The following is a 56,212-nucleotide window of genomic DNA, read 5'->3' as shown; positions in this document are numbered from 1 at the left end:
ATCTCTTCCTCGCGATCGGCGCGGTCGTCGGTCTGATCCTCTACGGCGTCGGCCAGCACGCGGCCGGGCTCGCGCTCATCATCTTCACGACGGCGTGCATGGTCGCGGCGGCCGTGGTGCTCGTCACGACGGGCCGCGGCTACATGCGCCCCGCGCTCATCCAGGGATCGCTGCCGCTGATCGGCCTGGCCCTCCTGCTGATCGGGCTCGCGACCGGCCAGAGTTGACCGCTCAGCGCTGACCGTCAGCGCAGCTCCGGCGAGACCGACTCCGGCCGGAGCCCCCGCCCGATCAGGCGGGAGCTGACCGCCTGCATTCCGGGGGTCGCCACGGCGAGCGCCGCTCGCAGCACCGCGGGCATCGACTCCGGGAGCAGCCGCACGCCCTCGGGCCGCGAGATCGTCCGATGAGCGGCGAGCTGGATGCGCTGCATCGCCGCGACCGCGGGCATCCGCCGCCGCTGGATGCCGTCGAGCAGCCGCAGATCGACCTCGGCGGAGTCGACCTCGGCCGCGAGACCGCTCGCTACCGCGGAAGCGCTCACCGCCACCGGCCCCAGCTCGCGCAGCGTCGCCGTCAGCGCGTTGGCCGTTGCGACCGCATCCTGAACCGCATAGTTGACGCCGACGCCGAACGCCGGCGACATCGCGTGGGCGGCATCCCCGATCGCCAGGAACCCACGCCGGTACCAGCGCGGAAGCCGGTCGATCTGCACGCTCAGCAGCTTCACCTGATCCCAGTCGGTGATCGTCTCGAGCGCCTCCCGCAGGTGCGGCGCCGCGCCGATCACCGCTCGACGGAAAGCGTCGAGGCCGCCCGCGTGCAACTCTCCGTATCCGCCCTTCGGAATGATCAGCCCGACCTGGACGTAGTCGTGACGCTCGATCGTGACGACCATGCCGCCTCCGCCGACGTACGCCAGCGTGTGCACGGGGAGGTCCTCCGGCTTCGGGATGCGGAACCACAGCACGTCGATCGGCACCCCGAAGCGCCGGGGGCGGAGACCCGCCTGCGACCGCAGCTCGGAGGCGCGGCCGTCCGCCGAGACGGTCAACCGGGCGCGGATCTCGAGGTCGCCGTCCGGGCCGTGGGCGACGACGCCGCGGACCGCATCCTCCTCCCAGATCAGCTCCGTCGCCTCCGTCTGCATCAGGAGCCGGAAGTTCGGGTGGCGGCGGCCGTCCTCGGCGAGGAAGTTCAGGAAGTCCCACTGCGGCGCGAGCACGAGGAAGTCGTCCGGCGGAGCGAGCCGACTGAAGTCGATCGGGTGGAGGCGGTTGCCGTTCACCACCACGTCCAGGGCTCGGACGCTGGTGTGCGGGAGGCCGAGGAAGCGCTCGCCCAGCCCCAGTTCGCCGAGCACGCCGATGGTCGACGGGTGGATGGTGTCCCCGCGGAAGTCGCGGAAGAAGTCGGCGTGCTTCTCGAGCACCACCACGTCGACTCCGTTGCGCGCCAGGATCAAGCCCAGCATCATCCCGGCCGGCCCGCCCCCGGCGATGACGCACGTCGTGTTCAACGTCTCCATGGTCGGCAGCGTATCCTCCCGGCATGGCGATCATCGGGAGCGTCCTCATCGCCGCGGCGGCGCTCGTGCACCTCGTGTTCTTCGCGATGCAGAGCGTGCTCTGGTCGGCGCCCGGCGTGTGGAGCCGGTTCGGTGTCGGCTCCCAGCACGACGCGGACGTCGTGCGACCGGTCGCCTACAGCCAGGGCTTCTACAACCTGTTCCTCGCCGGAGGAACGCTCGTCGGGCTCGTGCTCTACTGGACGACGCTCCACGACGTCGGCTTCGGCCTTATCTTCTTCTGCGGCGTCTGCATGGTGCTCGCGTCGCTGGTGCTGCTCACCATCGGCCGACGCTTCTGGGTGGCCGCGCTGCTGCAGGGCGGGATCCCGCTGGTCGGACTGGTCCTGTTCGTGGTCGCCGAGAACGCCTGAACGCCTGAACGCCTGAACGCCTGAACGCCTGAACGCCTGAGGGTCAGTCGATGATGCCGCCGTCGGCGGCCAGCTCGCTGCCATCGACGCGCAGCGCCTCCACCAGTCGGGCCGCGTGCGGGGTCGACACGATGATGCGCGAGTACTCCTCGCCGTCGAGGTCGATCACGACGGCTGCACGCTGCTTGCCCTTGATGAGGAGGAAGTCTTTGCCGCCGTGGAACTTCCACGTCCCGATCGACAGCGTCAGCGGGACGGCGGCGCCCGGCGCGCGGATGCCGCGGATCCAGATCCACGGGTCCTCCGTGATGGCGACCGAGCGGATGCTGTCCCGCGGCACCACCAGATCCTCCCGCTTCATGGCCAGCACCTTCTCGGCCCGCGTGAGGTGGATCTCCAAGCGGTCGGGGTGAACGTGCAGGTCGGCCATAGCTCTATCCTGCCAAGCCGGGCCGCCCAGATGGTCATAGGAATCTCACAAAGCCATTACTTTCACTTTTGATCGACCCCCTTCCCCGGCCATGTATCCTTCTCGTCGTGGCAACGCAGCGACGAACTCCGGGTTCGCAGACTTCACTTCGTGAAGCCAACCGAGCCCGCATCGTCGACGCCATCAAGAAGCACGGAGGCCTCACGCAGGTCGAGCTGGCGGGGGCGACAGGGCTCTCCCCGGCGACCGTCTCGAACATCGTCAAGGAGCTCTCGACCTCCGGCGTCCTGCATACGACGCAGAGCATCCGTTCGGGCCGCCGCGCCCAGCACGTCACGCTGGCGCACGCGCTCGGCCTCGTCGTCGGCGTGCACTTCTCGACCAGGCACCTGCGCGTCGCGCTGGCGGACGTCGCCCACACCGTCGTCGCCGAGAACCACATGCCCCTCGCCCGTGACCACCGCGCCGACAACGAGCTCGACAAGGTCTCGCTGCTCCTGAACGACATGCTCGAATCGGTGGATGCGTCCCGTGACGACCTGCTCGCCGTCGGGATCGCCGTCCCCGCACCGATCGACCGGGCGACCGGGACGATCGCCCGCAGCGGCATCATGCGCGGCTGGGACGGCGTCGTGATCGCCGAGTCGATGGAACGCCGGATCAAGCGCCCGGTCTTCGTGGACAACGCCGCCAACCTCGCGGCTCTCGGTGAATCGCGTTTCGGCGCAGGACGCGGCAAGCGCAACACCATCACGATCGACGTCGGCGACGGGATCGGCGCCGGCCTGCTGCTCAACGGCCAGCTGTTCCGCGGGAACCACGGTGTCGCCGGCGAATTCGGCCACACGACGATCCGCGAGAACGGACCGCTCTGCCGCTGCGGGAACCGCGGCTGCCTGGAGGCTCTGGCGGGCGGCCCCGCCATCCTCGACGAGCTGCGCGACCACCTCGGCAGCCTCAAGCTCGGCGACGTCGTCCTGCAGGCGATGGCCGGGGATGCGCGCTGCATCCGCGCGATCGGCGACGCGGGCCGTCACATCGGCGTGGCGACGGCGAACCTCTGCAACCTGATCGATCCGGAGCGCGTGATCGTGGGCGGCGAGCTGTCCCGCGCGGGCGAGCTGCTGCTCGGCCCGATGCGGCATGCCGTCGAGCGCTCGATCATCGTCAACCCGGACCTCATGCCGGACATCGTCCAGGCCCAGCTCGGGATGCGCGCCGCAGCGCTCGGGGCCGTCGCCTACGCCGTCGACTGCGTCTCGATCTCGCCGGACGGCGTCTCGTTCTGATCCTCCGGACCGGATGTCCCCCGAAGACGGTGGGAACCGTTATCGAAACCATTGTCTTCAACTCTTGACGCCAAACTCCCCGACTGGCACACTCAACGCAGCCGCCAACGAAGGCGGTGCCGAATCGGAGGTTTTTCAATGAAGATCGCCACCAAGAGAGCGGTCATCGCGTCGGCCGCGATCCTGCTCACAGCCGTCACCCTCACAGCGTGTTCGAACGGATCCGGAAACGGGTCCGGCGGAGGCAGCACCGGCGACGCCGCCAACGCCCAGATCGGCCTCCTCCTCCCGGACTCGGTCACCGCCCGTTACGAGGCGGCCGACAAGCCCTTCTTCGAGGCGAAGGTCAAGGAGCTCTGCTCCGGCTGCAAGGTCCTCTACGCGAACGCCGACGGAGACGCCAGCAAGCAGCAGCAGCAGGCGGAGTCGATGCTCACCCAGGGCGTCAAGGTGCTCGTGCTCGACCCGTTCGACGGCGAGGCCGCCGCATCCATCGTGGGTGAGGCCAAAGCCAAGAACGTTCCGGTCATCTCCTACGACCGCCTGATCAACAGCCCCGACAGCGACTACTACATCTCGTTCGACAACGAGAAGGTCGGCCAGCTGCAGGGCCAGGCCCTCGTCGACAAGCTCAAGAAGGACGGCGTGCCCTCGGGCAGCGGCATCCTCATGGTCAACGGATCCCCGACCGACAACAACGCGACCCTCTTCAAGAAGGGCGCGCACAGCGTCATCGACTCCAGCGGCTACAAGGTGCTCGCCGAGTACGACACACCAGGATGGGACCCCGCGAAGGCCCAGGACTGGGTGTCTGGCCAGGTCTCGCAGTTCAAGGACCAGATCAAGGGCGTCTACGCGGCGAATGACGGCACCGGCGGTGGCGCCATCGCGGCCATGAAGGCGGCCAACCTGAGCCCGTTCCCGCCCGTCACCGGACAGGACGCGGAGCTCGCGGGCATCCAGCGCATCCTCGCCGGCGACCAGTACATGACTGTGTACAAGGCCATCAAGCCGGAGGCGGAGAAGGCCGCGGAGCTCGCGGTCGGTCTCACCAAGGGTGACAAGCCCAAGGGCGACACCACGGTCGACACCGCGGGCGGCGCAGCGATCCAGTCCTTCCTGCTGACCCCGGTGTCGGTGACGACGGACAACATCGAGAGCACGGTCGTCAAGGACGAGTTCTACGGCTCCGACTCGGCAGCCAAGATCTGCACCGCCGACTACAAGGCCGCGTGCGACAAGTACGGCATCAAGTAACCGATCAACGGATGCCCGGCCCGGACAGCGCCTCCCCCGCAACAACGGGGAGGCGCCCCGGGCCGGGTTCCGCTCTACCCTGAGAACAGGAAGCATGCAGCGCACAGCTCGAAGGAGAACGCCGTGACCATGGAATCCGCGATCGTGGACGAGGAGCGGTCCTCCCGCCGTCCCGTCCTCTCCCTGCGGGGGGTCTCGAAAGGGTTCGGCGCCGTCCAAGCGCTCACCGACATCCACCTCGACGTCTACCCTGGGGAGGTCGTCGCCCTGGTCGGCGACAACGGCGCCGGCAAGTCGACGCTCGTCAAGATCCTCGCCGGCGTCCACCCGCAGGATGCGGGGACGATCGAGTTCGACGGCCAGGAGGTGAACATCCCCTCGCCCGCCGCCTCCCGGCAGCTCGGCATCGCCACCGTCTTCCAGGACCTCGCCCTGTGCGACAACCTCGACGTGGTCTCCAATCTCTTCCTCGGTCGCGAGATCAGCAAGGGAACGCTCGACGAGGAGGAGATGGAGAAGCGGTCGTGGAGCCTGCTCCGGCAGCTGTCGGCCCGCATCCCCTCGGTCCGCATCGCCGTCGCGTCGCTCTCCGGCGGACAGCGGCAGACCGTCGCGATCGCCCGGTCGCTGATCGGCGACCCCCGCGTCGTCATCCTCGACGAGCCGACCGCCGCCCTGGGCGTCGCGCAGACCGCCGAGGTGCTCAACCTCATCGAGCGGCTGCGCGAGCGCGGACTCGGCGTCATCCTGATCAGCCACAACATGGCCGACGTGCAGGCCGTCGCCGACCGCGTCGCGGTGCTGCGCCTCGGCCGCAACAACGGCGACTTCCGTGTGCCGGAGGTCAGCTACGAGGAGATCATCTCCGCCATCACCGGCGCGACCGACAACGTCGTGGTGCGTCGCGCCGAGCGGCTCATGGAGGCCGAAGAATCCACCGAACGGAGCCCGGAAGCATGACAAAGGCACCAGAGACGCCGGCCGAGCTGGCGGCGGACCTCCAGGACGAGCGGATCATCCGCGACGAAGGGCTCGGCGGAGCGGTCCGCGCCTTCGGACGCCGGGTGCGCGGCGGCGACCTCGGATCGCTGCCGGTCGTCATCGGACTCGTCGTGATCTGGGTCGTGTTCCAGATCCTCAACCCCAACTTCCTCAGCGCGAACAACCTGGTCAACCTGACGCTGCAGTGCGCCGCGATCGGCACGATCTCGATCGGCATCGTGCTGGTGCTGCTGCTCGGCCAGATCGACCTGTCGGTCGGGTCGGTGAGCGGTGTCGCCGCAGCCATCCTCGGCGTCGGCTTCACCCAGCTGCACTGGCCGCTGTGGCTCACGGTGATCGTCGCCATCCTCGCCGGTTCGGCGATCGGCCTGCTCTACGGCTTCCTCTTCACCCGGTTCGGCGTCCCGAGCTTCGTGATCACGCTGGCCGGTCTGCTCGGCTTCCTCGGCCTCCAGCTGTGGATCCTCGGCGCGAACAGCTCGATCAACATCCCCTACGACTCGTGGATCGTGAAGTTCGCGCAACAGTGGTTCCTCCCGCCGTGGGCGGCGTACGCGCTGGCGGTGATCGCGGCGGGCGGGATGTTCTTCTCCGACTTCCGGCGCAACGTCCGCCGCCGCAACGCCGGGCTCTCGGAGGGATCGATGGCGGTCGTCGCCATCAAGGCCGCGCTGCTGCTCGTCGGACTGTGCATCAGCGTCTGGTACCTGTCCACCGACCGCGGCACGGGAGCGATGTTCCTGTTCTTCGTCGTGCTCGTGATCGTGATGAACTTCCTCCTCACCCGCACCCGCTGGGGCCGCTCGGTCTTCGCGGTCGGCGGCTCGGTGGAGGCGGCACGTCGAGCCGGTATCCGCGTCAACCGCGTCTTCATCAGCGTGTTCATCCTGTGTTCGACGTTCGCGGCCGTCGGCGGCCTGCTCGCCGCCGCCCGCCTGGCGTCGGTGGGAGCGGGCTCTGGTGGAACCGACACCAACCTCAACGCGATCGCGGCGGCGGTGATCGGCGGAACGAGCCTGTTCGGTGGACGCGGTTCGGCGTGGTCGGCGCTGCTCGGCATCCTGGTCATCCAGTCGATCTCGAACGGTCTGACGCTCCTCAACCTGGACTCGTCGTACCGCTTCATGATCACGGGCGCCGTGCTGCTGCTCGCCGTGATCATCGACTCGCTGTCGCGGCGCTCGAGGGCGTCGCACGGGCAAGCCTAGGGACTCCGGTCCCGTCCTCCGGGCGGGCGTGGGAGAGTGGTGGGATGACCCGGACCACCACCTTCCGCGCCCGCCTTCTGCGTTCGGGCGCGGAACCGCAGACGGTGACCGTCCGCTCCGCGTCGGACGCCCCTCCGCGCACGCTACGACGCGCGGCCGGCGGAGGCGGGACGCTCAACTTCGACGTCTACGCGCTGCTGGATGCGGACGGTTGGCCCGCATCCGCCACCTACACCTACGTGGAATCCCTCTCGCGCGAACCCGCCGCCCCCGACGCCTGACCCCTCTTCCCGGGATTCCCCTTTCGTCGAGGTGCACGTTGTTGCGGTCGACACGCCGTGGGAGTGCGCAACAAGGTGCACCTCGGCGAAGGGGATCGCGGGTCAGGTGGTGGGGGTGGCGGCGGCCGCTGCGCGGGCGGCGGCGGAGAGGGCGTTCAGGATGCGGTCGACAGCCGCCGCGTCGTGCGCAGCGGTGACGAACCATGCCTCGAAGACGCTCGGCGGCAGCGAGACGCCCTGGTCGAGCATCGCGTGGAAGAACGCACGGTAGCGGTACGCCTCCTGCCGCTGCACCTCGGCGTACGTCCGCGGAGCCCGGTCGAAGTCGCCGAAGACGACGCTGAACAGGTTGCCCGCGTGCTGCACCCGGTGGGCGACTCCGGCGGCCGAGAGGGCATCCGAGACCCCCGACGACACTGTCTCCGCGACGGTGTCGAGGCGGTCGTAGACGGCCTCGTCGGCGTTCGCCAGCGTGGCGAGACCGGCGGCGACCGCGACCGGGTTCCCGGAGAGCGTTCCCGCCTGGTACACCGGACCGGCCGGCGCGAGGAAGTCCATGAGCTCGGCGCGTCCGCCGAGGGCCGCCAGCGGCATCCCGCCGCCGATGACCTTCCCGAAGGTCACCAGGTCGGGCGTGTAGCCGCGGTCGAGTCCCCAGAAGCCGGCGTCGCTGACGCGGAAACCGGTCAGCACCTCGTCGAGGATGAGCAAGGCGCCGAACTCGTGCGCGAGGTCGGTCAGTGCGGCGTTGAAGCCGGCGTCTGGCGGGACGACGCCCATGTTGGCGGCGGCGGCCTCGGTGATGACGGCGGCGATGTCGGGGCCCTGCGCCTCGAAGACCGCGCGCACCGCATCCAGATCGTTGTACGGAAGCACGATCGTCTGGGCTGCCGTCGCCTCGGTCACGCCGGCAGAGCCGGGGAGCGCGAGGGTCGCGAGACCCGAACCGGCCTCGGCCAGAAGGCTATCCGAGTGGCCGTGATAGTGCCCGGCGAACTTGATCAGCAGCGGCCGGCCGGTGAATCCGCGCGCGAGGCGGATGGCGCTCATCGTCGCCTCGGTACCGGTGGACACGAGCCGCAGCTTCTCGATGAACGGGACACGGCCGATCACGGCCTCGGCGAGCTCGGTCTCGGCGGGAGTCGACGCCCCGAAGGACAGGCCGCGCGCGGCCGCCTGCTGCACCGCATCCACGACGGCGGGATGCGCGTGGCCGAGGATCGCCGGACCCCACGACGCGACCAGGTCGACGTACTCGCGGCCGTCTGCGTCGGTGACGTACGGGCCGGAAGCCGACACCAGGAAGCGCGGTGTTCCACCGACCGAGCGGAACGCGCGCACCGGCGAGTTCACACCGCCCGGGATGACGCGCTGCGCCCGCTCGAACTGCTGCTCGTTCTCGTCGTTCATCGCAGCCACCCGGCCACCTCCGTCGCCCAGTAGGTCATGATCGCGTCGGCGCCGGCGCGGCGTGCGCCGATCAGCGTCTCCTCGATGATCCGGTCGCGGTCGATCCAGCCGTTGGCCGCCGCGGCCTCCACCATCGCGTACTCCCCCGACACCTGGTACGCCCAGACCGGGACATCGCTGATCGCGACGACATCGCTGAGAACGTCGAGATAGCTGAGCGCCGGCTTCACCATGAGGATGTCGGCGCCCTCCTCCAGGTCGAGACGCGCCTCGCGCAGGCCCTCGCGCCGGTTCGCCGGGTCCTGCTGGTAGGCGCGGCGGTCGCCGGAGAGCTGCGAGTCGACGGCCTCGCGGAAGGGCCCGTAGAAGCCGGAGGCGTACTTGGCCGCGTAGGCCAGGATGACGACGTCCGTGTGCCCGGTCTCATCGAGGGCCTCGCGGACGGCGGCGACCTGGCCGTCCATCATCCCGCTGAGGCCGAGGAGTTGGGAGCCGGCCTCTGCCTGCGCGACCGCCATGTCGCGGTAGCGGAGGAGGGTGGCGTCGTTGTCGACGTGACCGCGCGCATCCAGAACCCCGCAGTGGCCGTGGTCGGTGAACTCGTCGAGGCACAGGTCGGTCTGGACCACGAGCGCGTCGCCCACCTCGTCGGCGAGCACCCGCGTCGCGACGTTGAGGATGCCGTCGGGATCGGTCGCTCCGGAGCCGCTGGCGTCGCGCTCCTCCGGGACGCCGAAGAGCATCAGACCGCCGACGCCGGCCTCAGCAGCCTCGTTCGCGACGCGCTTCAGCGAGTCGAGGCTGTGCTGGGAGACACCGGGCATCGAGGCGATCGGAACGGCCTCGGTGGCGCCCTCTCGGACGAAGAGCGGGAGGATCAGCTCGGCGGGGTGGAGGCGGGTCTCGGCGGTCAGCCGGCGCATCGCCGGGGACTGCCGCAGCCGTCGGGGCCGGATGACGGGATGCAGTTCACTCACTCACATCAGCCTACGCCCGGCGAACTGAGCGTCCTCCCAGCAAACGGCTCCGGACTTTTTCGCGCGAATGCGCTGCGGGGAGCCGAAAAACTCAGGAGTCGTCGGCGTCCCGGGCGCGCGCCTGCGCGACCTGAACGACCGCGTCGATGAGGGATGCGGCGGTGCGCTCGGCCGCGATGACATCGACCCGGAGGCCGAAGGAACGGGCGTCGCGCGCGGTCTGCGGACCGATGGCCGCGATCAGCGTCGACTCCGGGACGGGGCCGAGCTGCTTCTGCACCTGCTCGGCGACCGAGCCGCTGGTGACCAGGATCGCCTGCACGAGCCCGTCGCGCACGTCGGTGATGACCTTCTCGGGCACCGGCACGCCGACGGTCCGGTAGGCGACGACCGACTCGACATCGTGCCCGATGCGACGCAGCCCCTCGGTCAGGAGGGGCTTCGCGATCTCCGAGCGGAGGGTGAGGACGCGCAAGGGGAAGGCGCCCTGGGTGGCCGCCTCCCATTCCGCGAGCAGGCCGCGGGCCGAGTTGTCCTCCGACGGCACCAGGTCGACGTGATAGCCGGCGGCGGCGAGTGCGGCGGCGGTCGTCTCGCCCACCGCGGCGACCCGTGTCGTGGGCGGGACGACGGCGCGCTGGGCGCTGAGCACGTCCACTGTCGTGGCGCTCGTGACGGTCATCCAGTCGAACTCGCCGTTCGCGAGCCGGGCGAGGGCCGCCTCGAGCGCCGACGCGTCTGCGGTCGGAGCGAAGTTGATCATCGCGGCGACGACCGGCGATGCGCCCTTCGCTCGCAGATCCGCGGCGACGGAGTCTCCCCACGGACCGCCGCGCGGCACGAGCACGCGCCAGCCGGCGAGCGGCTTCGGAGTCGGAGCGGTAGTGGTCATCGATCGCTCCCGAGTGGAGCAAGCGACGCGGCCCCGGCCTCCAGCAGCTCGGCGACCACGCGGGCGCCGACATCCTGTGCGGCCTCGTCGAGGTGAGCGGCGCTGAGGGAGTCGGGAGTGGCGGCGTGGGATGCGGTGAGCTTCTCCGTGCCGTCGGGGCGGTACACGGTCGCCGTGAGGAAGAGCAGACCGTCGTCGACGAGGGCGGTGGCGCCGATGGGAGCGGCGCATCCCGCCTCGAGGCCGGCGAGCACGTGGCGCTCGGCGGTCACCGACGCGTGGGTGGTGACATGGTCGACCGCTGAGAGCGCCCGGGCGATCGGTCCGCGGCCCTTCTCGTCTCCGGCGCGGACCTCGAGCGCGAGCGCGCCCTGGCCCGGAGCGGTCGGGACGAGCGACAGCGGGAAGTAGTCGGTCACGGCGTCGAGGCGGCCGAGACGGCTGAGGCCTGCCGCGGCGAGCACCACCGCATCCAGCTCGCCGTCGGTCACCATGCGGAGACGCGTGTCGACGTTGCCGCGCAGGTCGACGACGTCGAGGTCGGGACGCTGCGACTTCAGCTGGGCGACGCGGCGCGGCGATCCGGTTCCGACGCGGGCACCCTCGGGGAGGGTCTCGAGCGTCAGACCGTCACGCGCGGCGAGGGTGTCGCGGGCATCGGCGCGCTTGGGGACGGCGCCGATGACGAGCCCGGGAGCGGGCGCAGTCGGGAGGTCCTTGAGCGAGTGCACGACGAGGTCGACCTCGCCGGCGCGCAGGGCGTCGCGCAGGGCGGTCGCGAACACGCCCGTGCCGCCGAGCTGAGCCAGAGACTCTCGCGATGTGTCGCCGTGGGTGGTCACCGTGACGAGTTCGACATCCAGCCCGGTCGCGCGCGCGATGGACTCGGCGACGGCCGTCGTCTGTGCGACCGCCAGCGCGCTGCCGCGGGTGCCGATGCGCAGCACGCCCTCGCGGCGCTCGGCGGCGCCGTCGACCCTCGTCACGGTCCCGCTCACGGCGCGAGCCCCGCAGCGGCGGGCTTGAACCCGAGCCGGACGTTCTCGCAGCAGCCGGGGCGGCACACGTCGTACCAGGGGCCGAGCGATGTCATCGCCGGGCGCTGGTCGACGGGGACGGCGTCGCGGCGCTCCAAGACCAGGTCGACCAGGCCCTTCACGTACGCCGCATGGGTGCCGGGGGTCGGGACGCGGACGGCGACCAGGCCGTTCTCGTCGCTGGTCTCCATCGCCTCGTTGTCGAGGTCCCAGAGGACCTCCATGTGGTCGCTGACGAAACCGAGCGGAACGATGACGACACCCTTGATCCCCAGGGCAGGGAGCTCGGCGATGCGGTCGTTGATGTCCGGCTCCAGCCACGGCATCGACGGCGGGCCCGAGCGGGACTGGTAGACCAGATCCCAGCCGACGGTGCCGCCGGTCGCAGCGTGCGAGACGACCTCGGCGACCGCGAGGTGCTGGGCCGCGTAGGCGCCGCCCTCGCCGAAGCCGCGCTCGGCCGGCCCGGACTTCGCCGCGTCGGTCGACGGGATGGAGTGCGTCGAGAAGAGGATGCGCACCTCGGTGGCCGGGTCGATGCCCGGAAGCTTCTGCTGCAGCTCGTCGATGGCGTTCTTCACGCCCTCGATGAACGGCTCGACGAAGCCCGGGTGGTCGAAGAACTGGCGCACCTTGTCGATCTGGATGCGCCCCTCGAGTCCCGTGGCCTCCAGCGCGCCCGCGAAGTCCTCGCGGTACTGGCGGCAGCTCGAGTACGAGGAGTACGCGCTCGTCGCGATCGCGATCAGCTTGGTGAAGCCGCGCTCGTCGGCCTCGCGGAGCGCGTCGGCGACGTACGGATCCCAGTTGCGGTTGCCCCACAACACCGGCAGGTCGATGCCGCGCTCGGCGAGCTCCGCCTCCAGGGCCGCCTTGAGCTCGCGGTTCTGGTCGTTGATGGGGCTGACGCCGCCGAAGTGTCGGTAGTGGTGGGCGACCTCTTCGAGCCGCTCCTCCGGGATGCCGCGACCGCGGGTGACGTTGCGGAGAAAGGGGATGACGTCGTCCTGCCCCTCCGGACCGCCGAAACCGGCGAGCAGGATGGCGTCGTACGCGGTCGGCTCGGTGACGTGCTCCGGACCCGCGGCGGCAGCCGGGGTCGCACCCAGCACGCGCTGGGCGGTCTGCGCATCCGTCACTGCAGGACCTCCACGACCTCGGCCGGCTGGATGCGGCGACCGGTGAAGAACGGGACCTCTTCGCGCACGTGGCGACGCGCCTCCGTGTAGCGGAGCTCGCGCATCATGTCGACGAGGTCGGTGAGCTCGTCGGCCTCGAGCGGCAGGATCCACTCGTAGTCGCCGAGGGCGAACGAGGCGACCGTGTTCGCGAGGACTGACCGGAACGCGGCGCCCTTCCGGCCGTGCTCGGCGAGCATCTTCGAGCGCTCCTCGTCCGGCAGCAGGTACCACTCGTAGCTGCGCACGAACGGGTAGACGCAGAGCCACTCCTTCGGGCCCTTGCCCCGGAGGAATCCGGGGACGTGGGCCTTGTTGAACTCGGCGTCACGGTGGACGCCCATGGCGTTCCAGGTCGGGAGGAGCGCCTTCAGCAGTCGCGTGCGTCGCAGCTGGCGGAGTCCCCACTGCAGCGCCTCCGCCTCGGGGCCGTGCAGCCAGATCATGACGTCGGCGTCGGCGCGGAGGCCGGAGACGTCGTAGAGTCCGCGCGTCGTGACGTTCTGGAGCTCCATGTCGGCGATCACGCCTTCGAGCTCGGAGACGGCGGTCGGCACGTCCGTGCCGTCGAGGTCGTCCGGTCGGGCGGGATCGCGGCGCAGCACAGCCCAGAGCGTGAATCCGGTCGGGGTGTCGGTGGGGGTGTCGGGGGTGGTCGACTCTGCCGGAACGGCAGCCGGGGTACTCATACCCACAGTCTCCCTCTCAAACCTGAGAAGGCCAAAAACGGGGAGGCGCTCACCGTCGGATGAGACGGACGACGCCCCAGACGGCGAGGGCGGTCGCGGCGACCGCCCCGGCCGCGATACCGGCAAGGCCGAGCGGGTTGTCCCGACGGAGCCGCTCGATCGTCTCGGCCGCGCGCTTGGGCACGTTCAGCTTGTACTCGATCGCCTCTACCGTGGCGGCGAGCTCGGCCCGCGCCCGGTCGACGTCGCTGCGGTCAGTTGTCATACTTCCCCAGTCCCTTCAGCGCGTCCGCGTCTTCCTTGATGCTGTCGATGGTCTGCGAGGGGGCGACACCGTCCATCTTCTTGAACGAGCGGATGCCGACCAGCGCCAGGATCACGGCGATCACGACCAGTGCGCCGAAGACGATGAGCGCGGCCGCCCAGGCGGGCAGCGCGACCGCGATGCCGAGGATGGCGGCGGCGACCAGCGTGCCGAACGCGAAGAACAGGAAGAAGGCGGCCCCGGCGAGGAGCCCTATGCCGACGCCGGCATACTTCGCCTTCTCGGCGAACTCGGCCTTGAGATGGTTCAGTTCGGCCTTCAGCAGCTCGACGATCAGCCGGGGAAGGTCGGAGATCAGCTGGACGAGAGGTCGGGCCTTCGCCCGTTCCGCGCGTGCGCGCTCCCCCGGTGTCCGCACCTGCTGCGGTCCGGACGCGCCGGCAGCGCCTGCGGCTCCCCGCTCACGGTCGGTCATCGGCGTCTCCCCTCGTCGCTTCCGTACAGTACCCCCGTCAGGACGACGTGTCGCTGCTGCCGTCTCCCGCGCGGATGGCGGCTTCGGCGGCGGGCGACGGATACGGCGCCCGGGACTCGCGGCGGCGGCGGTTCGCCTGCACGACGAGCTTCTTCACGGTGATATACGCGGTCTCGGGGAACTCGCCGACCTTCGCGGACACGAAGTCCTCCACCGCGTGCACCTGCTTCTGCACGCCCGGCGATTGCCACACCTGCGTGGCCGCGGCCTTGATCTGGTCGTACCGTTCGCGTCCGGCGCGGGCGCCGAGCACGTAGCCCACCGCCGCTCCGGCGACGAAGAGGAGTTTGCCGCGCATTCCGTCTCCTAAGTGTCGAGTCCCTGTTCGGTGGTTCCTGAGGCGTCCGCCTGGAGAGCGGCCGTCAGGGCCCTCCAGCGTAGACCTCGCGCGCGCTCGGCAGTCCGGCGCGCATCCGGGATGACGGAGGCGAGGCCCGTACCGGTCAGCCAGGACCCGGTGACCTCGAGACCCTCGACGCCGTCGACCTCGGTGCGGACCCGCTGGATGCGTTCCCGCTGCCCCACTGTCGCATACGGGAGGGCGTTCGTCCAGGGGGTTCGGGCGAATGCGGTCACGGAGGATTCCGCGATCGGAATATTGAGGAGCCGGGACGCGTCGGCGACCGCCAGAGCGCGCAGTCCGGCGTCGTCCAGGTCCCGCGTCTCCGCCGCGCGTCCGGCGCGTCCGTAGGAGAGCCGCACCACATGGCGGCCGGGTCCGGCGGCCTCCGCGACCCAGGCCCACTTCGCGCTGGAGTGGGTCATCGCCTTGGCACGAACATCCGTGCCGGGAACATCGGCGACGAGCACGCCCGTCCCGACCGGGGTGGTCGAGAGGCGGTCGTCGTCGATCACGAGGGTCACCAGCTCGACGCTGGAGGCGGCGGGCCAGTCCAGGCCCGCGAGGTCGGCGAGAGCGCCCGTGTCGCCCGGCGCCGTCTCGAGTGCGGGGAGGAGCCGCAGCGAGGCGTCGGCCGGAGCGGCGAGCACCACGACATCGGCCGGGAGTTCGTGGCCGTCAGTCGCGCGCACGACCCAGCGGGCCGGGCGGGACGCCTCCGCGTCCGGGACGGTCGCCGTCGCCTCGTCGCCCGCGAGCGACTCGGCCAGCACCGACTCGATGACAGCGCGCGCCGTCTCCTCGGCATCCGGCGCGCTCCACCGGTCGATGGCCGCGACCGCGGCGCCCGTGCGAACCGTCCCGCCGCGCGCCTCGACGTCTGCGGCGAGCGCCTCCGGCAGCCGCCACATCCCGCCGCGGATCCCCCCGACCGCGCTCCCCGCCTTCGACGCCGATCGCAGTTCGCCGACCGCGCCGGACAGCGAGCCCAGCCGGGTGAGCGCGGAGTTGAGCCCCGGGGCGACCACTTCGACATCCAGCTCGTCGGGTGCGGCCGAGTACACGCCGGTCGCGACCGGGGCCACGAGGAGGTCGAGCACTCTGCTTCCCATGCGCTTGCGGACGAGCGTGCCGAGGCGACGCTCCTTGCCGATCTTGAGCACCGGCATCAGGCGGTCGAGGTACGCGCGCAGAGCGCCCGGCCAGCCGATCGCCGCTACGACGTCCTTCGCCAGCGGCGAGCTCGGGATGCCGAGCAGCCCGGCCCTCGGGAGAGGAACCGAGCGGCTCCCGTGGCGCACCCAGGCACCGGAGGGGTTGGGCTGCACCACGTCGTCGTCGAGACCCAGGTCGCTGAGGAGCTCGGCGACGTGGCCGCCTCGGGTCGCGAAGCTCTCGGCACCCGCATCCAGCGTCATCCCGCCGAGGGGAAGCGGCGCGACACTACCGCCGACGCGGTCGGAGGCCTCGAGGAGGGTGACCTCGAACCCCGGACGGGCGCACTCGCGCGCGACGACCAGTCCGGCCATCCCACCGCCGACGACGACGATGCGCGTGGGCGGCGCTTCGACCGCGTGGCGGATCTCCTCGCCGATGTCGTCGCCCTCGCCGCTCACTCCGGTCGCCACCCGTGCACCAGCTCGACGACGCGCGTCAGAACAGTGGGGTCGGTCTCCGGCGGGACGCCGTGACCGAGGTTCAGGATGTGCGCGGGCGCCTCGCGGCCACGGTCGAGCACGTCGCGGACGTGTGCTTCGAGCACCGGCCACGGCGCGTCCAGCATCGCCGGGTCGACGTTGCCCTGCACTGGGACGACGTGCCCGAGACGGCGGCTGGCCTCGTCGAGCGGGATGCGGTAGTCGACGCCCACGGCATCCGCCCCGACCTCGTGCATCGCCTTGAGCAGCTCGCCGGTGCCGACGCCGAAGTGCACGAGCGGGACGTTCCGCACGACGTCGTCGAGCGCGGGCTCGGCGTCGCCGGCTGCCGCGGTGCGGGGAAGCTCGTACGCCAGGTCGCGGACGTGCGACAGCGCCCGGGCCGAGGCGGGGGCGACGTGGGTCACGTAGTCGTGGAGCGAGAGCGACCCCGCCCACGAGTCGAAGAGCTGGGCGGCGCTCGCGCCGGCGAGCACCTGGGCGCGGAGGAACGCGCCGGAGACGTCGGCCGTCCACTCCATCAGGCGGGCCCACGCCTCCGGGTCCGCGTGCATGAGCGTCCGCGCGCGGATGTGGTCCTTCGACGGACCGCCCTCGACGAGGTAGGCGGCCAGCGTGAACGGAGCGCCGGCGAAGCCGATCAGCGGGGTGCTGCCCAGCTCGGCAACCGTGAGGCGCACGGCCTCCTGGATCGGCGCGAATACGCTCTCGTCGAGCGACGCCGGATCGATCGCCGTCAGGCGCTCGACATCCGCCGTCGTGCGGACGGCCTGCGCGAACACCGGCCCCTTGCCCGGCACGATCTCCACATCCACTCCCGCGAGCTTCAGCGGGACGACGATGTCGCTGAAGAAGATGCCCGCGTCGACACCATGGCGCCGCACCGGCTGCAGGGTGATCTCGCTCGCCATCGCCGGGTCGAGGCAGGCGTCGAGCATCCGCGTCCCGACCCGCAGTTCGCGGTACTCGGGCAGAGAGCGCCCCGCCTGACGCATGAACCAGACCGGGGTCACCTCCTGGCGTTCGCCCTGGTACGCCCGGACGAGGGGGCTGGAGGCGGTGAGGCCGGAGGAGAGGGGATGGTCGGAGGCGAGGGTGGTCACTACACGATTGTGCCAGGGCTCTCCCGCGAGAACGCCCGGCTGAAGGGAACCTGGAGCCCGATTCGAGGTTGCTCCGACGCGAGCGTAGGCTTTCCTCCGTGCTTCTGTGCTTCTCGTCGAGTCACCGGACGGCGGACTTCGACCTCCTGGAACGGCTCGAGCGTCACGCTCCCGCCATCACCGCCGCACTCTCGGAGCACAGCGACATCGTCTCGGGCTCGGTCGTTCTCGCGACCTGCAACCGCTTCGAGGCCTACCTCGACATCGACGAGCCGCTCCCGGCAGCCCGCGCCGTCTCCACCGAGGCCGTGCTGGATGCGGTGAGCAGCGCCGCCGGAATCGACCCCGACCTGCTCCGCGGCGCGAGCGCGGTCTACAGCGACCACGCGGTCGCCGAGCATCTGTTCGCCGTCACCAGCGGCCTCGAGTCGGTCGTCGTCGGCGAGGGCGAGATCGCCGGTCAGGTGCGACGTGCACTGGAGTCGGCCCGCCGCGACGGATCGGTGACGAGCGAGCTGGAGCGCCTGTTCCAGGTCGCATCGCGCACCTCCCGCGGGGTGAAGAACCGCACCGGCATCATGACCGCCGGTCGCTCCCTCGTCCGCCTCGCCCTCGACCTCGCCGAGAGCCGGATCAGCGACTGGGCGCAGACGCGCGTGCTGCTCGTCGGCACCGGCAAGTATGCGGGCGCGAGCCTCGCCGCCCTCCGCGATCGCGGAGTGACCGACGTGCGGGTGTACTCGCCGTCGGGTCGCGCGGCCAAGTTCGCCCTCTCGCACGACATCGCACCCGTCGCCGCAGACGGCCTCGTCGACGCGCTGGCGGAGAGCGACCTCGTCGTCACCTGCTCGGCGGTCACCGACTACGTCCTCACCCGGCCCATCCTCGCCGAGGCCGTCGCCCTGCCGGGTGCGGTCGAGCGCCGCCTGGTGATCGACCTCGGCCTCCCCCGCAACGTCGACCCGACGGTCGCCGAGCTGCTCGGCGTCGAGCTGCTCGACCTCGAGACCATCAGCATCCACGCGCCGCTGACCGAGCTTCAGGCCGCGGACGACGCGCGCAGCATCGTGGACGCGGCCGCCGCCGAGTACCGCGCACGGACCGCCGAGCAGGAGGTCACCCCGGCGCTCGTCGCGCTGCGCAAGCACGTGTTCGACGTCCTCGACGCCGAGATCGAGCGCGCCAGGAACCGCGGCGACGGCAGCGAGCAGACCGAGGCGGCCCTGCGTCACCTGGCCGGCGTCCTGCTCCACACCCCGTCGGTCCGCGCGCGCGAGCTCGCCCGGCAGGGCGATGCGCAGTCCTTCATCGACGGCGCCGCCGCCGTCTTCGGCGTGGATGTGGACGCCGAGCGCGCCCACCCCCGCCTCACCGCTGTGGACGACGAGTCCGCGGCATCCTGAACCACAGCACCATCCCGCACCACAGAGCACGAGGAGCGACCGTGAGCGACGAAGAAGCCACCACGACCGCCGTCATCCCGCCGCACGGCGCGAGCGGCCTGCCCTACGCCGCCGAGCAGTTGCGCACCGAGCGCCTGCTGCTGCGCCCGCTGAACACGGGCGACCTGGAGGACGTGCACGCCTACCAGAAACTGAAGGACGTCGTCCGCTACCTCTACTGGGAGGTGCACGACCACGACGAGTCGGCGGAGCACCTGCGCAAGCGGATCGCCATGAACCGGCTGGCCGAGAACGGCGACGGCATCGTGTTCGCCGTGGAGCTGGCCGACGCCGAGGGCGGCCGCGGCCGCGTGATCGGCGACATCAGCCTCTTCCTGAAGAACGCGACCTGGGGCAAGTTCGAGATGGGCTGGGTCTTCCATCCGGCCGTCCACGGAGCCGGCTACGCGACCGAGGCGGCCCAGCGGGTGCTCGAACTCTGCTTCGACACCCTCGGCGCCCACCGGGTCTTCGCCCAGCTCGACGCCCGCAACGACACATCGGCCCGCCTGTGCGAGCGTCTCGGGATGCGCCAGGAGGCGCTCCTGCGCGAGACCGAGATCTTCAAGGGCGAGTGGTCGGACACCGCCGTCTACGCCATCCTCGAGCAGGAGTTCCGCTCGGCGCGCCAGTCGCTCGTGGAGTAGCCGCGGCTCCTCCACGGCATGCGGCTCGCTGTGGTAGTTTGGAACCAACATTCGGACCCACCCAGCCTTCGGGCTGGGTGGGTTCTTCGTTTGTATGGCGAGAGGTTGCATGTGAAGGACTGGATCGACCTGCGAGCACAGGTCCAGCGGCACGTCGATCGTGGGTTGATCCTGGGCGATGTGAGCGCGGAGGCCTTCGCCATGTTCCTGTACTCCAGCAATTACTACCGGGTGAGCGGCTACGCGCGTTCCTTCTACGAAGGAGACAGCGACCGCTACAGGGCGAACGTGCGGGCAGCGCAGGTGATGGAGGTCTATGACCTCGACCGAGCTGTCCGCAACAGCGTCCTGGATGGAATCTCAGTCGTCGAGCCCACCTTGCGAAGCAGGGTCGCCTATCATCTCACCCAGGCCATCGGCGGCGGTGACGCATACCTCGACCCGGCCCTCTACCTACCCGCAGTGCCGGAGGTCGACGTGTCGGATCCTGGTCACCGGCGGTGGCACAGCGAGGCCGGCAACCGAAATGCCGTCCTTCGGGACTTCAACGCTGTTCAGAATCGCGACGAGATCTTCATCCGGCACCACCTTGACCGGGGCGATCCCGTACCTCTGTGGGCGGCGATCGAGGTCGTCTCGATCGGCACCTTCTCGCGGTTGTTGCGCGCGCTCAGGGACAAATCCATCCTCGAGCCCGTTGCCAGATCGATCCACATCGAGGACGTCCCGAAGCTCCTCCAAGCGGTGCAGAACATCGCTTTCCTGAGGAACATCGCGGCCCATCACGGACGACTGTGGAACAGGCGGATCAATGGCCATGTGACGTTGCCTGCCATCGCATTGAAGGTGAAACGGGAGTATCTGGCTCCAAAGACCCCGGCCGCTGCCCTGACCCTGCTTGCGGGGATGGTCGACCAGATCGAGAGCGGAAACAGCTACTCCACTCAGCTCCTCGACCTCGTCCACTCGGTACCGGGCCTGGAGCAGGGCTACTACAGACCCACGCTGTGAGCGACGCCCGGGTGCGCTTCCTCAGTAGGATGGACGGGTCCCCCACACACCCGCACCGCACAGGGAGCACCATGGCCGCACCGTCGAGACTGGATTCCGTCATCACGCTGGCTCAGCACCGTGGATTCATCTTCCCCTCCGGAGAGATCTACGGCGGAACCCGGTCGGCGTGGGACTACGGTCCCCTCGGCGTGGAGCTGAAGGAGAACATCAAGCGCGAGTGGTGGAACTCCTTCGTGCGCGGCCGCGGCGACATGGTGGGCCTCGACTCGGCCATCATCCTGCCGACCGCCGTGTGGGAAGCCTCCGGTCACGTCCAGGTGTTCAGCGACCCGCTGACCGAATCGCTGATCACCCATAAGCGCTACCGCGCCGACCACCTGTTCGAGGCGTACGAGGCCGAGCACGGCCACCAGCCGGCGAACGGCCTCGACGACATCCCGGACCCGGATCACCCGGACAAGGTCGGCCAGTGGACGCCGATCCGGCAGTTCTCGGGCCTCATGAAGACCTACCTCGGCGTCGTCGACGACGAGTCCGGCCTGCACTACATGCGCCCGGAGACGGCGCAGGGCATCTTCACCGACTTCGCCTCGGTGCTGCAGACCTCGCGCAAGAAGCCGCCGTTCGGCATCGGCCAGATCGGCAAGGCGTTCCGCAACGAGATCACGCCGGGCAACTTCATCTTCCGCACCCGCGAGTTCGAGCAGATGGAGATCGAGTACTTCGTCGAGCCGGGCACGGACGAGGAGTGGTTCGAGACCTGGATCGACCTCGCCTGGGAGTGGTTCACCGATCTGGGCATCAAGCCGGACAACATCCGCCGGTTCGAGCACCCTAAGGAGTCGCTGGCGCACTACTCGAAGCGGACCATCGACATCGAGTACCGGTTCGAGTTCGTCGGCAGCGAGTGGGGCGAGCTCATGGGTGTCGCCAACCGCACCGACTTCGACCTGAAGACGCACATCGAGCACTCCGGCAAAGACCTGAGCTACTTCGACCAGAACAAGAACGAGCGCTACGTGCCGTTCGTGATCGAGCCGTCGTTCGGCCTGACGCGCGCGCTCATGGCGTTCCTGGTCGACGCGTACGACGAGGAGCAGGTGCCAAACGCCAAGGGCGGCACCGACAAGCGCACGGTGCTGCGCCTCGACCCGCGCCTTGCGCCGGTCAAGGTCGCCGTGCTGCCGCTCTCGCGCAACGAGGCACTGTCCCCGCTCGCCCGCGGTCTCGCCGACCGGCTGCGCAAGCGCCGCAACGTCGACTTCGACGACTCGGGCGCGATCGGACGCCGGTACCGCCGGCAGGACGAGATCGGAACGCCGCTCGCCGTCACGGTCGACTTCGACTCGCTCGAGGACGACGCCGTGACGGTCCGCGACCGCGACACGATGCAGCAGGAGCGCATCCCGCTCGAGGGACTCGACCGCTACCTGGCCGAACGACTCCGCGAGATCTGACCCGCGCGGGCTCCGACATCCTCTAGCCTGTCCTCGGACCGAGCCCAGTGTGACGGAGGCCCGAATGAGCGACGCAGACACCGACCGGACGACGTCGACGCCCCCGAGCTCCCCCGCGCCCGAGGGCTCGGCCGAGGCGGCTTCCGAGCAGCGCGGCGACGGCTTCGGGCGGATGCTGACCCGCTACGGGCGCATCGCTCCGGCCAGCATCGCGCTGGCGGTGGTGGTGCTCGCGACGTCCATCGTCACGGGGACGCTGTGGAGCGCCGCGAACGTCGGCGGCGACGCGCTCGTCTGGGCGGCCGGCGTCACCACGACCATCCGGGCCGGCTTCTGGTGGACCCCGTTCACGGCGCTCTTCGTGCCGGAGGACCTCGCGCAGACGATCATCGCGGTCGTGCTCGCCCTCACGGTGATGGCCGCGGCCGAGCGGCTGATCGGCACCGCCCGCACCGTCCTTGCGTTCCTGATCACCGGGGTGCTCGGCATCACCCTCGGTGTGCTGCTGCAGTGGGGCGCCGCGAACGTCGGCGAGCTGTGGGCGACCGCCACCGAGTTCGATTTCACACTCGACCCGACGGTCGGCATCGTCGGCACGCTGATCACGGCGAGCGCGTTCGCCAGCGCGCTGTGGCGCAGGCGCATCCGGCTGCTCACCTTCGCGGTCGTGCTCGTCTTCGTGCTCTACAACGGCGACCAGAACAACGTCTACCGGCTCATCGCGGCCCTGCTCGGTCTCGGCTTGGGAGTCCTGCTCCGTCGCGGCGGCCTCCGGCGGCTGCACCGCAGCTCGCACGCCGAGACGCGCACGCTGGTCGCCGCCATCATCGCCATCACGGCGTTCGGTCCGCTGCTCGCCCTGCTCCCTCCCGGTGGGTTCGGCCCGCTCTCGTTCGTCGCCGCGCTGTTCGAGCGCCCCGAGGTGGATGTCGCCGCGGTCATGGCGCGCTGCGACGTCTCGTACACGAGCAACTGCCGCAGTCAGCTGCTCATGGTGTCGGTGCAGGGCCCGGGTCCGCTGCTGCTCTCGATCCTGCCGTTGGCCCTGCTGCTCCTCACGGCCATCGGCCTGCGCCGCGGCCGCCGGTTCGCCCTGATCCTCGGCATCGCGGTCAACGCGGCGATGCTGCTGCTGCCGTTCACCGCGCTCGGCGGCGACGTCGACTTGGATGTGCAGAGCATCGACGCTCTCGCTCCCGCCCTCGAGGTGCTGCTGTGGCTGCTGGCCGCCCTGCTGGTTCCGATCGCGTCGATCGCGCTGCTGATCGCCACCCGACGGCAGTTCCAGATCCGGTCGCCGCGCGAGGCCGCCGTCCGCTTCGCGATCATCGTGTTCTGCACCTTCGCGCTCCTTGCGCTGGCCTACCTGATCGCCGGGCTCGCCTCCCTCACCGAGTTCGTGCCGGACGCCACGGTCGCCGACGTGTTCTCCTCGGCGCTGCGCCGCTTCGTCCCGGCCGGCTTCCTGTCGCTGCTCGGAACCCCGATCGTGCCGACATCCCCGATCGTGGTCGTGCTGTACCACTGGGTCGGGCCGGTGTTCTGGATCGTGTTCATCTTCGCCACGCTGCAGCTGTACCGCGCGACGTTCACCGGCCGCACCGTGGCCGACGAGGAGCACTTCCGGTCGCTGCTGCGCCAGGGCGGTGGCGGAACGCTCGGCTTCATGGGCACCTGGCCGGGCAACGTCTACTGGTTCAGCTCCGACGGCGAGTCCGCGATCGCCTACCGGGTCATCAACGGGATCGCGATCACCCTCTCCGACCCGGTGTGCCGACCGGAGCGTGCGGAGCGGACCATCGCCGAGTTCGTCCAGTTCTGCGACGCCAACAGCTGGACGCCGGTCTTCTACAGCATCCACGGCGAGTACCTCCCGGTCTTCGACGCTCTCGGCTGGCCGACGATGTCCGTCGGCGAGGAGACGCTGATGCACCCGCAGACCTTCGACCTCGTGGGCAAGCCATGGCAGAAGGTGCGGCAGGCGCACAACCGCGGCGTCAAGGCGCGCATATCGACGCTCTGGACGACCTGGGACGACCTCTCCCCGCTCATCCAGACGCAGATCACGGCCGTCAGCGAGCAGTGGGTCTCCGAGAAGGAGCTGCCCGAGATGGGATTCACCCTCGGCGGCATCGACGAGCTCAAGGATCCGGACGTCCGGCTGTACCTGGCCTTCGACCCCGACGGCGGGCTCCAGGCCGTCACCAGCTGGCTGCCGAGCTGGCGCGACGGCCGGGTGGTCGGCTACACGATCGACTTCATGCGGCGTGCGGACGGCTCGATGTCGGGGATCATGGAGTTCGTCATCGCCTCGGCCGCCCAGCACATGCGCGACGAGGGCATCGAGGTGCTGAGCCTGTCGGGCGCACCGCTCGCCACGAAACCGCTCGACGACGGGGATGCGGACGAGCCGACGGCGATGGACCGGCTGCTCGCGTTCCTCGCCCGGACGCTCGAGCCCGCCTACGGGTTCGCCTCCCTGTTCTCGTTCAAGAGCAAGTTCAACCCCACCTACGAGACCATCTACATGGCATACCCGGACGCGGTCGCGCTCCCGGCGATCGGCAACGCGATCGGCAAGGCGTACCTGCCGGACGCCAACGCGCGTGAGTACGTCGCCCTCGCGCGTACCCTCATCCGGTAACGTCTCCGGCCCACCTCGGAGCGCCTCCCCGGGGTACGGTGACCGCATGACCGCCACGACGCGCACCGCCATGATCATCGGCGGCACCGGACAGATCGGCTCCGCGGCCGCCCGGCGCCTCGCGCTCGACGGCTGGTCGGTGCTGCTCGCACACCGCGGACCGCACCGCGGCGACACCGACCTCGCCGACCTGGATGTCACGAGCATCCGGCTGGACCGCGACGACACCGACGCGCTGCTCGACCGCGCGCGCGGCCACGACCTCGTGCTCGACACCGTCGCGTACGAGCCGCGGCACGCCGACCAGCTCGCGCAGCTGGCCGGAGACGTCGGGTCGCTCGTCGTGATCTCGACGGGCTCGGTGTACGTCGGCGCCGACGGCGGGTACCTGGATGTGGTGACCGGGCCGGACGACTTCCCGCGCTATCCCGTCCCGCTGCGGGAGAGCGACCCGACCGTCGACAACGACAAGCGGACGTACTCGCCGCTCAAGGCCGCGATGGAGCGTCGGCTGCTCGCCGTCGACGACCTGCCGGTCAGCATCCTGCGCCCTGGCGCCATCCAGGGGCCGTTCAGCCCCGCGCTCCGCGAGTGGTACTTCATCAAGCGCGCCCTCGACGGCCGGAAGCGGATCGTGCTCTCCGACGACGGGACCAACCGGTTCAGCACCTCATCGACGGTGAACATCGCAGAACTCGTCGCCCTGTGCGCCGCGCAGCCCGGCAGGCGCGTGCTCAACGCGGTGGACCGGGACGACCTCAGCGTCGCGGAGATCGCGCGGATCATCTTCCGGGCACTCGATCACGACGTGGAGATCGTCGCGTTCCCCGGGCCCCCGATCGATGGCGTCGGCAGCACGCCGTGGACGGTCGCGCATCCTCTGCTGCTGAGCATGACGGCGGCGACCGTCGAGCTCGGCTACCGGCAGTCGGTGACCTACGCCGAAGCGGTGGAGTCCACGATCGACTGGACCGTGCGCGAAGTGCTCGCCGCGGAGCGTCGGCAGGAGACGTGGGAGGCGGTGTTCCCGAACCTCGTCGAGCGGGCGCGGACCGACCGGTGGTTCGACTACGCCGCCGAGGACGCGTTCGTCGCCGCGCGCTGATCCTCCGCCTGCTGGTCCGACGCCTCCTGCTGCGCTGCCTCCTGCTCCGACCTGCGCCGGATCCTCCGCGCGATCAGCAGCCAGGTGACCCCGCTGGCCACGACGAACACGAGGTCGAACAGCAGGATGGCGCCCCCGCGCGCCGCCGCCGGCCACGGCACGTTCTGTGACAGCCATGCGGCTCCGTTGAACATCCCATGGGCCGCCGCGACACCGAGGTACGCCAGCACGACACCGAACGTCACCCGGAAGCGGCCGTTGCGCGTCGCACCGAACACGGCCGCGGCGAGGAGGGCGGTGAACACCGGGTGAAGGAACGGGCCGGTGAGCTCCCTCCCGATCGCCGTCCCGACGAACACGCCGAAGCCGAGCGGCGAGTGCTGCCCGCGGGCGAACGCCTCCTGCAGGTAGCTGAGGTTCTCGATGACGCTGAACCCCAGCCCGACGGCACCGCCGACGAACAGCCCGATCCGGGCGTTCTTGACCGGCAGCCGGAGGGCCAGAAGGATCGCCGCGGTCACCTTGACCAGCTCCTCCACCACGCCGGCGAGCACCAGAGGCAGCCCGCTCGGGTGCGACGACGTCCCGCCGCTCAACACATTGATCAGGGTGTTGATCGGGGCCGCGACGAGCGTCGCGGCCAGGCCACCGACGCCCGCGATGATGGCGAGGCGCGACGCGGACAGCCCGTCAGCGGGCTTCAGGCGGTAGGCCATCGTGTAGAGGATGGCCGCTGCCACCGTCGCCGCGCCCGTCACCAGGAGGAATGGAGAGAGCACCGCCGGTCCGTCATCGTCCGCGTGCGGTGCGATGGCGTTGAACAAGAAGCTGAAGCCGAACAGCCAGAGCCAGATGAAGACGCTGGAGCCGGCGAAGATCCACCCGCCGAACCGGCCGATCCACTTGTGCGGCGGCTTGGGCTTCTTCGCGGGTTGGACGGGCTGCGCCTGAACGGGATACGTGTAGGCGGTCCACTCCGCCCCGCTCCACCAGCGCAGCGAGCGCGCGTCGTACGGGTCGCCGTACCAGCCGGGAGGCGGGGTCCACGCGGGCGCGGTCTGGCCGGCGGAACTCTGGCCGGCGGAGCTGTCGGACGGTGCGATGGTCACCGGGCAAGCATACGAATTCCGCGCCCGCGGCACGCCTCCCCGTCCGGGCGACACGGCGAGCCTGCGACGACGCGCCGGGCCGCCCTGACATCCTGGATGCTGAACACCAGGAGGAAACACCATGCGCTTCACCACCCCGCGCGAGAAGACGATCGTAATCGTCGTCCTCCTCGCGGTGACCCTGGTGTTCGTGCTGCTGTTCGACGCCCTCCACTCGGAGCCCGCATCCATCGTCCTGACCGTGTTGCAGACGCTCGGGTGGTACCTCGTCACGCGGGTGTTCCGCGGCCCGGGTGAGCCGGTGGCCGCCGCGCGACCCTGGTGGCGCATGACCAACCGGCCGCTGCTGAGCGGTGTGCTCGCTGCCGGCTACGGGCTGCTCGCCATCGTCAACATCGTGCTGTCGTTCGCCGGATTCGGCAGCCTGTCCGGAACCGTGTCGATCCTCGCCGAGCTCGCGCTGGCCTCGCTCTTCGCGCTCTCGTACCTCCGGCTCAGCTCGGTGGCCCGCGCCACCGCCTGACCCGTAGGCTGGGCGCATGACGCTCGACTCCGGCATCCGCACCGACGAACTCGACCCGGCCGTCCGTCCGCAGGACGACCTCTTCCGGCACGTGAACGGGAAGTGGCTCGAGGCCACCGAGATCCCGGCCGACAAGGCGCGCTGGGGCTCGTTCATGATCCTCGCCGAGGAGTCGGAGACCGCCGTCCACGAGATCGTCGAGAAGGCGCAGAACGCGCCGGAGGGCACCGAGGAGCGAAAGTTCGGCGACCTCTACACGAGCTTCATGGACGAGGAGCGCATCGACGCTCTCGGCGTGGAGGCGATCCGCGACGAGCTGACCTTCGCGGAGGGCGTCGACAGCATCCCGAGCCTGCTTCAGACCATCGCGAAGCTGGAGCGTCGCGGCCTCGGCGGGTTCTACCAGCTGTTCGTCGACAACGACCCGGGCGACCCGGGGCGCTACCTCGTCTTCCTCGAGCAGGCGGGCATCTCGCTGCCGGACGAGTCGTACTTCCGCGAAGAGCGCTTCGCGCCCGTCCGCGAGGCCTTCGTCGCGCACATCCAGAAGATGTTCGAGCTCGCCGGCTACGACGACGCCCCCGAGCGGGCCCAGCGCGTGTTCGACCTCGAGACCGCGATCGCCGGCAAGCACTGGGACAACGTCGCCTCCCGCGACTCGGAGAAGACCTACAACCTCTACGACTGGGCCGACGCCAAGGCCGTGTTCACCGGCGGAGCCGCCTCCGGACAGGCCGCCGACCTCGACGTCTGGGCGGAGGCGCTGGACGCCCCGCAGGGAGCGCTGGCCGAGGTGGTCCTCCGCCAGCCGTCGTTCACCGCCGGGCTGGCGGAGCTCCTCACCGACGACCGCCTCGAGTCGTGGCGCGACTGGCTGACCTGGCAGGTCATCCACGGCGCCGCCCCCTACCTGTCGGGCGACTTCGTCGAGGCGAACTTCGACTTCTACGGCCGCACGCTGACCGGAACCCCGCAGATGCGCGTGCGCTGGAAGCGCGGCGTCTCGCTGGTCGAGGGCGCGATGGGCGAAGCGGTCGGCCGCATCTACGTCGAGCACCACTTCCCGCCCGCAGCCAAGCAGCAGATGGACGAGCTGGTGGCCAACCTGATCGAGGCGTACCGCCAGAGCATCCGCACCCTCGACTGGATGGGCGAGGAGACCAAGGAGCGCGCCCTCGACAAGCTCGAGAAGTTCACGCCCAAGATCGGCTACCCGGTGAAGTGGCGGGACTACTCGCGACTCGAGATCGACCCGACGAACCTCGTCGGCAACGTGCGCGCCGCCGCGCTGTTCGAGTTCGAGCGCGAGCTGGGCAAGATCGGCTCGCCGATCGACCGCGACGAGTGGTTCATGACCCCGCAGACGATCAACGCGTACTACAACCCCGGCTTCAACGAGATCGTGTTCCCCGCGGCCATCCTGCAGTTCCCGTTCTTCGACGCCGACAGGGATGCTGCCGCCAACTACGGCGCCATCGGAGCGGTCATCGGGCACGAGATCGGTCACGGTTTCGACGACCAGGGCTCCAAGTTCGACGGCGACGGACGCCTCGAGGACTGGTGGACCGAGGCGGACCGCGCGGCCTTCGAGGAGCGCACGGCCAGCCTGATCGAGCAGTACAACGCGCTCGCCCCGGCCCAGGTGCCCGAGCACCACGTGAACGGCGCCCTCACCATCGGAGAGAACATCGGCGACCTCGGCGGCCTCGGCATCGCCTGGAAGGCCTACCTGCTCTCGCTGAACGGCGAAGAGCCTCCCGTCATCGACGGGCTCACGGGCGCCGAGCGGTTCTTCCTGTCGTGGGCGCAGGCCTGGCAGCAGAAGGGCCGCGATGAGGAGGTCATCCGCCTGTTGGCGATCGACCCGCACGCGCCGAACGAGTTCCGCTGCAACCAGATCGTCCGCAACATCGACGCCTTCTACGACACCTTCCAGGTCGGCGACGGCGACCGGCTCTGGCTTCCGCCGGCCGAGCGCGTCACCATCTGGTGAGCCGACGACCGTCGAGACGTGCCGCTCCATGACCCCCGATCACGGGGTAACATCGTCCCTGTCGTCGCCGCGGGCACCCCTGCGGCCCCGACCGCGGGGCCGGTGCACGGTCGCCGCAGTTCCGGTACACCGCACTCGGAAGAAAGACCCAGCGACACAGTGACGATCCAGGCGCAAGAGTCCTCACGGAGGGCCCGGCAGGCAGCCACCCGCCGCGGCCGTCACCGCGCGCCGGGATCGACCGAGACCTTCAGCCGGGGATTCGACGCCCTCGGTCGGCTCGCCGTCTCGGGGGTGCAGGTCTCGGCGAGGGCGACGGATCTGTCCACCGGCGCCGTGCTGTTCTCGGTCGACGATCACGTCGTCATGCCGACCGCGAGCATCGGCAAGGTGCTGCTGCTGGTCGAGGTGGCGGCACGCCTGCAGTCCGGTCAGCTCAGTCCGCTGGCGCACCTCGACCGCGACACCCGCGACATCGCCGGCGAGTCCGGCATCTGGCAGCACCTTCACGTCCCGTCCCTCCCGGTCGCCGACCTGGCCGCCCTCGTCGGTGCGACCAGCGACAACCTCGCCACGAACGTGCTCCTCCGTCGGGTTGGTCTCGAGGCGGTCAGCGCCCGCACCGAGTCGCTCGGGCTGACGCGCACGGCCCTCCTCGACCTGGTGCGCGACCACCGCGGCCCGGACGACGCCCCGCAGCTCTCCGTCGGCAGCGCGAACGAGCTGACCTGGCTGTTCTCGGCGCTGGCCCGCGGCGAGATCGTCAACCCGGCCACCAGCCAGCGGGTCATCTCGTGGCTGTCTCTCAACAGCGACTTCTCGCTCGTCTCCAGTGCGTTCGGCCTCGACCCGCACTCGCACCGCCACCCGGAGCACGGCATCCTGCTGGTCAACAAGACGGGGACGGATGAGGGCGTGCGCAGCGAGGTCGGCGTGCTCCGCGGCCCGCGCGCCGGGGTCACCTACGCCGTCTCGACCTACTTCGACGACACGAGCCTGCCCGAGCGCCTTGCGGTCATCGAGGGGATGCGCGCGGTCGGCCTCGACCTGCTGGAGTACGTGTTCTGAGTCGCCGCCCGGCTCACGCCGACGTCGAGGGCTCGATGACGAGCGACCCGGTGCCGAACTCGAGCACCAGTTCGCCCTCGGCCGAGAAGCGCGCGACGAAGACCGTCTCCCCGCGCAGGTCCGCCAGAGCCTGGCGGTGGCCCGGCTGGCCCGCTCGAAGGATGGACGGGCCACGGACGACCGTCGGGAGCCGATCCACCGTCATCACCTGCGTCAGGTCGCCCTCGAAGACCAGCTGCGGGACCTCGCCGCGGTAGCGGACCGTGTCGAACGTCGTGCCGGTCAGGGCGTCGATGCGGGCGGTCGCCCTGGCCACGGTGTCGGCCGCCTCGGCAGCCGAGCGGCGACGACGAACGACCACGACGACGAAGGCCGCGACGGCTGCGGCGCACAGGCCCACCGTCGCCATCCCGAGGTCGGCTACCGGTGGCACGCGAACAGCATAACGGCGCGGCTCCGACCGAGTGCGGTCACTGCTGGCGGGCGCTCCGCACCTGCTCCCACTCGGCGATCATCCCGGGAAGCCGACCCTGGATGAAGCGGTAGAACCCGGCCATGTCGCGCAGTCGCTCGGTCGCCGGCGAATCCGGGTCTCCGACCGCCGCGAGGCCCGCTTCCGCCTGGTCGGCGAGCACACCGTAGATGGGGCTGTTGCGCACCATGAGGGCGTACCAGTCGCTCGGGATCTCGTACCGGTCGCGCCGGCTCCCCGTCTGCGAGAGACGCCGGATGATGCCCAGCGTCTGCAGATAGCGGACGGCTCCCGAGATGGCCGCCGGGCTCACCTCGAGACGCTCGGCGAGCTCGGCGGCCGTCAGCCCGGGCGTCTCCGTCACGGTCAGGGCCATCAGCACGCGCGCCGGCATCTTCGGGAACCCGGCGGCCGTCAGTACGGCAGCGGAGTGCTCCATCACCTCGGCGAGCGCCGCCTCGTCCTGGGCCATGGGCACCGTCCCGTCTATCCGATCGCGAAATCCCGGCGGCGGATCAGGGCCGCGGCGCCGGCGAGCGCGACGACCGTGATGCCGAGCATCCAGTATCCACCGGTCCAGTCGACGTCGCCGACAACGACCGGCGCATCCGCGAACGGCGAAAGGTGCCGCACGCCCTCCGGCAGCTTGACCAACCCGCCGAAGATGCCGACGAACGCCCCGAGTCCGAGCGCCGCCCAGCCGACCGGGGCCGTCCAGCTCGGGACGAGCACGAACACCAGCGTGAGCACCCCGAGGTAGACGAGGGCGACGGGCACCTGCGCCGCGGCGGCCGCGAACGAGTCGCCGAACGTGGATGCGCCCTCTCCCGCGGCGACCGCCGACAGTCCGGAGGCGATGGCCCCCGCGAGCAGCACCGCCAGCACGGCGATGACGCCGACCGCGACGTACGAGAACAGCCACCGCGTCCGGGTCACCGGGGCCGACATGACCAGTTCGGCGGTGCCGGAGGCCTCCTCCTGCCGGAGCCGGATGACCGTCTGCACCGCACACGCCGCCGCGAGCACACCGATGATGGAGAAGATCGCGGAGATGAACAGCTGGGTCAGCGGACCCGAACCGCCACCGCCGATGCGGCCGATCGCATCGCGGATGCCCGAGAGCGCCGGATTGTCGGCGATCGAGCTGTTGATGACGGTGCCCAGCGCCCCCGCGAGAAGCCCGCCGAGGGCTCCGCCGATCGTCCAGCCGAGCACGGTCGGCCACTGCAGTCGCCAGGCCAGGCCGAAGACGCCGCCGAGCGCCGGGCGCGCGGTCGCTCGACCGGCCCGCTCCGGGATGAGTCCTGCACCCGAGTCACGGACGGCCTGCAGCCCGAACACGGCGGCGATCAGCAGGACGGCGAGACCGAGCTGCAGCAGCAGCGGCCGCCAGTCGTCACCGGTGTATGGCGCGAACTGCTCGCCCCATCCGATCGGGCTGAGCCACGTGGGCCACGCGGAGCGCTGGTGCGTCCCGTCGCCGAAAGGCGTGCCCATCGCATCCCCGATCCCGCGCACGAGGTAGGCGAGGACGACGACCGCGGCCGCGAAGCCGTTGGCGCCGCGGGAGGTGTTCATCAGCTGGGCGAGCAGCAGGCCGACCGCGAAGAAGGCGAACCCGGCCCCGGCGGTTGCAGCGCCGGCGACGAACGACCCGTACGCCGGGAGTCCGGCGGCGATGAACCCGAGCGCGGTCACGACGGCGAGGGCCGCATTCACCGCGACAGCATGCAGAACCGTCGCCGTGGTCGGCAACAGGCGCCCCGCGGGCGTCGAACCGACCAGCTCGGCACGGCCGGACTCCTCCTCCGCTCGTGAATGGCGGACGGCCAGGAAGGTGTTCATCAGTCCGGCGAGCAGGGCCAGGAACGTGTAGATCTCGAAGAAGGCGACCGCCGCCAGCGACGTGCCCTGCGGCAGCCCCCGGAGCACGATGATGGTCGGGTCGGCGATCGCGAGGCGGATCAACTGCGCGCGCGCGTTCGCGTCCCCGTAGGTCTGATCGATGGCGGATGCCGAGAACATCGCGAGAAGGGCGATGCACAGGAGCCAGATCAGGATCTGCCAGCGGTCGCGGCGCAGGCGCTGGCGCATCAGGGCACCGAGGACGGCGCCCGCGGTCGCGCGGGGGACGGCCTCGCCGGTGCGCGCCGGACGGTCCGGCGCGATGGTCGTACTCATCGTGACGCCCCGACGCGTTCGTCGGCGGTGACGTCATCGCCGTAGTGACGGAGGAACAGCTCCTCCAGCGACGGCGGCGCGACGGTGAGGCCGCGCACCTCCAACCGCGAGAGCGCACCGAGCAGCGACGGCACGGCGTCGCTGTCCGCCGTGAACCGCACCCGGCCGTTGACCACCCTCAGGTCGTGCGTGGCGGGGAGGGCCGCTAGCGCATCCTGTGCGACGCCCTCCGCGCTGAACGAGAACTCGGTGCGGGTGAGGTGGCGCAGCTCGTCGAGGGTCCCGGTCTCGACCGTCCGGCCGGCACGGATGATGCTGACCCGGTCGCAGAGCTGCTCCACCTCCGACAGGATGTGGCTCGACAGCAGTACCGTCGCGCCCTCCGCCGCGACGCGCTGGATCTCGGCGTCGAACACCGCCTCCATCAACGGGTCGAGTCCGCTGGTCGGCTCGTCGAGGATGTACAGGTCGGCCGGCGTCGCGAACGCGGCGACCAGGGCCACCTTCTGCCGGTTGCCCTTCGAGTAGGCGCGGCCCTTCTTGGTCGGATCGAGCTGGAACACGTCGATGAGGCGCTTCTTGCGCGCGGCGTACTGCGCGTGGTCGGCGGTGCCGCCGCGTAGACGCGCGAGGAGGTCGATCGCCTCTCCGCCGGAGAGGTTGGGCCAGAGGCTGACGTCGCCCGGCACGTACGCAAGGCGGCGGTGCAGGGCGACCGCGTCCTTCCACGGGTCGCCCCCGAAGACGGTGGCACGGCCGCCGTCGGCCCGGGCGAGACCCAGCAGGACTCGGATCGTGGTCGACTTCCCCGCTCCGTTCGGGCCGAGGAAGCCGTGAACCTCGCCCGGCGTCACCGTCAGGTCGAGGCCATCGAGAGCACGTACGCGGCCGAATCTCTTCTCGAGACCGGCGACGTCGATCACTGCATCCATGGGCGGGATGCTACGCCTTTTTCAGTAATTTGTGAAAGTTGTGTTTTCTGGCGTGTCAGCGCCGCCGTGTCACGCCTGGCCGCACTGGACCGACTCGATGCCCGCGTAGTCGTACTCGGAGGCGCTGTCGGGGATGGTCAGGTCGTACGGGACCCCGGCCTGGAGGTCGACCGTGGTGGTCCACGAGTCGAGCGTCTCGCCCTCCGGGGTGTCGGCGAACGTGGCGGTGACGGTCGCGCCGGCGCAGGTCTGGCCGGGCGTGAGCTCGAAGGTCCAGCCGTCGACGTAGTGGACGTGAACGCCGTCGACGTCGTAGTCGTCGACCTCGGAATCGCCGGAACCGGGGTCGCCGGAGCCCGGGTCCGAGGGCTCCTCGGACGGGTCGTCGGACGAGCCGTCGCCCGGGTCGCTCTCGTACGGCGAGGCGCTGGAGCTGCTCTCGGCCTGCGCGATCCGGCTGGTGCTGGCGCCGATCGAGACGATGACGAGCACCGCGACCAGCAGGATGGCGAGCCCGCCGACGATCCCGCCGACCGTGATACCCACGATGGCGCCGGTCGACATGCGTTTGCGGGGTGGCGGGGGCGGGTAGCCCTGGTACGTGCCGAAGGCACCGGGGCCGTAGCCCGGCGCGGGTTGCCCGGGCTGGGGCTGGCCGGGCTGGGGTTGCCCGGGCTGGGCGTAGCCCTGTTGCGGATAGCCGGGCGGCGGGTAGCCGCCCTGCGCTGCGCCGGCGTATGACCCTCCGCTCGTCGGCTGGGCCGCCGCGCCGTACGGCTGCTGCGGGGCGAAGGGAGGCTGCGGCTGGGTCGGCGCATTCTGCGGCGGATACGGCTGCGTCGGTTGAGCGGGCGCGTTCTGCGGCGGATACGGCTGCGTCGTCGCGTTCTGCGGGTAGGGCGGCTGCCAGGCGGATGCCGCGACAAGCGCATCCCGTGCCGTTGTCAGGGCATCACGGCGCTGCGGGTCGGCACCAGCCTCCGCGAGCCGCGCCTGGTAGGTGCGCTCCACCTCGTCGCGTGTCGCTCCCGGCGACACCCCCAGCAGTTCTGCCGCCTCGTTCGGACTCACCGCGCCCCCCGTTCAGCTCACGCGTATGGCTCGATCGTAGTGGCGGATCGCGGAGCCGCACCCCGCCATTGAGGACACGGCCGGCGCGACCCCATGCGGGAACAGATCAGACGAGCGCCGCGCCGAGCCCGCGCGTCAGCCCGGGAGCATCCCGTCGGCCCGGACGCTCCGCCGTGGCGATCTCGCCGAGCTCACGGATCACCCGGTTGTAGTACGCCGCGGCGACGCCCGTGCGGTATGCGGCGGGCTGCAGGTCTGCCTCGTTGCGCAGACGGATCTCGGCCCGCGCCGCCTCGATCGGTGTGATGATCTTCACGCCCGCGCGGTACCGGATCAGCCGGTGCACCCACTGGTCGAGTGCCTCCGGCAGCCCCTTCGCCACCCGGTCGTGCTCGGCGGCGAGGGACGTGAGGGAGCGAGGTGCCGACGCGCTCGTCGACCCACCGGCCGACGCCGTCCCGCTCGCGGCGGCCTCTCGCTCGGCCGCTCGCCGGTCCGCCGCCATGACCGACAGGAGGTCGTCGTGCCGGTTGGCCTGCCGCGACAGCACCTCGAGCTCGTCGAGAGCCGTCGCGTACTCCTCCTCGTAGTCGGCGTAGTCGGCCGGATGCGCGGCGCGGTCGTTCACGAGGTCGGTGCGCGCGGTCGCCGCCTGGGCCCGGGTGAGCACCGTGCGACCGTTGCGCACGCGCTCGAGCCGCCAGGTCCAGGTCGCGAGGGGTTCCGGCATCAGGTGGCTCATGGCTCCACTGTAGGAAGGGCCACCGACATCGGTCCGACGACACGACGTCGGCGGCCCGGGCTAGCGTGGATGGTCGTGAGCACCCTTCTCCGCCGCCCGGTCGACCGCGAGATCCTCCGCCTCGCCGTTCCCGCTCTCGGGGCTCTGGTGGCGGAGCCGATCTTCCTTCTGGCCGACTCGGCGATGGTCGGGCACCTCGGGGTCGCGCCCCTCGCGGGTCTCGGCATCGCGAGTGCGGTGCTGCAGACGATCGTTGGGCTGATGGTGTTCCTCGCCTACAGCACGACTCCCGCTGTCGCGCGCCGGCTGGGAGCGGGCGACGAGCGCGGTGCGGTCGCGGCGGGCGTGGACGGCTGCTGGCTCGCGCTCGTGCTCGGAGTGGTGCTCGCCGGCGCGGGGTGGGCGGCCTCGCCGTTCCTGGTGAGTCTGTTCGGAGCGTCGTCCGAGGTCAGCGAGCAGGCGACGCAGTACCTGAGCCTGTCCATGCTCGGGCTCCCGGCCATGTTGCTGGTCTACGCCGCGACCGGCCTGCTGCGCGGACTCCAGGACACCCGCACGCCGCTCGCCGTCGCGGTCGCGGGCTTCGCCGCGAACATCGTGCTCAACTACCTGTTCATCTATGTCGCCGGACTGGGCATCCGCGGGTCGGCGCTCGGTACCGTCGCGGCGCAGTGGGCGATGGTGCTGGTGTACGCGATCATCGTGGCCCGTCACGCCCGCCGGGTCGGAGCCTCCCTCCTCCCCCATCACACCGGCATCGGCCGGACGGCGCGTGCCGGCGGCTGGCTGCTCCTCCGCACGGCGAGTCTGCGTGCGGCCATGCTTCTGGCGGTCTTCGCCGCAGCCCGTCTCGGCCCGGACGAACTCGCCGCCTTCCAGGTCACGATGACCGTGTTCGCGACTCTCGCCTTCGCCCTCGACGCCCTCGCCATCGCCGCGCAGGCACTCATCGGGAAGGGGCTGGGGGCCGGCGACCTCGAGAACGTCCGTGCGGTGCTGCGCCGGTGCGTGCAGTGGGGAATCGGCGCGGGCGCGGTTCTCGGCCTGGTGACGATCGCGCTGAGCCCTGTCGCGGCGGGCGTCTTCACGAGCGATCCGTCGGTCGCCGCGCTGCTGCCCCTCTCGCTGGCGATCGTCGGCGCAGGCGCCCCTCTGGGCGGCTACGTGTTCGTGCTCGACGGGGTGCTCATCGGTGCCGGAGACGCGCGGTATCTCGCCCTCACCGGCCTCGCGAACGTGGCTGTGTTCGTCCCGCTCGCGGTCGCCGCCGTCGTCTGGGGCGGGCACGATGCGACCGGCCTGGCCGCCCTGACGGCGGCGTTCGCCTTCGGCTACCTCGGCGCCCGCGCGCTCACGCTCGGCCTGCGCGCTCGCGGCCGCACGTGGATGCGTGCGGGAGCGACGATCTAGGCGTCTAGCGAAGCCGGCCCCTCAGCCCGTGAGCCCCTACGCCAGCCACTCCCGCGCAGCGACCACGAGCGCCCGGACCCCGGTGTCGATCGTCGGCTGCGGAAGCGGCGCGAAGAACGGCGAGTGGTTGGTCGGGATGTCGGTGTCGACCGTACCCGCCGCCATCGCGGTGAGCACCGTCTCCGGATCGGCCCCTCCGAGCATCCAGTAGACCAGCGGGGCACCGGCCGCCGTCGCGAGATTTCCGACGTCCTCACTGCCGGAGAGCGCGCCGGGGTGCAGCACCCGATCGACCCCGAACTCGGCCGCGAAGGCCGCGTTGACCCGCTCGGTCGACTCGGGGTCGTTCACAGTGACGGGGTAGCGCTCCCCCCACTCCATATCCGGAGCCTTCGGGGCGCCGGACGCCTGCGACTCCGCCGCGATGACGCGGTGGACGCCGTCCAGCACGCGCTGCCGGACCTCCTCGTTGAAGCTGCGCACACTGATCCCGAGCGTGGCTTCGGCCGCGATGATGTTGTTCTTGGTGCCGGCGTGGAGGCTGCCGACCGTCACGACGGCGGTGTCCTGCGGCGAGATCTCGCGCGACACGACCGTCTGCAGGCGCATGACCGTCGCCGCCGCCATCACGACGGGATCGATCGTCGTCTCGGGCCGGGATCCGTGACCGCCGCGCCCGTGGAGCGTGACCTCCATCGTGTCGACCGCCGCCATGGCCGCACCGGGGTGCGCGCCGACCATCCCGGCCGGGTACGGCAGCACGTGCTGCCCCAGCACGACATCCGGAACCGGCACCTTCTCATACAGACCGTCGTCGACCATCACCTGGGCTCCCCCTCCGTGCTCCTCGGCCGGCTGGAAGAGGGCGACGAGGGTTCCGGACCACTCACCGCGCGAGTCGTTCAGCGCCTCGACGGCACCGAGCAGGCAGGTGATGTGGATGTCGTGGCCGCACGCGTGCATCAGCGGCACGGCGTTGCCCGCCTCGTCGGTCACCGTCTCGGTCGAAGCCCACGGGAGCCCGGTCTGCTCGCGAACGGGGAGCGCGTCCATGTCGGCTCGGAGCAGCACGGTCGGGCCGTCGCCGTTGCGCAGGACGCCCACGACGCCTGTCGTGGCGATGCTGGTGTGCACCTCGAGCCCCAGTTCGGTCAGCCGCTCGGCGACGATGCCGGCCGTGCGGTGCTCGGTGAAGGCGAGTTCGGGGTGGGCGTGAAGGTCGCGGTAGAGGGCTTCGAGATCCATGCCGTCAGCCTACGACCGGCGCCCCCGAGGAGACCCGTGGAGCCGCCGTTGTGTTGCCCTGGTGGAAAACGCTCGTGAATGTGGAGGGAATCGGCTCCCCGCCCTCCAGCATCTCGACGACAGCCCGTCCCGCGGCACGCCCCTTCTCGACGGCGGGCTGGACGAGGGTCGTGAGGTCGTACGGCCAGAGGCCGTCGACGCGCACGCCGTCGAAACCGACGACGCTGACATCCCACGGCACTTCCAGACCCAGCTCCTCGGCCGCACGGATGACGCCCGCGGCCAACAGGTCGCTCTGGGCGATGACGGCGGTCGGCCGGTGCCGCGCGTCGGCGAGGAGGGCACGGCCGGCGGCGCGTCCTTCCTCCACGAACGACCCGCGCGTGACCCAGCCGGGGGCGTCCGGGAAGACGTCCCGGGCACCGGCGAGCCGGTCGAGCGCGGTGGTGGAGCTGGCCGCCGCTAGGCGGTCCGGTGTCAGCGGTCCGCGCGCGCGATCGCGGGTGAGCGACAGCGTCACCACCGAGACGTCGCGGTGGCCGAGGTCGTAGAGGTGCTGGGCGGCGACGCGGGTGGCCTCCCGATTGTCCTGACCGATCGTCGGGACGCCGTCGGCCGGGTCTCCCTCGATCGCGACGAGCGGGATGCCCCGCTGGCGGAGAGTCGCCACCGACTCGTCGAGACGCGGGCTGCAGCCGACAAGCACGACCGCATCCATCGGGGCGTCCTCGATCCGCTGCGCGGCCTCGCCGGCGTCGGTGAGGATGAGGAGGCCCGCGTCGATCGCGCCGATCTCCTCCGTGATGCCGTCGAGCAAGGCGATCTTGATGGGGTCGCGGAAGGCGTCGCGCACGCGCTCCTCCATCACGACACCGACGATGCCCGAGCGACCGCGGCGCAGCGAGCGCGCCCGCGGGTCGGGCCCGGCGTAGTTGAGACGCTTCGCGGCGGCGAGCACGCGCTCGCGGGTGGCGTCGGAGACCGGGCCTGTTCCGGAGAAAGCGAGCGATGCGGTGGAGTTCGACACACCGGCCAGGCGGGCGACCGCGGCCAGGGTGGGCCGGACGGCCGCAGGGGCTGTGCTGGGTTCGTTCACGTGTGATAGCTTAGTCGAATCGTTTCGATCGAAACGATTCGAGCCGACGAACCCACAGGAATCGCCCCGATGTCACAGCCGATCTCGACCACCACGCGCTCCCGTCGGGAGCTCACCGCCTGGCGCAACGCGGTCTTCGTCATCTTCATCCTCTCCGGCCTCGCCCTCGCGACCTGGGTGGCCCGCATCCCGGGCATCCGCGACGACCTGGGACTGGGCAAGGACCCCTCGGCCGTCGGGCTCCTCATCCTCGGGATGTCGGTGGGCGCCATCCTCGGCCTCACCGTCTCCTCCCCCATCCTGGTCCGCTTCGGCCCGCATCGCGGGATGGTCGCCGGCCTCGTGATCGTCGCCATCGGGATCCTGTTCATCGGCTTCGGAGCGACGACCTTCCACTCCATCCCTTCGGTCGCCGTCGGGCTCATCCTGCTCGGCTTCGGCAACGGCATGGTCGACGTGATGATGAACGTCGAGGCCACCGCCGTCGAGCGTGAGATCGGGAAGACGCTTCTCCCGCTCATGCACGCGTGCTTCAGCCTCGGCACGGTGCTCGGCGCCGGCATCGGTGCGGCGGCCGCAGCGCTCGGGGTCGCGGTCGTCTGGCACCTGCTCGGCACGGCCGTGGTCATCGTCGCGATCGCGATCGTGGCCGTCCGCTACATCCCGCGCGAGGCCGAACTCGGCGACGAGGCGGCCGAGAAGGAGCGCATCCCGTTCGGCGAGCGCATGCGCACGTCGCTCGCCGTCTGGGCCGACTGGCGGCTCATCCTCATCGGCGTCGTCATGCTCGGCATGGCGTTCGGCGAGGGCTCTGCGAACGACTGGATCTCGCTGGCCGTCGTCGACGGCCACGGTCAGGCCAACTCCGTCGGTGCGCTCGTCTTCGGCTTCTTCGTGGTCGCGATGACCGTCGGCCGGGTCGTCGGCGGCCCGATCGTCGACCGCATCGGCCGCGTCAATGCCATCCGGATCACCGCCGGCATGGGCGCCGTCGGCCTGGTGCTGTTCATCGTGGGCGGCCCGATGTGGCTGGTCGTCATCGGAACCGTGCTCTGGGGCTTCGGCGTCTCGCTCGGCTTCCCGCTCGGGATGTCGGCGGCCGCCGACGGCGCCGCGAACCCCGCCGCACGCGTCTCCGCGGTCGCGATCATCGGCTACTGCGCCTTCCTGGCCGGTCCGCCGCTGATCGGCTTCCTCGGCCAGCACTTCGGCCTCCTGAACGCGCTGTTCCTCGTGCTCGCGCTGCTGGTCGCCGCGTTCCTGGCGGCACCCGCCGTGCGCCCGGTCGACGCGCCCGCGGAGCGCCGCGCCGCCTCCCCCGACCCCGCCTGATGCAGCGCGAAAGCTGACGCCCCGCTAGACCTGACGCCGCGCTAGACGAAGCGGAGGCAGACCGGCGTCGGGACGAGCGAGGTCCCGAGCAGACGGAGGCTGCGCTCGGCATCGTCGAACGCCAGCACCGCAATCTCGTCGCTGTCCTGGCAGGCCGCCAGCACCCGGTCGCCCCCGGGCGCGATCACGAGGTCACGCGGCGTGCGGCCGCCGACCGCGACGGAGTCCACCAGACTCAGCCGCGAAGCCTCGGCGTCGAACGCGAAGATCGCGACCGCGTCATCCCCGCGGTTGCTCACCAGCACCGTGCGGCCCGAGTCACTGATGCACACCGCGGCGGTCAGGTTGTCGCCGTCGGCCCCGTCGGCCCGGGTCGTCGTGCTCTGCACCCGCACGAAGCGGTCGCCCTCCCGTCGCAGCACGTCGGCGCTGGAATCGAGCTCGTTCACCAGCACAACATGACGGCCGTCGGGATGGAACGCCAGGTGCCGCGGGCCGGCCGAGCCGAGCACAACGGTCGCCTCCGGACGGAGGGTCAGCGCGCCGGCATCCGAGAACGCGTACCAGCGCACCTCGCCGATGCCGAGATCCACGACGCCGACATCGCCGCTCACCGGGTCGACGCTCAGCTGGTGCACGTGAGGCGCATCCTGCCGCTCCGGGTCGGGTCCGCGGCCCTCGTGCCGCACGAACGCGGTGCGCTCTCCGAGAGATCCGTCAGCGGCGAGCGCGAACACCGACACGGTGCCGCCGCCGTACGTCCCCGCGATGAGGAATCGCCCGCTCGGGTGCACCACCGCGTGCGCCGGAGACGGCCCGCCGCTCGACGCCGAGCCCAGCTCCGTCAGCGAGCCGTCGGCCGCGCGCGCAAAGGCGACGAGGCCGCCGTCGGGCTCCGTCTCGCTCACCGCGTACACGTGCTCACCACCGGGCGCGGCCGTCACCCAGGACGGGTTCGCCACCCGCGCCGCGACCGACACTCCGGTCACGTCCGACCCGTCGAAGCGGGCGCTGAGCACCCCCTCGGCGTGACCGTCGACGTGCGGGAGGCGTTCGGTGTAGGTGCCGATGAGGAGCTCGTGGGCCATGCCGACCATCCAACCACCGTCCCCGGCTGCACTTAGGATGTTGCGGTGCGCCTCGTCATTGCCAACTGCTCCGTCGACTATGCGGGGCGGCTCAGCGCGCACCTGCCGCTGGCGACACGGCTGCTGATGCTGAAGGCCGACGGCAGCCTCCTCGTCCACTCGGACGGCGGGTCGTACAAGCCGCTCAACTGGATGAGCCCGCCGTGCACGCTGACCGTCGACGAGCCCGACGAGCTGCAGCGCGCGGCCGGGATCCGCGAGGTCTGGCGCGTCACCCAGGCGAAGACCGCCGACATGCTCGTCGTGTCCATCCACGAGATCATCAGCGACACCGCGCATGACCTCGGCATCGACCCGGGGCTGCAGAAGGATGGGGTGGAGGCTCACCTGCAGAAGCTCCTCGCCGAGCAGATCCACCTTCTCGGCGACGGCCACGTGCTGGTCCGCCGGGAGTACATGACCGCGATCGGCCCTGTCGACATCCTCGCCCGTGACTCCGCGGGAGCTGCGGTCGCCGTCGAGCTGAAGCGACGGGGCGACATCGACGGCGTCGAGCAGCTGACGCGCTACCTGGAGCTGATGAACCGCGACCCGCACCTCGCCCCGGTCACCGGCGTGTTCGCCGCCCAGGAGATCAAGCCGCAGGCGCGCACGCTGGCGGAGGACCGCGGCATCCGCTGCCTGGTGCTCGATTACGACGCCATGCGCGGCCTCGACGACAGCGACAGCAGGCTGTTCTGATGGCGCAGCCGCGTTTCCCCCAGAGCTACGAGAACGTCCCGGTCCGCACGGCCCTGACCGCCCTCGCCGCCGAGCCGACCCTGGAGAACCTGGATGCGCTGCTCGCCACCGCGGTGAAGGGCGGCCTGGTGGTGGATGTGACCGGCTCCACTCCGCAGGACACCCGGCTGCGCACCATCAGCTCCACCACCGGCGAGGCGGTGCTCCCCCTCTTCACGTCGATGAACGCGCTCCGGGCGGCCGTCGCCCAGTCGGCGGAGGGCGAGGGAGCGCGCGTGCAGGCGGTCATCGTGCCGGCGCTCGAGGCGCTGGGATTCATCCACACCGCCGAATTCGTCGCCGTGCAGTTCGACCCAGGAGCCGCGCACACCATGGTCGTCGCACGTTCTCACATCGAATCCGCCCTCGGCGAGCGCTGACCTACGCTTCAGATACGTCACATACCATAGGACCGCTATGACCAACCCGACCACCACCGTCACCCGGACCTGGACCTGCGTCCTGTTCGACCTCGACGGCACCCTCACCGACTCCGCACCCGGCATCACGTCGTCGCTCGCCCGCATGTTCGCGACGATCGGCCAGCCGGTGCCGTCCCCCGCCCAGCTCCTCGAGTACGTCGGCCCGCCGCTGCTCGACTCGCTGCAGAGCCTGGGCGGCATGACCGAGCCGGCCGCTCGCCACGCCCTCGCTGTCTACCGCGAGGACTACGCCGCCCACGGTGCGTTCGACTCCGCCGTCTTCCCCGGAGTCCGCGGCCTGCTGCAGCGTCTGCACGCGGCCGGGATCCCCCTCGCCATCGCGACCAGCAAGCCCGAGGCGCAGGCGACCCGCATCCTCGAGCACTTCGGCCTGGCCGAGTACTTCGACGTCATCACCGGCGCGACCGACGACGAGAGCCGCAGCGCCAAGGCGGATGTGGTGGCCGAGGCTCTGCGCCGCCTCGGCGAGCGCGGCGTCGACCTCGAGCACACCGTCATGGTGGGGGACCGCCAGTACGACGTCGAGGGTGCGGGCGCGCACGGTCTGCCCACCATCCTCGTCGAGTGGGGCTACGGTTCGCCGGCCGAGGCCGCCGGGGCGATCGCCGTCGTGCACTCCGCCGACCAGCTGAGCGCTCTGCTGCTCGGCTGACCGCTTCCGCCACTGTTCACCGACACGGACTAGGCGGCCCGGTGCGCTCACGGGTAGGCTGATGTGTTGCGAAACCGCACTTCATACAGCACTAGGAATCCATATGCGCACACGTAATCCGTTCGTTCCGGCTGCCATCGTGGCGGCCCTCACCATCGGCTCGCTGGCGGCCTGCTCCAGCGGCGGCAACACCAACTACGTCTCCTCGCACACGCCCGCGTCGTCGTCCTCGTCGGCGGCCGGTTCGTCCGAGGACGCGAAGTCCGAGGAACTGCCCTCCGACTTCCCGAAGGACGAAGTACCCGTCGTCGACGGCACCGTCGTCGTCGCCCGTGGCGACAAGGAGAACGGCTGGTCGGTCACCGTCCAGCCGTCGGGCAAGAACGGCTTCGCCGACGCGAAGTCCGCGCTCGAGGGCAAGGGCTTCACGCAGCAGCCCGGCGCCACCGACACGTCCGCCGTCTACACCAACGACACCTACACGGTGTCGGTGAAGACTCCCGGCGTCTCCGTGACGTACAACGTCACCGCCAACCAGTAACACCTCACACCATCAAAGAGCTCCGGAGTTTTTCTCTCGAATCGACCGATTCGACCCGAAAAACTCCGGAGCTCTTGGCTTGGGGCGGGGTCAGGCGTCGATGATGCGGACGAGCTCGTCGATGAAGGCGGTGAAGGTGTCGGCACGGCGGATGAGGCCGAGCACGGTCTCGCGGTCGGAGAACACCTCGACGAACTGGTCGAAGACCGTCTGGAAGGACGCGCGACCCGCCGCCGAGAAGGCGATGAACGCGATCACGTTGACCCGGGCGTCGCCCCAGTCGATCGCCGTGTCGTTGACGACGATCGCGATCGCGGTGCGGTGTGCGCTCATCGTCATGGCGTGCGGCACGGCGAGGGAGTCGGTGAACGCCGTGGACGACATCTGCTCGCGCTCGACGGTCTGATCGACGTACTCCTGGTCGATCGCGCCGGCCGCGATCATCCGGTCGCCGAGGGCGCGGATCATCGTGATCGGGTCGCGTGCGTAGAAGTTCCGCAGGAACAGGCTCTCGTCGAAGTACTCCAGCAGCTCGCTCTTGATCCGCGCGCGGTGGCGCTGGCGGCGGATGCGGGACGCGGCCTGACGGATGTGCTCCACGTCGGTCTCGGTGAGGAACGGCTGCACGATGACCGTGTTCTCCCGCCGCCCGCGCGGGTCGATGGTGGTCAGCACCAGGTCGGCATCGATGGCGTCCCAGTCGGCGTCGGTCGACGTGATGACGCTGGTGATGTCGAGCTCGTCGCCGAGGGTGCTCTCCAGCCGGTCGCGCAGCAGGATGTGCATGTCGTAGTAGTTGGGGCACACCACCGCACAGGTGACCGCATCCCGCCGCCGTGACTGCTGCTCGAGGTAGGCGCCGACGTGCATCGCGATGTAGGCGATCTCGTCGTCGTTGACCTCGATGCCCTCGGCCGACTGCAGCCGGCTGGCGATGTAGACGGCGAGCTCGTAGATCATCGGGTACGAGCTCTTGATCGACCGGGTGAGCGGGTTGCGCGAGTAGGTGTTCTCGTGCGCCCGGGCCACCAGGTTCTGCACGTGCAGGGTGAGGCGGACGATGAAGTTCTCGTCGTGGAGGTCGACGAGGTACTCGGTGGATGCGCGGTCCACGATGCCGCGGACCACCGCCAGGTCGGCCGGGCTGACGAACTCCTCCACCGTGTCGCGCCCGGCGCCGGGTGCGATGACGCGCGTGCGCATGAGGATGGCCAGGTAGCGCAGCTCGGTCGTGTCGAGCGCCGTGCCGAAATGCCGCTCGATCAGCTGCCCCAGGTCATGCGCGAGTGAGCGGATGGTCTCGCTCGCCTCCGGCTCCTCGACAGCGGGGAGCACCCGATCCTTCGCGACGCGGTCGAGAGCGACCGCCATATGCAGGAGGACGTCGTTGATGCCGTACTCGTTGACGAAGAAGCCGCGCGCGTCGAGCATCGCGACGAGGTCGGACTTGAAGTCGACCAGACCGCTCGAACCGAACGCCTCCTGGATGCGCGCCACGTCGACGACGCTCTGCCGCATCTCGTCTCGGAACAACCGGCTGAGCAGCTTCCGCCGCGCGATCTCGGGCCCGAGGAGCTGCACCACGGCGCCGTGGCGTTCGAGGGCGAGCTCCGTGCCCGAGAGGAGGCCGCGCATCCTGGTCAGGTCCGACTCGATCGTGGAGTCGCTGACGAACAGGCTCTCGGCCGTCTCGTAGACGTCGATCCCGTCCGGCTCGTCGAGCAGCCGCCGGGCGAGGAAGACGAGCCGTTCCTGCGGGGAGCCCGCCGTTCCGGTCTCCGACGTGCCGTCGCCCGCCAGGTAGGCGGCGTAAGCATCGGGCTTGACGCGGTAGCCGTTCGATCCGGACTCGACGACATCGCCGAGCGCTGCCGCGTAGCTGCGGATGCTCCGGGTCGTCACCCCGATGTCGTGCGCGAGCTCGGCAGCCGTCACCCAGGCAGCACGACGCGCGAGGATGTCGAGCATCCTCGTCTGCTTCGCCGAGAGCGCCACCAGCGACCACCTTTCCCGACGAGTCAACCACCCCGTAGGGTGCCGCCGTGCGCTTCCGGCCAATTTTCCGCACCCCCGGAAGAAACGCTGCTGGAGCGCGGGCGCACAGCGAGCGAGCATTGCTGACGTTCCATGAGCTCCACCCAGCACGAAAGGCAAGGATCGATGAAGATCGTGGTCGTCTGCGGCGCCGGTGCGTCCAGCACCTTCGTGGCCGTCAAGCTGCGCAGTGCCGCCCGTGAACGCGGGGCGATCATCGAGGTCCAGCCGGGGAGTGCGAGCCAGCTGGAGTCCCTCGCCGGAGTGGATGTCGTCCTCGTCGGCGCACACCTCGAGTCGGCCGTCCCGGCGATCCGTGAGCGGGCCGCCGCCACCGGCACCGCCGTCGCCGTGCTTCCTCCCGTCTCCCCGGCCGCCCTCGACGGCGAGCGCGCCCTGGACCTGGCTCTCAACGCCAAGGCGGCGGCACTATGAGCAGAGCCGCATACGGAATGGCGGCGGCCACCAGGCCATCACGGAACGAAGGAGACCACAACCATGGCTGAACGGATCATCACGGTCGGATCGACGCACGGGCTGCACGCCCGCCCGGCGAAGCTCTTCGTGGAGGCGGTCAACAGCTCGGGCGCGAAGGTGAAGCTGACCAAGGAGGGCGGCAAGACCGTCGACGCCGGCAGCATCCTCGGCGTGATCTCGCTGGGCATCGACCACGGCGACAAGATCGTGCTCACCACCGACGCGGACAACGGCGAGGCGGTCCTCGACGACCTCGCGGTGATCCTGGCCACGGACCACGACGCCTGAGCGGCGGACGCATCATGAGCGACACGAACATCCTCACCGGCGCCGGCATCGGGCAGGGCGTCGCCGTCGGCCCCGTCCTGCGGATGTCGGCCCCGCTGCCCGAGCCATCGGACCAGCCGAGTACTCGCACCCCCGACGAGGAGAAGGCCCGCGTGCAGCAGGCCGTCGCCACAGTCGCGGCGGACCTGCGCGAGCGCGCATCCACCGTCCAGGGCACGGCGGCGGATGTGCTGGAGGCGCAGTCGATGATGGCGGAGGACTCGACACTCGCCGACGACGTCGCCTCCCGCATCGACGGCGGGAAGACAGCAGAGCGCGCCGTCTTCGAGGGCTTCGCCGTCTTCCGCGACATGCTCAAGGAGCTGGGCGGCTACATGGGCGAGCGCGCCGGCGACCTCGACGACGTCTCGCAGCGCGTCGTGGCGGCCCTGGAGGGCAAGCCGGCGCCCGGCGTCCCGCAGTCGGAGACCCCGTTCGTCCTGGTCGCGCACGATCTCGCCCCCGCCGACACGGCGCTGCTCGACCTGACCAAGGTGCTCGGGCTCGTGACCACCGAGGGCGGCCCCACCTCGCACACCGCCATCCTGGCGCGGGAGAAGTCCATCGTCGCGGTCGTCGGCGCGGCCGGCGCCGGAAGCCTCGCCGACGGCGACGAGGTCGTAGTGGATGCGGCGGCCGGCACGGTCACCGTCTCACCGACCGAGACCCAGCGTGCGGACGCGCTCCGTCGCATCGAGGAGCGCGCCGCCGCCCTCGCCGGCGGCGTCGAGCCGGGCGCGCTCGCGGATGGCACCGCCGTCCCGCTGCTCGCCAACCTCGGCTCGGCCGCGGGCGCGGAGGACGCGCTGGCCGCGGGCGCCGAGGGCGTCGGGCTGTTCCGCACGGAGTTCCTCTTCCTCGACCAGCGCCTGGCGCCCGATGTCGCCCAGCAGCGCGAGCAGTACGTGAAGCTGCTCAGCGCGTTCGGCGGCGGCCGCAAGGTGGTCGTTCGTGTGCTCGACGCCGGCGCGGACAAGCCGCTCGAGTTCCTCAACGACGCGCACGAGGACAATCCGGCACTCGGGCTGCGCGGGCTCCGCTCGCTGCGCGCCAACGAGGACATCCTCCGCGAGCAGCTCACCGCCCTCGCCGAAGCCGACGCGCAGACCGACGCGGACCTCTGGGTCATGGCACCGATGGTCTCGACCGTCGAGGAGACCCGCTACTTCACGGAGCTCGGCCGCGAGTACGGCCTGAAGACCGTCGGCGTCATGGTCGAGGTCCCCTCGGCGGCGCTTCTCGCCGACCGTGTGCTCCAAATCGCGGACTTCGCCTCGATCGGCACCAACGACCTCACGCAGTACACGCTCGCGGCCGACCGCCTGCTCGGTTCGGTCGCCGGGTTCCAGGATCCGTGGCATCCGGCTGTCCTCCGCCTCATCGGCGAGGTCGGCGCGGCGGGCGCGGCTTCGGGCAAGCCCGTCGGCATCTGCGGTGAGGCGGCGGCGGACCCCCTGCTCGCCGTCGTGCTCGTCGGCCTCGGCGCGACGACGCTCTCGATGTCGCCCGCGGCGATCGCCGACGTGCGGCTCTCCCTCAAGCGCTACACCCTCGGTCAGGCCCGTTCGCTGGCCGAGACCGCCCTGGCCGCCGATGGCGCGGCCGAAGCGCGGGCGGCGGTCCGTGAGGCCGCCGACCGTTTCACCTCACCAGCCCCCGACAACAGAAACGAGGCACCACAATGACATCGGCGACACAGACGTCGGCGACGGCGTCGGCCCCGAAGAAGCCCAACAGCGCGCGCGTCCACGTGCAGCGGTTCGGCACCTTCCTCTCCAACATGGTGATGCCCAACATCGCCGCATTCATCGCGTGGGGCATCGTCACCGCGCTCTTCATCGACAAGGGTCCGTTCCCCAACAAGGACATCGCGAGCCTCGTCGGCCCCATGATCACCTACCTGCTCCCGCTCCTCCTCGCCAACACCGGCGGCCGCCTCGTCTACGGCGTGCGCGGCGGTGTGGTGGGCACCATCGCGGCCATGGGCGTGATCGTCGGCACCGACATCCCGATGTTCATCGGAGCGATGATCATGGGTCCGCTCGGCGGCTACCTGATGAAGCAGGTCGACCGCATCTGGGAGGGGAAGATCAAGGCGGGCTTCGAGATGCTCGTCAACAACTTCTCCGCCGGTATCCTCGGCTTCCTCCTCGCGATCGGCGCCTTCTTCGGCATCGCCCCGCTGGTGCAGGGTCTGAGCAAGGCGCTCGAAGCCGGTGTGGATTGGCTGGTGTCGGTCCACCTGCTCCCCCTGGTCAGCATCCTGGTCGAGCCGGGCAAGGTGCTGTTCCTCAACAACGCGATCAACCACGGCGTGTTCACGCCGATCGGCACACTGGAGTCGCAGCAGGCGGGCAAGTCGATCCTCTTCCTCATCGAGACGAACCCCGGCCCCGGTGCCGGAATCCTGCTCGCCTGGGCGATCTTCGGTCTCGGTGCGGCCCGCGCGGCCGCCCCCGGCGCCTTCATCATCCAGTTCTTCGGCGGCATCCACGAGATCTACTTCCCGTACGTGCTCATGAAGCCCATCCTGATCATCGGCGCGATCCTCGGCGGCATGACCGGCGTCGCGGTGAACGTGGCCTTCCAGACCGGCCTTCGAGCACCCGCTGCACCAGGATCGGTGTTCGCGATCTTCGCGCAGGCACCCGTCTCGAACATGCTCGGAATCGCCTTGGCGATCATCGCCGCTGCCGCGGTCTCGTTCACCTTCACCGCAGTCGTCCTGCGATCCAGCCGCAAGCGCGACCTGCTGGCCGGCAACGCCGGCGACCTGTCGGCCGCCGTCGCCCAGACCGAGGCGAACAAGGGCAAGTCCTCCTCGGTGCTCGGCGGCCTCGTCGACGAGGCCGAGCACGACACCGGCGACGCCCAGGGCGACGCCACGGATCGACTGGTGCGCAACATCGTCTTCGCGTGCGACGCTGGCATGGGTTCGAGCGCGATGGGCGCATCGGTGCTCCGCAACAAGATGAAGAAGGCCGGAGTGGAGGGGGTCACGGTCACGAACCAGGCGATCAGCAACCTCGACGGAACGGCCGACCTGGTCATCACGCAGCAGCAGCTGACGGACCGCGCCAAGGGCCAGTCGCCCGACTCGATCCACGTCTCGGTCGACAACTTCATGAACAGCCCCAAGTACGACGAGGTCGTTGACCTCGTCAAGAACCAGCGAACCACGGAGGACGCCAACAAATGACCGACACGATTCTCGACCGGGCGAACGTCGTGGCCGCGGGCACCGCGACCACGCGGGAGGACGCGATCCGGGAGGCGGGTGAGCTGCTCGTGCAGGCGGGCGCCGTCGAGCCGGGTTACGTTGACTCGATGCAGGAGCGCGAGAACACCGTCTCCACCTTCATGGGGAACGGCCTCGCCATCCCGCACGGCACCAACGAGTCCAAGGACGAGATCAAGCGGTCCGCGCTCTCCTTCATCCGCTACTCCTCGCCGCTCGACTGGGGCGGCGAGGAGGTGCGGTTCGTGGTCGGCATCGCCGGTCAGAACAACGAGCACCTCGAGATCCTGTCGAAGATCGCCATCCTCTTCTCGGAGGAGGACGATGTCCAGAAGCTGCTCGACGCTCCGGACGCCGAAGCGCTGTACACGCTGTTGGGAGATGTGAACGAGTGAAGGCCGTCCACTTCGGAGCGGGCAACATCGGACGCGGCTTCGTGGGGCTCCTGCTCCACGAAGCCGGGTACGAGGTCGTGTTCGCGGACGTCAATGCCGAGCTCATCGACGCCCTCGCCGTGGCGGACTCGTACCGCGTCCACCTGGTGGGTGAGGACTCGGAGACGAAGACCGTCACCGGGTTCCGCGCGATCAACAGCGCGACCGAAGAGGATGCGCTGGTCGCCGAGATCGCCTCCGCCGATGTCGTCACGACGGCGGTCGGCCCCCGCATCCTCCGTTTCGTCGCCCCGGTGATCGCCCGCGGTCTGGCCGCCCGGGGCGACGACGCGCCCCGCCTGGCCGTGATGGCCTGCGAGAACGCGATCGGCGCCTCGGACCTGCTGGCGGCGGAGCTCATGGACGGGCTCCCGGACGACGACACCCGCGAGCAGCTGGCTGCGCGTGCGGTGTTCGCGAACACCGCCGTCGACCGCATCGTCCCCGCGCAGGCGGCGGACGCCGGGATCGACGTGACCGTCGAGACGTTCTACGAGTGGGTCGTCGACCGTTCGCCGTTCGCGGGGCACGCGCCCGAGATCCCGGGCGCCCACTTCGTCGACTCGCTCGGCCCGTACATCGAGCGGAAGCTGTTCACGGTCAACACCGGGCACGCGACCGTCGCGTACACGGGCTTCCTTCACGGGGCCACCACGATCAGCGAGGCCATCGCGATCCCCGCCGTACGGGAGGCGGCGGAGGCCGCTCTGCGCGAGACCTCGGCGGCGCTCACCGCCAAGCACAGCCTGCCGGAGGAGGAGCTCGCCGCGTACCGCGCGAAGATCCTCGGCCGGTTCGCGAACCCGTACCTGGTCGACGAGGTCACTCGCGTCGGGCGGGAGCCGATCCGCAAGCTCGGCAGGAACGACCGCTTCATCGGTCCGGCTTCCGACTACGCGGAGCACGTCGGCGGCATCCCGACGGCCCTGATCCAGGCTGTCGGCTCCGCCCTGCGCTTCGATGTGCCCGAGGACACACAGAGCGTTGAGCTGCTCAAGCTGCTCGACGAGGCCGAGCCGGCCGCGATCGTCGAAGAGGTCATGGGCGTTGAGCCCGGCAAACCGCTCCACGAGCCGCTCGTGGAGACCGTCGCCCTGGCTCAGCAGGAGCGCTTGGACGCGGCGCTCTGACAGCTGCGGCCGGGCGGCTCCCCCCGCCGTCCGGCCGCCCCTGAGCATCCGCCGACCGCAGATCACAGCGCGCGGGGCTGGTGGTACGTTTCGCATGTGAGCCGAATCGTGTCGGTGGCCCCGGTGCTCCCCGCCCGGAGCTACAGCCAAGGGGAGATCACCGCCGCGCTGCTCGCGATGATCACGTCGGACCCCGCCAGGCAGCAGGTGATGCGCCGCATCCACGCCTCCTCCGGTGTGCAGACCCGCAGCCTCGTGATGCCCCTCGAGCGTTACAGCTCGCTGGCGTCGTTCCAGGAGTCGAACGACTTCTTCATCGCCGAGGGGACGACGCTGGCCGAGCGCGCCGTGACCGCGGCCCTCGACTCCGCCGGTCTCGCGCCCACCGACGTCGACTTCCTGCTCTTCACCTCGGTGACCGGCATCGCCGCCCCCTCCATCGACGCGCAGCTGGTGTCGCGGCTGGGCCTGCGCACCGACGTCAAGCGTCTCCCGAGCTTCGGGCTGGGATGCGTCGCCGGCGCCGCCGGGATCGCCCGCGTCAACGACTACCTGGCGGGCCACCCGGATGAGGTGGCCATCCTGCTGTCCGTGGAGCTGTGCTCGCTCACGGTGCAGGCGAGCGACGACTCCATGGCGAACATCGTCGCGAGCGGCTTGTTCGGCGACGGCGCCGCCGCCGTCGTCATGGTCGGCGACCGGCGCGCTGAGAAGCTGGGGCTGGCCGGACCCGACGTCGTCGACTCGCGCAGCCACATCTACCCGGACACCGCCGACGTGATCGGCTGGGACATCGGCGGCACCGGCTTCCGGATCGTCCTGAGCGCGGGCGTTCCGGAGGTCATCGAGCGCAACTTCGCCGGAGATGCCCGCGGCATCCTCGCCGCCCACGATCTGGAGGTGTCGGACGTCGGCGCGTGGGCCGCGCATCCCGGTGGCCCGAAGGTGCTGGAGGCGTTCTCGCAGGCCCTCGACCTGCCCGACGGCGCCCTCGACGCCAGCTGGCGATCGCTCGCGAACGTCGGCAACCTGTCCTCCGCGGCCGTGCTGCACGTGCTGGCGGAACAGCTGGATGCGCACGCAGCCGGCACCATCGGGCTGCTGTTCGCGCTCGGCCCGGGGGTGACGAGCGAGCTCGTCCTGCTGCGCTGGGCGGATGGCGCAGAGCGGTCGGGGCTGGTCTCCGTGCCCGCCGCGGTCGAGGCTGGGGCGCCCGCCGCATCCACCGCCCCCGCCGCGCTTCCCGCGGCCGCCATGATCGACCCGGTCCCGTGATCTGGTACACCGTTCTCGTCCTCGCGACGGGCGCAGAACGCATCGCCGAGCTGATCGTCTCGACCCGCAACGCGAAGTGGTCGTTCGCCCGCGGCGGCGTGGAGTTCGGCAAGGGGCACTTCCCGCCGATGGTCGCGCTCCACACCGGGCTGCTGCTGGCGTGTCTGGCGGAGGTCTGGTTCGCCGACCGGCCGTTCCTTCCGTGGCTCGGCTGGCCGATGCTCGTGCTGGTGCTCGCCAGCCAGGCGCTGCGCTGGTGGTGCATCGCCACGCTCGGTCCGCGCTGGAACACGCGCGTGATCGTCGTCCGTGACCTGCCGCTGGTGACCGGCGGACCGTACCGCTGGCTGAAGCACCCGAACTACGTCGCGGTGGTCGTCGAGGGCTTCGCCCTCCCGCTGGTCCACACGGCCTGGATCACGGCACTCGTCTTCACCGTGCTGAACGCCTGGCTGCTCGTGGTGCGCATCCGCTGCGAGAACCGGGCGCTCGCCACCGTGCTCGCCGCACCGGCACGCACATGAACCCGCAGGTCGTCGTGGTCGGCGGCGGCCCCATCGGCCTCGCCTGCGCCATCGAGGCACGGGTGGACGGCCTGGAGGTCGTCCTCGTGGAGCCGCGGGTGGGGCCGATCGACAAGGCGTGCGGAGAGGGCCTGATGCCCGGAGCGCTGGCCGCACTGCACCGGATCGGGGTCGATCCCGCCGGGAGGCGGCTCGACGGCGTCGCCTATATCGACGCGGGGTCCCGCGTCGAGCACCGCTTCGCGGAGCGCCCAGGAAGGGGCGTTCGTCGCACCGTGCTGCACCAGGCTCTGGCGGAGCGGGCGTCCGAGCTGGGCGCTCAGCGCATCCACGCCAGGGTCACCGGACTCAGCCAGGACGCCGGCGGTGTCGACCTGACCCTGAGCGACGGCGAGACGCTGCGTGCCCCGTGGGTGATCGCCGCCGACGGCCTGCACTCACCGGTGCGCCGCATGCTTCGGCTGGACGGGCGTGCGCAGCCCGGCACTCGGAGGCGGTTCGGCCTGCGGAAGCACTTCGCCGTCGAACCGTGGACGTCGCTGGTGGAGGTGCACTGGTCTGCTGGGGCCGAGGCGTACGTGACGCCCGTCGACGAGCGCCTGGTCGGCGTCGCCGTGCTCGGCTCGCGGCCCCTCGATGTGGATGAGGTGATCGCGGGCATCCCCGAGCTCGCCGAACGCCTGCACGGCGCCGAGGTGGTGACCGACCCTCGCGGGGCAGGACCCCTGCTGCAGCGGGCGCGCTCGCGGGCCTCGGGGCGGGTGCTGCTGGCGGGCGACGCCTCCGGCTATGTGGACGCCCTGACCGGCGAGGGGATGCGCGTGGGCTTCGCTCAGGCGCGGGCGGCCGTCGCCGCGGTCACGATGGGGAACACAGAGCAGTACGAGCGGGCCTGGCGGGCGACGACACGGGATTTCCGCATGCTCACCTCCGCTCTGGTCGTGGCGGCGCGCTCGCGCTTCCGGCCGCGGATCGTGCCGACCGCCGCTCGTCGCCCCGAGCTGTTCGGCTCGATCGTGGAGCGCCTCTCGCACTGACGCCCTCTTCCGGGCCCGGCGCACCTCCTCACACTTCCGCGCTCGGGAGACGGCGGTCGTCGAGCGTTATGCCTGCATACTCGGGCATTTAAAGCATGCTTAGCACCTGTGGAATGTGGTCTCCGCACGGGTAGACCGATTAGTATCTGGAATCGAGCATCGAAATCGGATATGCCGAAAGGTGAGACATGAACGCATCCGCACCCGGCCCCGTGGACGACGCGACCGCCCCCGAGCAGAAGGCGGTCAAGAAGCGCACGACGGTGACCTTCTACCTGACCGACGCCATGCGGAATCGTGCACGCGCTGCCTACCGCCAGACTTCGTTCGACGAACGCGACGGCAGTTGGTCGGAGATGCTGAACAAGGCCCTGCTGGCCGAAGTGCAGCGTCGTGAGAAGGCCTACAACGAGGGCAAGGTCTTCGTGGGCAACGACGAACCGCTGACGCCCGGGCGACCGATCGGGTTCTGACCCGCGCTCCGAACGCGACGAACTCCCGGCACGTCGACGGCTGGGGAGCGTCGACGTGCCGGGAAGCGTCCGACCCGCGATCAGCGGGCGTCGATCACCGGGTGTGGTGGCGGCGCGTCCGGTTGGCGGACACGAACGCCAGCATCACTCCGAGGAGAGCGAGGAGGGCGCCCAGGGCGCCGACACCCAGCTCGTTGGAACCGGTGGAGGCGAGGGCCGCAGCCCCCGACCCGCTGCCCGCGGCCAGCGACATTGCCCCGCCCGCGGACGCCGTCACCGTGCCGGCACCGGTGCCACCCGTGGTCGGGGTGGTCGGAGTCGTCGGGGTGGTCGGAGTCGTGGGGGTGGTCGGGGTGGTCGGGTCAGTCGGGTCGGTCGGGGTGGTCGGCGTCGTGGTGGAGCCGGTGGTGGTGCTGTCGCCGACGACGCTGATCGCGTTGCCGCCGACGGTCACGGGAACGTCCACACCGATCGGCAGGTCGATTCCGCCGAGGGTGCCGTCGCCGGTGGTCCCACCGGTCGTCCCACCGCCGGTCGCCGGGGCGCTGGTGGAGGATCCGGACGAGGTGGAGTCACCGACCACCGAAACCGCGTTGCCGCCCGCCGTCACCGGCACAGCAGCATCGATCGGAGCCTGGATGCCGGACAGGAGCCCGCCATCCGAACCAGAACCCGAGGTCGCCGTGCTGCCGCTACCGGCAGCCGGAGCCGCCGTGTCCGAACCCGACGTCGTCGAGTCACCGACCACCGAGACCGCGTTACCGCCCGCCGTCACCGGCACAGC

General features: G+C 70.5%; 56 protein-coding genes and 1 pseudogene (1 of these 57 cut by a window edge). 32 read left to right on the top strand and 25 right to left on the bottom strand.

What is annotated here, in order from left to right; translation table 11 throughout:
• On the top strand, positions 1–227 hold the 3' portion of the coding sequence (locus ABIC47_RS10710; RefSeq protein ID WP_354480243.1) for a DUF1304 domain-containing protein. It extends 172 nt beyond the left edge of the window; the window shows 227 of its 399 coding nt (coding positions 173–399); the start codon falls outside the window, past its left edge; the stop codon is at positions 225–227.
• Between the two features lie 17 nt (positions 228–244).
• Here the strand turns inward: ABIC47_RS10710 and ABIC47_RS10705 are convergent, their stop codons facing one another.
• Positions 245–1,528 carry an FAD-dependent oxidoreductase gene (locus tag ABIC47_RS10705; RefSeq protein WP_354480240.1) on the bottom strand — a complete coding sequence of 428 codons (1,284 nt, stop codon included), beginning with the start codon at positions 1,526–1,528 and terminating at the stop codon, positions 245–247.
• 23 nt (positions 1,529–1,551) lie between these two features.
• On the opposite strand from ABIC47_RS10705, the gene ABIC47_RS10700 reads away from it, so the two are divergent.
• Positions 1,552–1,941: a DUF1304 domain-containing protein gene (locus tag ABIC47_RS10700; protein WP_354480237.1), complete on the top strand. Its 390-nt coding sequence runs from the start codon at positions 1,552–1,554 to the stop codon at positions 1,939–1,941.
• 43 nt (positions 1,942–1,984) lie between these two features.
• On the opposite strand, the gene ABIC47_RS10695 is transcribed toward ABIC47_RS10700, so the two are convergent.
• Entirely contained in the window at positions 1,985–2,371 is a 387-nt protein-coding gene (locus ABIC47_RS10695) for a hypothetical protein (RefSeq protein WP_089879675.1), read from the bottom strand.
• 107 nt (positions 2,372–2,478) lie between these two features.
• Here ABIC47_RS10695 and ABIC47_RS10690 point away from each other — a divergent pair, with 107 nt between their 5' ends.
• From ABIC47_RS10690 to ABIC47_RS10670, 5 genes are all read left to right on the top strand, one after another.
• Positions 2,479–3,660: an ROK family transcriptional regulator gene (locus ABIC47_RS10690; protein WP_020076075.1), complete on the top strand. Its 1,182-nt coding sequence runs from the start codon at positions 2,479–2,481 to the stop codon at positions 3,658–3,660.
• A 138-nt stretch (positions 3,661–3,798) separates the two neighbouring features.
• Positions 3,799–4,917 (top strand): ABC transporter substrate-binding protein, encoded by a 1,119-nt coding sequence (locus tag ABIC47_RS10685; protein ID WP_018189175.1) that lies wholly within the window; start codon positions 3,799–3,801, stop codon positions 4,915–4,917.
• Positions 4,918–5,046: 129 nt separating this feature from the next.
• Complete coding sequence (locus ABIC47_RS10680) at positions 5,047–5,877, top strand: ATP-binding cassette domain-containing protein (protein WP_018189174.1); 831 nt, start codon at positions 5,047–5,049, stop codon at positions 5,875–5,877.
• Positions 5,874–7,127 carry a sugar ABC transporter permease gene (locus ABIC47_RS10675; protein ID WP_018189173.1) on the top strand — a complete coding sequence of 418 codons (1,254 nt, stop codon included), beginning with the start codon at positions 5,874–5,876 and terminating at the stop codon, positions 7,125–7,127. The genes ABIC47_RS10680 and ABIC47_RS10675 overlap by 4 nt, the downstream gene beginning before the upstream one ends.
• Positions 7,128–7,171: 44 nt before the next feature.
• Positions 7,172–7,408, top strand: a complete 237-nt coding sequence (locus ABIC47_RS10670) for a hypothetical protein (RefSeq protein ID WP_018189172.1) — start codon at positions 7,172–7,174, stop codon at positions 7,406–7,408.
• Between the two features lie 102 nt (positions 7,409–7,510).
• Here the strand turns inward: ABIC47_RS10670 and hemL are convergent, their stop codons facing one another.
• The 11 genes from hemL to hemE all read right to left on the bottom strand — a co-directional run bounded on the left by hemL (position 7,511) and on the right by hemE (position 17,492).
• Entirely contained in the window at positions 7,511–8,827 is a 1,317-nt protein-coding gene (gene hemL, locus ABIC47_RS10665; RefSeq protein WP_502910235.1) for a glutamate-1-semialdehyde 2,1-aminomutase, read from the bottom strand.
• Positions 8,815–9,786: a porphobilinogen synthase gene (hemB, locus tag ABIC47_RS10660; protein WP_502910244.1), complete on the bottom strand. Its 972-nt coding sequence runs from the start codon at positions 9,784–9,786 to the stop codon at positions 8,815–8,817. The genes hemL and hemB overlap by 13 nt, the downstream gene beginning before the upstream one ends.
• A gap of 100 nt (positions 9,787–9,886) precedes the next feature.
• Positions 9,887–10,687, bottom strand: a complete 801-nt coding sequence (locus tag ABIC47_RS10655) for a uroporphyrinogen-III synthase (protein ID WP_018189169.1) — start codon at positions 10,685–10,687, stop codon at positions 9,887–9,889.
• Positions 10,684–11,685: a hydroxymethylbilane synthase gene (hemC, locus tag ABIC47_RS10650; protein WP_018189168.1), complete on the bottom strand. Its 1,002-nt coding sequence runs from the start codon at positions 11,683–11,685 to the stop codon at positions 10,684–10,686. The genes ABIC47_RS10655 and hemC overlap by 4 nt, the downstream gene beginning before the upstream one ends.
• Positions 11,682–12,863: a ferrochelatase gene (locus tag ABIC47_RS10645; protein WP_354480232.1), complete on the bottom strand. Its 1,182-nt coding sequence runs from the start codon at positions 12,861–12,863 to the stop codon at positions 11,682–11,684. The genes hemC and ABIC47_RS10645 overlap by 4 nt, the downstream gene beginning before the upstream one ends.
• Positions 12,860–13,591, bottom strand: coding sequence for a hydrogen peroxide-dependent heme synthase (gene hemQ, locus ABIC47_RS10640; protein ID WP_018189166.1), 732 nt, complete (start codon positions 13,589–13,591; stop codon positions 12,860–12,862). The genes ABIC47_RS10645 and hemQ overlap by 4 nt, the downstream gene beginning before the upstream one ends.
• A 49-nt stretch (positions 13,592–13,640) precedes the next feature.
• Positions 13,641–13,856, bottom strand: coding sequence for a DUF3618 domain-containing protein (locus ABIC47_RS10635; protein ID WP_018189165.1), 216 nt, complete (start codon positions 13,854–13,856; stop codon positions 13,641–13,643).
• On the bottom strand, positions 13,846–14,331 hold the full coding sequence (locus tag ABIC47_RS10630) for a phage holin family protein (RefSeq protein ID WP_018189164.1): 486 nt from the start codon (positions 14,329–14,331) through the stop codon (positions 13,846–13,848). Before ABIC47_RS10630 ends, ABIC47_RS10635 begins: the two co-directional genes overlap by 11 nt.
• A gap of 37 nt (positions 14,332–14,368) precedes the next feature.
• Positions 14,369–14,689 carry a hypothetical protein gene (locus ABIC47_RS10625; RefSeq protein ID WP_354480228.1) on the bottom strand — a complete coding sequence of 107 codons (321 nt, stop codon included), beginning with the start codon at positions 14,687–14,689 and terminating at the stop codon, positions 14,369–14,371.
• Between the two features lie 8 nt (positions 14,690–14,697).
• Entirely contained in the window at positions 14,698–16,359 is a 1,662-nt protein-coding gene (hemG, locus tag ABIC47_RS10620) for a protoporphyrinogen oxidase (RefSeq protein WP_354480226.1), read from the bottom strand.
• Positions 16,344–17,492: a uroporphyrinogen decarboxylase gene (hemE, locus tag ABIC47_RS10615; RefSeq protein WP_354480224.1), complete on the bottom strand. Its 1,149-nt coding sequence runs from the start codon at positions 17,490–17,492 to the stop codon at positions 16,344–16,346. Before hemE ends, hemG begins: the two co-directional genes overlap by 16 nt.
• A 98-nt stretch (positions 17,493–17,590) precedes the next feature.
• Between hemE and ABIC47_RS10610 the strand changes: the two genes are divergently transcribed.
• The 6 genes from ABIC47_RS10610 to ABIC47_RS10585 all read left to right on the top strand — a co-directional run bounded on the left by ABIC47_RS10610 (position 17,591) and on the right by ABIC47_RS10585 (position 25,801).
• Positions 17,591–18,895, top strand: coding sequence for a glutamyl-tRNA reductase (locus ABIC47_RS10610; RefSeq protein WP_354480221.1), 1,305 nt, complete (start codon positions 17,591–17,593; stop codon positions 18,893–18,895).
• A gap of 41 nt (positions 18,896–18,936) precedes the next feature.
• On the top strand, positions 18,937–19,581 hold the full coding sequence (locus ABIC47_RS10605; RefSeq protein WP_354480218.1) for a GNAT family N-acetyltransferase: 645 nt from the start codon (positions 18,937–18,939) through the stop codon (positions 19,579–19,581).
• Between the two features lie 111 nt (positions 19,582–19,692).
• Positions 19,693–20,592, top strand: coding sequence for an Abi family protein (locus tag ABIC47_RS10600; RefSeq protein WP_354480215.1), 900 nt, complete (start codon positions 19,693–19,695; stop codon positions 20,590–20,592).
• Between the two features lie 71 nt (positions 20,593–20,663).
• Complete coding sequence (locus tag ABIC47_RS10595) at positions 20,664–22,052, top strand: glycine--tRNA ligase (RefSeq protein ID WP_354480212.1); 1,389 nt, start codon at positions 20,664–20,666, stop codon at positions 22,050–22,052.
• 64 nt (positions 22,053–22,116) lie between these two features.
• On the top strand, positions 22,117–24,696 hold the full coding sequence (locus tag ABIC47_RS10590; RefSeq protein ID WP_354480209.1) for a bifunctional lysylphosphatidylglycerol flippase/synthetase MprF: 2,580 nt from the start codon (positions 22,117–22,119) through the stop codon (positions 24,694–24,696).
• Between the two features lie 46 nt (positions 24,697–24,742).
• On the top strand, positions 24,743–25,801 hold the full coding sequence (locus ABIC47_RS10585; RefSeq protein WP_354480206.1) for an NAD-dependent epimerase/dehydratase family protein: 1,059 nt from the start codon (positions 24,743–24,745) through the stop codon (positions 25,799–25,801).
• Here the strand turns inward: ABIC47_RS10585 and ABIC47_RS10580 are convergent.
• Positions 25,765–26,910, bottom strand: a complete 1,146-nt coding sequence (locus ABIC47_RS10580; RefSeq protein ID WP_354480203.1) for a PrsW family glutamic-type intramembrane protease — start codon at positions 26,908–26,910, stop codon at positions 25,765–25,767. The two genes, ABIC47_RS10585 and ABIC47_RS10580, sit on opposite strands and share 37 nt — an antisense overlap.
• Positions 26,911–27,031: 121 nt before the next feature.
• Between ABIC47_RS10580 and ABIC47_RS10575 the strand changes: the two genes are divergently transcribed.
• From ABIC47_RS10575 to ABIC47_RS10565, 3 genes are all read left to right on the top strand, one after another.
• The gene (locus tag ABIC47_RS10575; RefSeq protein WP_354480200.1) at positions 27,032–27,433 is read left to right on the top strand and encodes a hypothetical protein; all 402 of its coding nucleotides are present in this window, start codon (positions 27,032–27,034) and stop codon (positions 27,431–27,433) included.
• Between the two features lie 16 nt (positions 27,434–27,449).
• On the top strand, positions 27,450–29,426 hold the full coding sequence (locus ABIC47_RS10570) for a M13 family metallopeptidase (RefSeq protein ID WP_354480198.1): 1,977 nt from the start codon (positions 27,450–27,452) through the stop codon (positions 29,424–29,426).
• Between the two features lie 159 nt (positions 29,427–29,585).
• Positions 29,586–30,494, top strand: a complete 909-nt coding sequence (locus ABIC47_RS10565) for a serine hydrolase (protein ID WP_020076096.1) — start codon at positions 29,586–29,588, stop codon at positions 30,492–30,494.
• Between the two features lie 13 nt (positions 30,495–30,507).
• On the opposite strand, the gene ABIC47_RS10560 is transcribed toward ABIC47_RS10565, so the two are convergent.
• From ABIC47_RS10560 to ABIC47_RS10535, 6 genes are all read right to left on the bottom strand, one after another.
• Positions 30,508–30,927: a hypothetical protein gene (locus ABIC47_RS10560; RefSeq protein ID WP_354480195.1), complete on the bottom strand. Its 420-nt coding sequence runs from the start codon at positions 30,925–30,927 to the stop codon at positions 30,508–30,510.
• A 37-nt stretch (positions 30,928–30,964) separates the two neighbouring features.
• Positions 30,965–31,438, bottom strand: a complete 474-nt coding sequence (locus ABIC47_RS10555; protein WP_018189148.1) for a GbsR/MarR family transcriptional regulator — start codon at positions 31,436–31,438, stop codon at positions 30,965–30,967.
• A 14-nt stretch (positions 31,439–31,452) separates the two neighbouring features.
• Positions 31,453–33,147 (bottom strand): ABC transporter permease, encoded by a 1,695-nt coding sequence (locus tag ABIC47_RS10550; RefSeq protein ID WP_354480192.1) that lies wholly within the window; start codon positions 33,145–33,147, stop codon positions 31,453–31,455.
• Positions 33,144–34,079, bottom strand: coding sequence for an ABC transporter ATP-binding protein (locus ABIC47_RS10545; RefSeq protein WP_354480189.1), 936 nt, complete (start codon positions 34,077–34,079; stop codon positions 33,144–33,146). The genes ABIC47_RS10550 and ABIC47_RS10545 overlap by 4 nt, the downstream gene beginning before the upstream one ends.
• A gap of 69 nt (positions 34,080–34,148) precedes the next feature.
• Entirely contained in the window at positions 34,149–35,150 is a 1,002-nt protein-coding gene (locus ABIC47_RS10540; protein ID WP_354480186.1) for a hypothetical protein, read from the bottom strand.
• 106 nt (positions 35,151–35,256) lie between these two features.
• Positions 35,257–35,892 carry a hypothetical protein gene (locus ABIC47_RS10535; RefSeq protein ID WP_354480184.1) on the bottom strand — a complete coding sequence of 212 codons (636 nt, stop codon included), beginning with the start codon at positions 35,890–35,892 and terminating at the stop codon, positions 35,257–35,259.
• Positions 35,893–35,961: 69 nt separating this feature from the next.
• Here ABIC47_RS10535 and ABIC47_RS10530 point away from each other — a divergent pair, with 69 nt between their 5' ends.
• Entirely contained in the window at positions 35,962–37,302 is a 1,341-nt protein-coding gene (locus ABIC47_RS10530) for an MATE family efflux transporter (RefSeq protein ID WP_354480181.1), read from the top strand.
• 36 nt (positions 37,303–37,338) lie between these two features.
• Here ABIC47_RS10530 and ABIC47_RS10525 read toward each other — a convergent pair whose 3' ends face one another.
• Together ABIC47_RS10525 and ABIC47_RS10520 are read right to left on the bottom strand one after the other, a co-directional pair.
• On the bottom strand, positions 37,339–38,547 hold the full coding sequence (locus ABIC47_RS10525; protein WP_354480179.1) for an amidohydrolase: 1,209 nt from the start codon (positions 38,545–38,547) through the stop codon (positions 37,339–37,341).
• Positions 38,548–38,551: 4 nt separating this feature from the next.
• Complete coding sequence (locus ABIC47_RS10520) at positions 38,552–39,643, bottom strand: LacI family DNA-binding transcriptional regulator (RefSeq protein WP_018189141.1); 1,092 nt, start codon at positions 39,641–39,643, stop codon at positions 38,552–38,554.
• A gap of 69 nt (positions 39,644–39,712) precedes the next feature.
• On the opposite strand from ABIC47_RS10520, the gene ABIC47_RS10515 reads away from it, so the two are divergent.
• A complete protein-coding gene (locus ABIC47_RS10515; RefSeq protein ID WP_020076105.1) occupies positions 39,713–40,975 on the top strand; it encodes an MFS transporter in 1,263 nt (420 codons plus the stop codon).
• Positions 40,976–41,016: 41 nt separating this feature from the next.
• Here ABIC47_RS10515 and ABIC47_RS10510 read toward each other — a convergent pair whose 3' ends face one another.
• Positions 41,017–42,063, bottom strand: a complete 1,047-nt coding sequence (locus ABIC47_RS10510) for a lactonase family protein (protein WP_354480176.1) — start codon at positions 42,061–42,063, stop codon at positions 41,017–41,019.
• 45 nt (positions 42,064–42,108) lie between these two features.
• Between ABIC47_RS10510 and nucS the strand changes: the two genes are divergently transcribed.
• The 4 genes from nucS (at position 42,109) to ABIC47_RS10490 (ending at position 44,479) form a co-directional block, all read left to right on the top strand.
• A complete protein-coding gene (nucS, locus tag ABIC47_RS10505; RefSeq protein ID WP_018189138.1) occupies positions 42,109–42,804 on the top strand; it encodes an endonuclease NucS in 696 nt (231 codons plus the stop codon).
• A complete protein-coding gene (locus tag ABIC47_RS10500; protein ID WP_018189137.1) occupies positions 42,804–43,223 on the top strand; it encodes an SseB family protein in 420 nt (139 codons plus the stop codon). The genes nucS and ABIC47_RS10500 overlap by 1 nt, the downstream gene beginning before the upstream one ends.
• 37 nt (positions 43,224–43,260) lie before the next feature.
• Positions 43,261–43,938, top strand: coding sequence for an HAD hydrolase-like protein (locus tag ABIC47_RS10495; protein WP_018189136.1), 678 nt, complete (start codon positions 43,261–43,263; stop codon positions 43,936–43,938).
• A gap of 103 nt (positions 43,939–44,041) precedes the next feature.
• Positions 44,042–44,479 carry a hypothetical protein gene (locus ABIC47_RS10490; protein ID WP_020076108.1) on the top strand — a complete coding sequence of 146 codons (438 nt, stop codon included), beginning with the start codon at positions 44,042–44,044 and terminating at the stop codon, positions 44,477–44,479.
• Between the two features lie 90 nt (positions 44,480–44,569).
• Here the strand turns inward: ABIC47_RS10490 and ABIC47_RS10485 are convergent, their stop codons facing one another.
• Positions 44,570–46,474, bottom strand: a complete 1,905-nt coding sequence (locus ABIC47_RS10485; protein ID WP_020076109.1) for a BglG family transcription antiterminator — start codon at positions 46,472–46,474, stop codon at positions 44,570–44,572.
• 165 nt (positions 46,475–46,639) lie between these two features.
• Here ABIC47_RS10485 and ABIC47_RS10480 point away from each other — a divergent pair, with 165 nt between their 5' ends.
• From ABIC47_RS10480 to ABIC47_RS10435, 10 genes are all read left to right on the top strand, one after another.
• Positions 46,640–46,948: a PTS sugar transporter subunit IIB gene (locus tag ABIC47_RS10480; protein ID WP_020076110.1), complete on the top strand. Its 309-nt coding sequence runs from the start codon at positions 46,640–46,642 to the stop codon at positions 46,946–46,948.
• Positions 46,949–47,011: 63 nt separating this feature from the next.
• Positions 47,012–47,278, top strand: coding sequence for an HPr family phosphocarrier protein (locus ABIC47_RS10475; protein ID WP_018189132.1), 267 nt, complete (start codon positions 47,012–47,014; stop codon positions 47,276–47,278).
• Positions 47,279–47,292: 14 nt separating this feature from the next.
• Entirely contained in the window at positions 47,293–49,002 is a 1,710-nt protein-coding gene (gene ptsP, locus ABIC47_RS10470) for a phosphoenolpyruvate--protein phosphotransferase (RefSeq protein WP_018189131.1), read from the top strand.
• Positions 48,999–50,516 (top strand): PTS mannitol transporter subunit IIBC, encoded by a 1,518-nt coding sequence (locus ABIC47_RS10465; RefSeq protein ID WP_089879602.1) that lies wholly within the window; start codon positions 48,999–49,001, stop codon positions 50,514–50,516. Before ptsP ends, ABIC47_RS10465 begins: the two co-directional genes overlap by 4 nt.
• Positions 50,513–50,950, top strand: a complete 438-nt coding sequence (locus tag ABIC47_RS10460) for a PTS mannitol transporter subunit IIA (protein WP_018189129.1) — start codon at positions 50,513–50,515, stop codon at positions 50,948–50,950. The genes ABIC47_RS10465 and ABIC47_RS10460 overlap by 4 nt, the downstream gene beginning before the upstream one ends.
• A complete protein-coding gene (locus tag ABIC47_RS10455; RefSeq protein WP_354480167.1) occupies positions 50,947–52,119 on the top strand; it encodes a mannitol-1-phosphate 5-dehydrogenase in 1,173 nt (390 codons plus the stop codon). The genes ABIC47_RS10460 and ABIC47_RS10455 overlap by 4 nt, the downstream gene beginning before the upstream one ends.
• Before the next feature lie 96 nt (positions 52,120–52,215).
• Positions 52,216–53,394, top strand: coding sequence for a type III polyketide synthase (locus ABIC47_RS10450; RefSeq protein WP_354480164.1), 1,179 nt, complete (start codon positions 52,216–52,218; stop codon positions 53,392–53,394).
• Entirely contained in the window at positions 53,391–53,918 is a 528-nt protein-coding gene (locus tag ABIC47_RS10445; RefSeq protein WP_089879594.1) for an isoprenylcysteine carboxyl methyltransferase family protein, read from the top strand. Before ABIC47_RS10450 ends, ABIC47_RS10445 begins: the two co-directional genes overlap by 4 nt.
• Complete coding sequence (locus tag ABIC47_RS10440; protein ID WP_018189125.1) at positions 53,915–54,955, top strand: NAD(P)/FAD-dependent oxidoreductase; 1,041 nt, start codon at positions 53,915–53,917, stop codon at positions 54,953–54,955. Before ABIC47_RS10445 ends, ABIC47_RS10440 begins: the two co-directional genes overlap by 4 nt.
• A gap of 188 nt (positions 54,956–55,143) precedes the next feature.
• Positions 55,144–55,428 carry a ParB family protein gene (locus ABIC47_RS10435; RefSeq protein WP_309855629.1) on the top strand — a complete coding sequence of 95 codons (285 nt, stop codon included), beginning with the start codon at positions 55,144–55,146 and terminating at the stop codon, positions 55,426–55,428.
• Between the two features lie 94 nt (positions 55,429–55,522).
• On the opposite strand, the pseudogene ABIC47_RS10430 reads toward ABIC47_RS10435, so the two are convergent.
• A pseudogene (locus ABIC47_RS10430) lies at positions 55,523–56,212 on the bottom strand (chaplin family protein); the annotation flags it as partial.

Source organism: Leifsonia sp. 563 (assembly GCF_040545055.1).
GTDB lineage: Bacteria > Actinomycetota > Actinomycetes > Actinomycetales > Microbacteriaceae > Leifsonia.
The sequence above is the reverse complement of the archived record's forward strand: the minus strand, read 5'-3'. Positions and strand labels throughout refer to the sequence as shown.

Bases quoted from the DNA above. Each gene is read 5' to 3' on its own strand.
- hemQ (WP_018189166.1), bottom strand. From the start codon at position 13,591: ATGAGTACCCCGGCTGCCGTTCCGGCAGAGTCGACCACCCCCGACACC.
- ABIC47_RS10625 (WP_354480228.1), bottom strand. From the start codon at position 14,689: ATGCGCGGCAAACTCCTCTTCGTCGCCGGAGCGGCGGTGGGCTACGTG.
- ABIC47_RS10550 (WP_354480192.1), bottom strand. From the start codon at position 33,147: ATGAGTACGACCATCGCGCCGGACCGTCCGGCGCGCACCGGCGAGGCC.
- ABIC47_RS10555 (WP_018189148.1), bottom strand. From the start codon at position 31,438: ATGGCCCAGGACGAGGCGGCGCTCGCCGAGGTGATGGAGCACTCCGCT.
- ABIC47_RS10435 (WP_309855629.1), top strand. From the start codon at position 55,144: ATGAACGCATCCGCACCCGGCCCCGTGGACGACGCGACCGCCCCCGAG.
- ABIC47_RS10535 (WP_354480184.1), bottom strand. From the start codon at position 35,892: ATGAGCCACCTGATGCCGGAACCCCTCGCGACCTGGACCTGGCGGCTC.
- ABIC47_RS10465 (WP_089879602.1), top strand. From the start codon at position 48,999: ATGACATCGGCGACACAGACGTCGGCGACGGCGTCGGCCCCGAAGAAG.
- ptsP (WP_018189131.1), top strand. From the start codon at position 47,293: ATGAGCGACACGAACATCCTCACCGGCGCCGGCATCGGGCAGGGCGTC.
- ABIC47_RS10495 (WP_018189136.1), top strand. From the start codon at position 43,261: ATGACCAACCCGACCACCACCGTCACCCGGACCTGGACCTGCGTCCTG.
- ABIC47_RS10475 (WP_018189132.1), top strand. From the start codon at position 47,012: ATGGCTGAACGGATCATCACGGTCGGATCGACGCACGGGCTGCACGCC.
- ABIC47_RS10695 (WP_089879675.1), bottom strand. From the start codon at position 2,371: ATGGCCGACCTGCACGTTCACCCCGACCGCTTGGAGATCCACCTCACG.
- ABIC47_RS10590 (WP_354480209.1), top strand. From the start codon at position 22,117: ATGAGCGACGCAGACACCGACCGGACGACGTCGACGCCCCCGAGCTCC.
- ABIC47_RS10480 (WP_020076110.1), top strand. From the start codon at position 46,640: ATGAAGATCGTGGTCGTCTGCGGCGCCGGTGCGTCCAGCACCTTCGTG.
- ABIC47_RS10630 (WP_018189164.1), bottom strand. From the start codon at position 14,331: ATGACCGACCGTGAGCGGGGAGCCGCAGGCGCTGCCGGCGCGTCCGGA.
- ABIC47_RS10525 (WP_354480179.1), bottom strand. From the start codon at position 38,547: ATGGATCTCGAAGCCCTCTACCGCGACCTTCACGCCCACCCCGAACTC.
- ABIC47_RS10510 (WP_354480176.1), bottom strand. From the start codon at position 42,063: ATGGCCCACGAGCTCCTCATCGGCACCTACACCGAACGCCTCCCGCAC.
- ABIC47_RS10700 (WP_354480237.1), top strand. From the start codon at position 1,552: ATGGCGATCATCGGGAGCGTCCTCATCGCCGCGGCGGCGCTCGTGCAC.
- ABIC47_RS10680 (WP_018189174.1), top strand. From the start codon at position 5,047: ATGGAATCCGCGATCGTGGACGAGGAGCGGTCCTCCCGCCGTCCCGTC.
- ABIC47_RS10440 (WP_018189125.1), top strand. From the start codon at position 53,915: ATGAACCCGCAGGTCGTCGTGGTCGGCGGCGGCCCCATCGGCCTCGCC.
- ABIC47_RS10515 (WP_020076105.1), top strand. From the start codon at position 39,713: ATGTCACAGCCGATCTCGACCACCACGCGCTCCCGTCGGGAGCTCACC.
- ABIC47_RS10460 (WP_018189129.1), top strand. From the start codon at position 50,513: ATGACCGACACGATTCTCGACCGGGCGAACGTCGTGGCCGCGGGCACC.
- ABIC47_RS10570 (WP_354480198.1), top strand. From the start codon at position 27,450: ATGACGCTCGACTCCGGCATCCGCACCGACGAACTCGACCCGGCCGTC.
- ABIC47_RS10685 (WP_018189175.1), top strand. From the start codon at position 3,799: ATGAAGATCGCCACCAAGAGAGCGGTCATCGCGTCGGCCGCGATCCTG.
- ABIC47_RS10670 (WP_018189172.1), top strand. From the start codon at position 7,172: ATGACCCGGACCACCACCTTCCGCGCCCGCCTTCTGCGTTCGGGCGCG.
- ABIC47_RS10595 (WP_354480212.1), top strand. From the start codon at position 20,664: ATGGCCGCACCGTCGAGACTGGATTCCGTCATCACGCTGGCTCAGCAC.
- ABIC47_RS10585 (WP_354480206.1), top strand. From the start codon at position 24,743: ATGACCGCCACGACGCGCACCGCCATGATCATCGGCGGCACCGGACAG.
- ABIC47_RS10500 (WP_018189137.1), top strand. From the start codon at position 42,804: ATGGCGCAGCCGCGTTTCCCCCAGAGCTACGAGAACGTCCCGGTCCGC.
- ABIC47_RS10490 (WP_020076108.1), top strand. From the start codon at position 44,042: ATGCGCACACGTAATCCGTTCGTTCCGGCTGCCATCGTGGCGGCCCTC.
- ABIC47_RS10655 (WP_018189169.1), bottom strand. From the start codon at position 10,687: ATGACCACTACCGCTCCGACTCCGAAGCCGCTCGCCGGCTGGCGCGTG.
- ABIC47_RS10545 (WP_354480189.1), bottom strand. From the start codon at position 34,079: ATGGATGCAGTGATCGACGTCGCCGGTCTCGAGAAGAGATTCGGCCGC.
- ABIC47_RS10530 (WP_354480181.1), top strand. From the start codon at position 35,962: ATGGTCGTGAGCACCCTTCTCCGCCGCCCGGTCGACCGCGAGATCCTC.
- ABIC47_RS10675 (WP_018189173.1), top strand. From the start codon at position 5,874: ATGACAAAGGCACCAGAGACGCCGGCCGAGCTGGCGGCGGACCTCCAG.
- ABIC47_RS10705 (WP_354480240.1), bottom strand. From the start codon at position 1,528: ATGGAGACGTTGAACACGACGTGCGTCATCGCCGGGGGCGGGCCGGCC.
- ABIC47_RS10575 (WP_354480200.1), top strand. From the start codon at position 27,032: ATGCGCTTCACCACCCCGCGCGAGAAGACGATCGTAATCGTCGTCCTC.
- ABIC47_RS10635 (WP_018189165.1), bottom strand. From the start codon at position 13,856: ATGACAACTGACCGCAGCGACGTCGACCGGGCGCGGGCCGAGCTCGCC.